Origin of the sequence: Streptomyces sp. NPDC005931, assembly GCF_042871235.1 — a bacterium.
Taxonomy (GTDB): Bacteria; Actinomycetota; Actinomycetes; order Streptomycetales; family Streptomycetaceae; genus Streptomyces.
The window spans coordinates 226532-283219 of the sequence record NZ_JBIAIG010000006.1 but is presented as its reverse complement, the minus strand read 5'-3'; the positions used below and the strand labels follow the sequence as shown (position 1 = coordinate 283219).

At 71.9% G+C, this 56688-nt stretch carries 53 protein-coding genes and 2 pseudogenes (2 of these 55 only partly in view); 22 read left to right on the top strand and 33 right to left on the bottom strand.

Annotated elements, in window-relative coordinates; all coding sequences use genetic code 11:
* Positions 1 to 156: the 3' end of a GNAT family N-acetyltransferase gene (locus ACFYOV_RS17290; protein WP_389088475.1), read on the top strand. The gene continues 486 nt to the left of window position 1, outside the view; only the last 156 of its 642 coding nucleotides appear in the window; its start codon lies beyond the left edge, outside the window; its stop codon occupies positions 154 to 156.
* A 220-nt stretch (positions 157 to 376) separates the two neighbouring features.
* On the opposite strand, the gene ACFYOV_RS17285 is transcribed toward ACFYOV_RS17290, so the two are convergent.
* Positions 377 to 1696 carry a protein kinase gene (locus ACFYOV_RS17285; RefSeq protein WP_389088472.1) on the bottom strand — a complete coding sequence of 440 codons (1320 nt, stop codon included), beginning with the start codon at positions 1694 to 1696 and terminating at the stop codon, positions 377 to 379.
* Positions 1697 to 2018: 322 nt separating this feature from the next.
* On the opposite strand from ACFYOV_RS17285, the gene ACFYOV_RS17280 reads away from it, so the two are divergent.
* The 3 genes from ACFYOV_RS17280 (at position 2019) to ACFYOV_RS17270 (ending at position 4474) form a co-directional block, all read left to right on the top strand.
* Positions 2019 to 2759, top strand: a complete 741-nt coding sequence (locus tag ACFYOV_RS17280) for a hypothetical protein (protein ID WP_389088470.1) — start codon at positions 2019 to 2021, stop codon at positions 2757 to 2759.
* 130 nt (positions 2760 to 2889) lie between these two features.
* Entirely contained in the window at positions 2890 to 3717 is an 828-nt protein-coding gene (locus tag ACFYOV_RS17275; protein WP_389088467.1) for a glutaminyl-peptide cyclotransferase, read from the top strand.
* Positions 3718 to 3913: 196 nt separating this feature from the next.
* Positions 3914 to 4474 (top strand): low molecular weight phosphatase family protein, encoded by a 561-nt coding sequence (locus ACFYOV_RS17270; protein WP_389088465.1) that lies wholly within the window; start codon positions 3914 to 3916, stop codon positions 4472 to 4474.
* Positions 4475 to 4557: 83 nt separating this feature from the next.
* Here ACFYOV_RS17270 and ACFYOV_RS17265 read toward each other — a convergent pair whose 3' ends face one another.
* The 3 genes from ACFYOV_RS17265 to ACFYOV_RS17255 all read right to left on the bottom strand — a co-directional run bounded on the left by ACFYOV_RS17265 (position 4558) and on the right by ACFYOV_RS17255 (position 8103).
* Positions 4558 to 6318, bottom strand: a complete 1761-nt coding sequence (locus ACFYOV_RS17265) for a DUF4012 domain-containing protein (protein ID WP_389088462.1) — start codon at positions 6316 to 6318, stop codon at positions 4558 to 4560.
* 103 nt (positions 6319 to 6421) lie between these two features.
* Positions 6422 to 7258: a hypothetical protein gene (locus ACFYOV_RS17260; RefSeq protein WP_389088460.1), complete on the bottom strand. Its 837-nt coding sequence runs from the start codon at positions 7256 to 7258 to the stop codon at positions 6422 to 6424.
* A 185-nt stretch (positions 7259 to 7443) separates the two neighbouring features.
* On the bottom strand, positions 7444 to 8103 hold the full coding sequence (locus ACFYOV_RS17255) for a sugar transferase (protein WP_389088457.1): 660 nt from the start codon (positions 8101 to 8103) through the stop codon (positions 7444 to 7446).
* A gap of 192 nt (positions 8104 to 8295) precedes the next feature.
* Here ACFYOV_RS17255 and ACFYOV_RS17250 point away from each other — a divergent pair, with 192 nt between their 5' ends.
* From ACFYOV_RS17250 to ACFYOV_RS17225, 6 genes are all read left to right on the top strand, one after another.
* Positions 8296 to 9294 (top strand): UDP-glucuronic acid decarboxylase family protein, encoded by a 999-nt coding sequence (locus ACFYOV_RS17250; RefSeq protein WP_389088456.1) that lies wholly within the window; start codon positions 8296 to 8298, stop codon positions 9292 to 9294.
* Positions 9291 to 10364, top strand: a complete 1074-nt coding sequence (locus ACFYOV_RS17245; protein ID WP_389088453.1) for a WecB/TagA/CpsF family glycosyltransferase — start codon at positions 9291 to 9293, stop codon at positions 10362 to 10364. Before ACFYOV_RS17250 ends, ACFYOV_RS17245 begins: the two co-directional genes overlap by 4 nt.
* Positions 10361 to 11611, top strand: coding sequence for a glycosyltransferase family 4 protein (locus ACFYOV_RS17240; protein ID WP_389088451.1), 1251 nt, complete (start codon positions 10361 to 10363; stop codon positions 11609 to 11611). The genes ACFYOV_RS17245 and ACFYOV_RS17240 overlap by 4 nt, the downstream gene beginning before the upstream one ends.
* A 164-nt stretch (positions 11612 to 11775) precedes the next feature.
* Positions 11776 to 12666 (top strand): glycosyltransferase family 2 protein, encoded by an 891-nt coding sequence (locus ACFYOV_RS17235; protein WP_389088448.1) that lies wholly within the window; start codon positions 11776 to 11778, stop codon positions 12664 to 12666.
* Positions 12667 to 12719: 53 nt separating this feature from the next.
* Positions 12720 to 13469, top strand: a complete 750-nt coding sequence (locus ACFYOV_RS17230; RefSeq protein ID WP_389088447.1) for a class I SAM-dependent DNA methyltransferase — start codon at positions 12720 to 12722, stop codon at positions 13467 to 13469.
* A 176-nt stretch (positions 13470 to 13645) separates the two neighbouring features.
* Positions 13646 to 14398: a phosphotransferase gene (locus ACFYOV_RS17225; RefSeq protein ID WP_389088444.1), complete on the top strand. Its 753-nt coding sequence runs from the start codon at positions 13646 to 13648 to the stop codon at positions 14396 to 14398.
* Between the two features lie 18 nt (positions 14399 to 14416).
* Here ACFYOV_RS17225 and ACFYOV_RS17220 read toward each other — a convergent pair whose 3' ends face one another.
* The 5 genes from ACFYOV_RS17220 to gmd all read right to left on the bottom strand — a co-directional run bounded on the left by ACFYOV_RS17220 (position 14417) and on the right by gmd (position 20116).
* Positions 14417 to 15763, bottom strand: coding sequence for a lipopolysaccharide biosynthesis protein (locus tag ACFYOV_RS17220; protein ID WP_389088442.1), 1347 nt, complete (start codon positions 15761 to 15763; stop codon positions 14417 to 14419).
* A gap of 176 nt (positions 15764 to 15939) precedes the next feature.
* Positions 15940 to 17346 (bottom strand): O-antigen ligase family protein, encoded by a 1407-nt coding sequence (locus ACFYOV_RS17215; protein WP_389088439.1) that lies wholly within the window; start codon positions 17344 to 17346, stop codon positions 15940 to 15942.
* Between the two features lie 52 nt (positions 17347 to 17398).
* Entirely contained in the window at positions 17399 to 18154 is a 756-nt protein-coding gene (locus ACFYOV_RS17210) for a hypothetical protein (RefSeq protein WP_389088437.1), read from the bottom strand.
* 165 nt (positions 18155 to 18319) lie between these two features.
* Entirely contained in the window at positions 18320 to 18973 is a 654-nt protein-coding gene (locus ACFYOV_RS17205; RefSeq protein WP_389088434.1) for a class I SAM-dependent methyltransferase, read from the bottom strand.
* Positions 18974 to 19072: 99 nt separating this feature from the next.
* Entirely contained in the window at positions 19073 to 20116 is a 1044-nt protein-coding gene (gmd, locus tag ACFYOV_RS17200; protein ID WP_389088432.1) for a GDP-mannose 4,6-dehydratase, read from the bottom strand.
* A gap of 188 nt (positions 20117 to 20304) precedes the next feature.
* Between gmd and ACFYOV_RS17195 the strand changes: the two genes are divergently transcribed.
* Complete coding sequence (locus ACFYOV_RS17195) at positions 20305 to 21852, top strand: polysaccharide biosynthesis tyrosine autokinase (protein ID WP_389088429.1); 1548 nt, start codon at positions 20305 to 20307, stop codon at positions 21850 to 21852.
* On the top strand, positions 21849 to 22841 hold the full coding sequence (locus ACFYOV_RS17190; protein WP_389088426.1) for a GDP-L-fucose synthase family protein: 993 nt from the start codon (positions 21849 to 21851) through the stop codon (positions 22839 to 22841). The genes ACFYOV_RS17195 and ACFYOV_RS17190 overlap by 4 nt, the downstream gene beginning before the upstream one ends.
* 189 nt (positions 22842 to 23030) lie before the next feature.
* Here ACFYOV_RS17190 and ACFYOV_RS17185 read toward each other — a convergent pair whose 3' ends face one another.
* The 4 genes from ACFYOV_RS17185 to wecB are packed head-to-tail and all read right to left on the bottom strand — an operon-like array spanning position 23031 to position 28843.
* A complete protein-coding gene (locus ACFYOV_RS17185) occupies positions 23031 to 25292 on the bottom strand; it encodes a glycosyltransferase (protein ID WP_389088424.1) in 2262 nt (753 codons plus the stop codon).
* Complete coding sequence (locus tag ACFYOV_RS17180) at positions 25289 to 27100, bottom strand: hypothetical protein (protein WP_389088421.1); 1812 nt, start codon at positions 27098 to 27100, stop codon at positions 25289 to 25291. Before ACFYOV_RS17180 ends, ACFYOV_RS17185 begins: the two co-directional genes overlap by 4 nt.
* Positions 27100 to 27762 (bottom strand): class I SAM-dependent methyltransferase, encoded by a 663-nt coding sequence (locus ACFYOV_RS17175; protein ID WP_389088419.1) that lies wholly within the window; start codon positions 27760 to 27762, stop codon positions 27100 to 27102. The genes ACFYOV_RS17180 and ACFYOV_RS17175 overlap by 1 nt, the downstream gene beginning before the upstream one ends.
* Positions 27755 to 28843, bottom strand: a complete 1089-nt coding sequence (gene wecB / locus ACFYOV_RS17170) for a non-hydrolyzing UDP-N-acetylglucosamine 2-epimerase (protein ID WP_389088416.1) — start codon at positions 28841 to 28843, stop codon at positions 27755 to 27757. Before wecB ends, ACFYOV_RS17175 begins: the two co-directional genes overlap by 8 nt.
* A gap of 38 nt (positions 28844 to 28881) precedes the next feature.
* On the opposite strand from wecB, the gene ACFYOV_RS17165 reads away from it, so the two are divergent.
* From ACFYOV_RS17165 to ACFYOV_RS17145, 5 genes are all read left to right on the top strand, one after another.
* Positions 28882 to 30333, top strand: coding sequence for a glycosyltransferase (locus ACFYOV_RS17165; protein WP_389088414.1), 1452 nt, complete (start codon positions 28882 to 28884; stop codon positions 30331 to 30333).
* 99 nt (positions 30334 to 30432) lie between these two features.
* The gene (locus tag ACFYOV_RS17160) at positions 30433 to 31758 is read left to right on the top strand and encodes a nucleotide sugar dehydrogenase (RefSeq protein WP_389088411.1); all 1326 of its coding nucleotides are present in this window, start codon (positions 30433 to 30435) and stop codon (positions 31756 to 31758) included.
* 53 nt (positions 31759 to 31811) lie between these two features.
* Entirely contained in the window at positions 31812 to 32978 is a 1167-nt protein-coding gene (locus ACFYOV_RS17155; RefSeq protein ID WP_389088409.1) for a glycosyltransferase, read from the top strand.
* 228 nt (positions 32979 to 33206) lie between these two features.
* Positions 33207 to 33470, top strand: a complete 264-nt coding sequence (locus ACFYOV_RS17150; RefSeq protein WP_389088406.1) for an SHOCT domain-containing protein — start codon at positions 33207 to 33209, stop codon at positions 33468 to 33470.
* A gap of 242 nt (positions 33471 to 33712) precedes the next feature.
* The gene (locus tag ACFYOV_RS17145) at positions 33713 to 34135 is read left to right on the top strand and encodes a DUF6003 family protein (RefSeq protein WP_389088404.1); all 423 of its coding nucleotides are present in this window, start codon (positions 33713 to 33715) and stop codon (positions 34133 to 34135) included.
* Positions 34136 to 34234: 99 nt separating this feature from the next.
* Here the strand turns inward: ACFYOV_RS17145 and ACFYOV_RS17140 are convergent, their stop codons facing one another.
* Positions 34235 to 34552 (bottom strand): hypothetical protein, encoded by a 318-nt coding sequence (locus ACFYOV_RS17140; RefSeq protein WP_389088401.1) that lies wholly within the window; start codon positions 34550 to 34552, stop codon positions 34235 to 34237.
* 205 nt (positions 34553 to 34757) lie between these two features.
* Here ACFYOV_RS17140 and ACFYOV_RS17135 point away from each other — a divergent pair, with 205 nt between their 5' ends.
* A complete protein-coding gene (locus ACFYOV_RS17135; RefSeq protein WP_389088399.1) occupies positions 34758 to 35171 on the top strand; it encodes a DUF4190 domain-containing protein in 414 nt (137 codons plus the stop codon).
* A gap of 122 nt (positions 35172 to 35293) precedes the next feature.
* On the opposite strand, the gene ppk2 is transcribed toward ACFYOV_RS17135, so the two are convergent.
* Complete coding sequence (gene ppk2 / locus ACFYOV_RS17130) at positions 35294 to 36097, bottom strand: polyphosphate kinase 2 (protein WP_389088396.1); 804 nt, start codon at positions 36095 to 36097, stop codon at positions 35294 to 35296.
* Between the two features lie 258 nt (positions 36098 to 36355).
* Here ppk2 and ACFYOV_RS17125 point away from each other — a divergent pair, with 258 nt between their 5' ends.
* Positions 36356 to 37018, top strand: a complete 663-nt coding sequence (locus tag ACFYOV_RS17125) for a TetR/AcrR family transcriptional regulator (RefSeq protein WP_389088394.1) — start codon at positions 36356 to 36358, stop codon at positions 37016 to 37018.
* On the opposite strand, the gene ACFYOV_RS17120 is transcribed toward ACFYOV_RS17125, so the two are convergent.
* The 11 genes and pseudogenes from ACFYOV_RS17120 to ACFYOV_RS17070 form a co-directional block, all read right to left on the bottom strand.
* On the bottom strand, positions 37002 to 38411 hold the full coding sequence (locus ACFYOV_RS17120) for a phenylacetate--CoA ligase family protein (RefSeq protein ID WP_389088391.1): 1410 nt from the start codon (positions 38409 to 38411) through the stop codon (positions 37002 to 37004). The two genes, ACFYOV_RS17125 and ACFYOV_RS17120, sit on opposite strands and share 17 nt — an antisense overlap.
* Entirely contained in the window at positions 38408 to 40132 is a 1725-nt protein-coding gene (locus tag ACFYOV_RS17115) for a carboxylesterase/lipase family protein (RefSeq protein WP_389088389.1), read from the bottom strand. Before ACFYOV_RS17115 ends, ACFYOV_RS17120 begins: the two co-directional genes overlap by 4 nt.
* Positions 40129 to 40293, bottom strand: a complete 165-nt coding sequence (locus ACFYOV_RS17110) for a hypothetical protein (RefSeq protein WP_389088755.1) — start codon at positions 40291 to 40293, stop codon at positions 40129 to 40131. Before ACFYOV_RS17110 ends, ACFYOV_RS17115 begins: the two co-directional genes overlap by 4 nt.
* Positions 40230 to 40814 carry a hypothetical protein gene (locus ACFYOV_RS17105; protein WP_389088773.1) on the bottom strand — a complete coding sequence of 195 codons (585 nt, stop codon included), beginning with the start codon at positions 40812 to 40814 and terminating at the stop codon, positions 40230 to 40232. The genes ACFYOV_RS17110 and ACFYOV_RS17105 overlap by 64 nt, the downstream gene beginning before the upstream one ends.
* A gap of 2 nt (positions 40815 to 40816) precedes the next feature.
* Positions 40817 to 41035, bottom strand: a pseudogene (locus ACFYOV_RS17100) (hypothetical protein); the annotation flags it as partial.
* Between the two features lie 503 nt (positions 41036 to 41538).
* Positions 41539 to 41712: a hypothetical protein gene (locus tag ACFYOV_RS17095; protein WP_389088771.1), complete on the bottom strand. Its 174-nt coding sequence runs from the start codon at positions 41710 to 41712 to the stop codon at positions 41539 to 41541.
* 143 nt (positions 41713 to 41855) lie between these two features.
* Positions 41856 to 42104, bottom strand: coding sequence for a hypothetical protein (locus tag ACFYOV_RS17090; protein ID WP_389088769.1), 249 nt, complete (start codon positions 42102 to 42104; stop codon positions 41856 to 41858).
* Positions 42105 to 42270: 166 nt separating this feature from the next.
* Positions 42271 to 42599: pseudogene (locus ACFYOV_RS17085) on the bottom strand (GNAT family N-acetyltransferase); the annotation flags it as partial.
* Between the two features lie 332 nt (positions 42600 to 42931).
* A complete protein-coding gene (locus ACFYOV_RS17080) occupies positions 42932 to 43747 on the bottom strand; it encodes a sulfite exporter TauE/SafE family protein (RefSeq protein WP_389088386.1) in 816 nt (271 codons plus the stop codon).
* Positions 43748 to 43924: 177 nt separating this feature from the next.
* Positions 43925 to 44581, bottom strand: a complete 657-nt coding sequence (locus ACFYOV_RS17075; RefSeq protein ID WP_389088384.1) for a TOPRIM nucleotidyl transferase/hydrolase domain-containing protein — start codon at positions 44579 to 44581, stop codon at positions 43925 to 43927.
* Positions 44582 to 44674: 93 nt separating this feature from the next.
* Entirely contained in the window at positions 44675 to 45424 is a 750-nt protein-coding gene (locus ACFYOV_RS17070; protein WP_389088381.1) for a hypothetical protein, read from the bottom strand.
* A 353-nt stretch (positions 45425 to 45777) separates the two neighbouring features.
* Between ACFYOV_RS17070 and ACFYOV_RS17065 the strand changes: the two genes are divergently transcribed.
* Positions 45778 to 46251 carry an ATP-binding protein gene (locus ACFYOV_RS17065; protein WP_389088379.1) on the top strand — a complete coding sequence of 158 codons (474 nt, stop codon included), beginning with the start codon at positions 45778 to 45780 and terminating at the stop codon, positions 46249 to 46251.
* A 1129-nt stretch (positions 46252 to 47380) separates the two neighbouring features.
* Entirely contained in the window at positions 47381 to 47833 is a 453-nt protein-coding gene (locus ACFYOV_RS17060; protein ID WP_389088377.1) for an iron chaperone, read from the top strand.
* Between the two features lie 33 nt (positions 47834 to 47866).
* Here the strand turns inward: ACFYOV_RS17060 and ACFYOV_RS17055 are convergent, their stop codons facing one another.
* On the bottom strand, positions 47867 to 50686 hold the full coding sequence (locus ACFYOV_RS17055; RefSeq protein WP_389088374.1) for an ATP-binding protein: 2820 nt from the start codon (positions 50684 to 50686) through the stop codon (positions 47867 to 47869).
* Positions 50687 to 50886: 200 nt separating this feature from the next.
* Between ACFYOV_RS17055 and ACFYOV_RS17050 the strand changes: the two genes are divergently transcribed.
* Positions 50887 to 51342, top strand: a complete 456-nt coding sequence (locus ACFYOV_RS17050) for a pyridoxamine 5'-phosphate oxidase family protein (protein WP_389088752.1) — start codon at positions 50887 to 50889, stop codon at positions 51340 to 51342.
* A 202-nt stretch (positions 51343 to 51544) separates the two neighbouring features.
* Here the strand turns inward: ACFYOV_RS17050 and ACFYOV_RS17045 are convergent, their stop codons facing one another.
* The 6 genes from ACFYOV_RS17045 to ACFYOV_RS17020 all read right to left on the bottom strand — a co-directional run.
* On the bottom strand, positions 51545 to 51982 hold the full coding sequence (locus ACFYOV_RS17045) for a VOC family protein (RefSeq protein WP_389088372.1): 438 nt from the start codon (positions 51980 to 51982) through the stop codon (positions 51545 to 51547).
* Between the two features lie 29 nt (positions 51983 to 52011).
* Positions 52012 to 52641, bottom strand: a complete 630-nt coding sequence (locus ACFYOV_RS17040) for a hypothetical protein (RefSeq protein ID WP_389088369.1) — start codon at positions 52639 to 52641, stop codon at positions 52012 to 52014.
* A 17-nt stretch (positions 52642 to 52658) separates the two neighbouring features.
* Entirely contained in the window at positions 52659 to 53657 is a 999-nt protein-coding gene (locus ACFYOV_RS17035) for an anion permease (protein WP_389088367.1), read from the bottom strand.
* A gap of 234 nt (positions 53658 to 53891) precedes the next feature.
* On the bottom strand, positions 53892 to 55112 hold the full coding sequence (gene glgC / locus ACFYOV_RS17030; RefSeq protein WP_389088364.1) for a glucose-1-phosphate adenylyltransferase: 1221 nt from the start codon (positions 55110 to 55112) through the stop codon (positions 53892 to 53894).
* 253 nt (positions 55113 to 55365) lie between these two features.
* Positions 55366 to 56511 carry an RNA polymerase sigma factor gene (locus tag ACFYOV_RS17025; protein ID WP_389088750.1) on the bottom strand — a complete coding sequence of 382 codons (1146 nt, stop codon included), beginning with the start codon at positions 56509 to 56511 and terminating at the stop codon, positions 55366 to 55368.
* 8 nt (positions 56512 to 56519) lie between these two features.
* Positions 56520 to 56688 carry the final stretch of a YciI family protein gene (locus ACFYOV_RS17020; protein WP_389088362.1) on the bottom strand. It continues 239 nt past the right edge of the window, so the window shows 169 of its 408 coding nt (coding positions 240–408); the start codon falls outside the window, past its right edge — the gene reads right to left on this strand; its stop codon occupies positions 56520 to 56522.

Sequence of the window (56688 nt, the reverse complement as noted above, 5' to 3'; positions counted from 1 at the left end):
GGGTCCGTGATCGATCTGCACATACCCCTGTATCCCGGTGCGGCGGAGGCTTCAGCCCGATCGGACGGCGTCCGCTCGGCTCCGCCGCAGACGGAAGGGTCCACTACGAAGGCTCACCTGGGGGGTGCCTCTTCCCGGCGGCGGCGCGCCGAGTAGGTTTCGCCCAGCTCGGGCATGAGCTCGGGTGCGATGTCGATGGCCGGAAATGCGCGACAGCGCGGTCGGCCCGTCAACACTCGCACCGGGACCCCGAACGCGAGCGGCGCCGTCTCGGCCGTCGAGGGCCGGGGGCGCCGCCGCAGCGCAACCGCTCCCCCGCTCCCCGGCCTGACCGCTCGACAGGGTCGGCGCGTGGGCCCATGGGCTGTCCACAGGGTCAGCGGTGCCGCTTGGCAACGGCACCGCCCTTCTCCTTCGCCGCCTGCTCCATCGACGTCCTGTCACTGTGCTGTGCACCGCCCGGTCGAGAGGTGTCGTCCTGCTCGTTGCCTCGACGCGGTGCGGTCCGGTCGGCGGCCGCCGGCGAACTGCTCGGTGGCTTCCGCAGCGCCTCGTACGAGGCGGGCGACGTGCGGGCGGGGGAAGTCTGCGACGCGTGGGGAGTGGCGGGAACGGCCTGCCGCCGGTCCTCCGACCGGTTGCCCGCGCGCGGCGAGGCGGCGGAAGGCGGCGTCTGTGCGGGCGCGGACTCGAGCGAGCCGGGTGCGGCCCTGTCGTCGCCGGCCCCCTCGGCGTCCAGCGACACGGCGAACGTGGCACCGAGGACGGCGGTGAGGACCGCCGTACCGGTCGCAAGCACTCGACGGGGGCGACCCGCTCCCGGTCCGCGCTGCCGCCGGGTGCCCGGCCCTGCGGGCGCCGGAGCGGAACGCCGCCACCGTTTCCCCGGCCCTCCTGGCGAGGTGGTGCGATCCGGGATGGCGCAACCTACGGCACGGACACGACCGGCAGCGGTCCCGGAGAGGGAACCGAAGCCCGAACTGCCGAGGAAAGCCAGTACTTCGGCGCACTCCTCGGCATCGGGCCGCGCCGTCTCCTCCAGGGCCGTCATGGCGTGCAGGAGCCGGGCCAATTCCGCAGGCACGAACTCGGGAACGGTCGGCCGACGATGCATCCGGGCCACCGCCGCCTCCAAGGGCGTGCCCTGGTACTCCATGTGCCCCTTGAGCCCCTCCAGCAGGACCAGACCGAGGGCGTAGACATCGGCGGGCGGTCCCACGACCCTGCCCTGCACCTGTTCAGGCGCCAGGTACGCGGCGGTGCCGAGGAGCTCGCCGGAAGCCGTGTGCCGCGTGGCGCTCACCATCCGGGAGATGCCGAAATCCGCGAGGTACGGGGCACCCGACGCGTCCAGCAGAACGTTGGAGGGCTTCACGTCGCGGTGCACGATGCCGGCGGCGTGCACATGGGCCAGAGCACGCGCGAGGCCCAGGCCGAGCTCCACCACGTACGCCGGCTCCAGGGCCCCCGCCGCAATGCGCCGGGACAGCGTGGTTCCCTTCACCAACTGCATGACCAAGTAGGCGCAGTCGTCGTACCGCCCCGCGTCGTACAGAGTGACCAGCCCCGGGTGCTGAAGACCTGCCAGGGCGACGGCCTCGTCGGCGAATCGCTCCCGCAACACCGGGTCGCCACCGGGCCGGAAGACCTTCACGGCCACCGGACGACGGAGACGCAGATCCACCCCCTCGTACACGTCGGCGACCCCTCCGGCACCGATTCTGGCGCCCAACCGGTACCGGTCGCCGATGACTTGAGCGGACCAACGGGGCTCCGTCGGGGATACTGATCGGCGAGCCGTCATGTGTGGTCACTCCCGTTGCTGCTGTGACGAGCTGGGCACGCGGACATCGACGCCGCTTCGTGGCGTGTACCCGGCGCCGCCCGGCCCATCCAGGAAGCACCGGCAGCGGTCGCCATCGTGTGATCATTCGCGGACGAGGGCAGGCTGCGGTTACGGATTCGGCCGGCCACAGGGGGTACGCGTGTCGGGGGCAGACGAGAGACGAAACGGGCCGGTGGCCCGGCGCGTGGCGCTGTGGCTCTTCCGTTGCACGGTGGCGGTGCTGGTGGTGGTGTTCGCCGTGCGCGCCTTCGAGGAGACCGCCATCGCCGGCGCGCGGGACCACGGGCGCCTGGATCAGGTGAACGCCACCGTGGTCTCGGTCCGGTCCCAGACCCATGAGGGGTGCTCAGGGACGGGCCAGGACAAGAACTGCCAGAACACGGAGACCTGGCGGACCTACGACCTCACCTTGCTCGTGGGCACCGACACGAAGAGCGTCTCCACGGGGGACATCGGCTCCTGGGCCTCCTTCTCCGAGGGCGGGCGGGTGCGGGTGGGCCTGTGGCACGGAAAGGTGATAGAGATCGAGGGGCACGGGGTATGGCATCCATGGGGCGTCGGTACACCTCTGGTGGCCGCCTTCTTCGTCCTCTACCTGCCCGCCATGGGCTACCTCGTGTCCCTGGCCGTGACGACGGCGGCGTGGCGCCGCGGCCGGAACGGACGTGCCGGACCCGGCCGGGACCAGCGGGTGGCGGCCAACATCTTCGGTGTCCTCGCCGGCCTGGCCACCGGCGTCGTACTCCTCCTGGTGGCCGCGCTGCGTCAGTCCGCACTGCCCTGGTGGCCCGTCGTACCGGTCACCGCGGGGGCGGCCGTCGCCTGTGCGCTGCTGGGTCTCTCCGACAGGAGGCGGGAGCGGACCGGTGATACGCCACCGCCCGAGCAGCGGACGTATCCGGTCGCACCCTAGCCCGCCGGACCGGGCCCCGGCGGGCTGCCGGCCCGGGGCGGCCCGCCCTCGTCCCCCAGTGCGTACGAAGTCCGTGGCACCGGTCGGCGCGGCGCGCTGCCCCTCCGGACCCATGTGGCAGTGTGAGCCGATGCGTGCAGTCCAGGTGCTCCCGACCGTCGCGGCTCTGGCTCTCACGGCGGCAACCCTGCTCACCTCGTGCGAAGCCGACACCCGCACTCCGGTTCGTACGCAGACGCCGGCCCTGTCCCCGGCCGGAAGCGTCGAGCAGTTGGAGGTCAGGGTCCTGGAGGTCCTCGCCCATGATCCGACGGCCTACACCCAGGGCCTGGAGATGCGGCACGGCACGCTCTACGAGGGGACCGGCATGGCCGGGCAGTCCTCCGTCCGTCTGGGCCGACCGGGTCGGCCTCCCACGGTCCGTGTCGATCTGCCCGCCCCGTTGTTCGGGGAGGGGCTCACCGTGCTCGGGCGGACACTGTGGCAGTTGACCTGGCGAGACCACATCGCCATCGAGCGCGACGCCAGGACCCTGGCGGAGTTGCGCCGGGTCCGCTACGCGCAGGAGGGCTGGGGTGTGTGCCACCAGTCCGGGCGGGGACGGCTGATCACCAGTGACGGTTCGGCACGGCTGACGTTCCGGGATCCGCGGACGCTCGACCCGACCGGTGACGTCCTGGTCACCCTGCACGGCCGACCTGTAACGCAGCTCAACGAGCTGGAGTGCGTGGGTGGCAGCGTCTACGCCAATGTCTGGCCCTCCCACCGCATCGTGCGCATCGACGCGGACACCGGTGAGGTGACCGCGGAGATCGACGCGTCGGGGCTGCCGCCGTCGGAGGCCCGGCGGCCGGGCGACGTGCTGAACGGCATCGCCGCCGTCCCCGGCACCGATGAGTTCCTGTTGACCGGCAAGTGGTGGCCGAGAATGTTCCGCGTGGTCTTCGTACCCCGATGAGTCCTTCCCGGCGGCGTCGGGGACAGGGGCGCGGCGAGGCCGCACCGGACCGGTCAGGCGCCGGTCGGGGTCATGGGCGCCCGTCCGCCGCTCGGCGAGGCGTGCCGCACACGACCGTGCGCGGCGGGATACTGAGGCCGTGCTGCTGCCTACTCCTGCCTCATCGTCGTCGGGCGCCGGGGACAGGCCCTTTCGCGTGCTGTTCGTCTGCACGGGGAACATTCACCGCTCGCCACTGGCCGAACGGCTGCTGACGGCCCGACTCGGCTCCCTCGCGGTGCCGACGGCAGGATTCGAGGTGAGCAGCGCCGGCACCGCGGCCAGGGTGGGAGCGCCCATGGATCCGGTGGCCGCGACCCTTCTCACCGAGCTGGGCGGTGACCCCTGTGGTGCGCCCGCCCGCAAACTGACCGCGGCGTTGGTGGAGAGGGCCGATCTGGTGCTGGGAGCCGCGGTGGAGCACCGCGAGGCAGCCGTGCGGCTGTCTCCCCTGTGGTCCCTGCAACGTGCCTTCACGCTGCGCGAGTTCGCCCGGCTGCTGAGACCGGAGGACGCCACCGGTGCGGCGGATCCCACCGAACGAGCCGCAGCGCTGGTCAGCGGAGCCGCGGCGCGGCGGGGAGCCGAGCGCGCCCGGAAGGACGACGATGTGATCGATCCCTACGGTGCGCCCGTGCGGGTGGCGCGAGAGGCCGCGGCGCGGGTCGCCGAGTCGGTGGACCGGATCGCCGCGGCGCTTCTGGCCCCGCTCCCCTGACCCCTCGTCTCCTGCAGGGTCCGAAGGGCGGTCCCCCAGGGGACACCCGGGAGACAGCGCGACCAGGCCCGGGAGGCCGGTGGTCAGTCGCCGCACAACCGGGGTGGCCGCACCACTTCCTCGAGGGGACGCACCAGCGGCTGACGCAGCACGGCCGGGGGCCGGTCCGAGGCGCTCTCCCGCAGGTGGAGCACCAGCGTCCGTGTGGCGCCTGCGCGCAGCTCCAGGTCGAGGGTGAACACCGGACGGCCACGCTCGGCAGCCTGCTGGACGAGGACCGGCCGCCCGTCCAGCACGGCCTCGTTCAGCCTCGCCCCCTTGGTCGCGTAGTACGAGACGAGCAGGCGGTTGTCGCCCGGGCGCGTCGGATACGGCGGGTCGTCCACCCGCTGGGTCACGTACGGAGGGAGTCCTGAGGCCGGGGCCCGGTTGGTCAGGCGCACGGTCGCGGTGACCTCACGACCGGCCGTAACGCACCGGCCGGGCGCCCACTCCAGGCGCCGGTCCAGGTAATAGTCCAATTTCGTGCCGGCCGCGTTGTTGACGATCAGTCCCGCCAACGGGTCGGACGTGTCGGGCAGCGCACCGCCGAACCGCCGGCGTTGCAGTTCCCGCTGTTCGGAACCGTGAGCGCTCCACACCTTGACCCGGCCCTCCCCCAGTTGCCCGCTCAGTGCGGCGAACAACGCCTGCCGACGTCGCGGATCGCCGGCGGCGCCCAGGAGCCGCTGAGCGACGGCACGGGCCACGTCGAGGAAGAAGCGCTTGCGCTCACGCGTGTCCCGGTAGGCCGCGTAGCTGCTGCGCTCGGTGAGGTCGACGACGTTGCCCGCGGTGACTTCGGTGCCGTCGGGCAGGCGGGCGGGGCCGGATGCGACGAGCAGTCCCGACAGCGCTCCGGGATCGAGTGCGAGCGCGCCGTCCACCCTCTCACCCTTGTGCTGCCGCCATGCGGCAGCCCAGATGCGAGCCGCGTAGGGGAAGTGCGGACTGAGATTGGAGTTGACCCACGTACTGGTGGGTGCGTTGTGCCCGTGCAGCGCGGCGTACTCGTCGCCCAGGTCCACTGCGGCGACGGCCTGGGCCATCTCCGTGTCGTTGCCGAAGGATTCGAAGGCCAGCCGCCCGCGGTCCGCGGTGAGGACCGCGAACGCGCCGGGCAGTCCGCCTGTCCCCCGTGCCTCGGCCGTGTTCTCGAACACCACGACATACCGCCTGGGTCCCCGTTCTCCCAGCATGGACGGCATCACACGCGCCGCCGCGGCGACATCGCCGGTGGCGGGGACGAGCCGGTCGAGCCGAGCGAGAAGCCGGTCCCTGGCCCGGTCGACCGACGGCAGCCAGGTACGGCGAGGCAACGCGTTGACGTCTTCGCGTGCGTCGGAGGCACTGAGCGCGGCCCGGCCGAGCTCAGGAGCTGCTCCGCGCAGTGCCGAGAGGTTCACGGGACCATCGGCCCGGGTGCCGGCGGTGAGTGCGGTGGCGGTGTGCGCCAGAGGACGGATGACGTGCCGGGCCAGGGTGTCTGCTGCCTCGGCGGCGCCGCGTACCGTGCGTGCGGGACCGCCCAGCACGGGTACGTGTGCTGCCGCGTACCAGGCGGGACCACTCGTGAGACGGTGTGCTCGTGCGGCGTGTTCGGCGGCCGCACGTACGGCGGCCTGGGTCCGGTGCCGTGCCGGGGGTCCGGCCCCCTGCGCCGGCGCCGCGGGGGAGCCCTCGGCGACCTGCTGCTGCAGCGACTCCAGGGCCTGCTGGGAGGCCAGCAGTTCGCTGCGGGCGAGCAGTCCCGTGACGGCGACCCAGCCGACGCCGGCCAGCGGGACGCCCGCGAGGACGGACACCAGCAGCCTGGCCCGATGGCGGCGGAGCCATCGGACCAGGCTGTCGGCTCCACGAGGAGCGGGGTGTTTCCTTCGGACCGGCCTGCGCATGCTGTGGCCCTGCTCAGCCCTGCTCAGCGCGAGTACGACGGCGTCGTACGACCGTGACGGCCTTGACCGCGACGGCCGCGAAGGCGGCAGCCCCGCCCGCCACCGCCCAGTTCGTCTCCGAGCCGGAGTCCGTGGACCCCGTTGCCGTGGCGTTGCGACCGGCGGCGTCGTAGCCGGCCAGCGCCACCTGCCCGGTCTGCGCGTCGCCGGGCGCCACCGGCCGCCCCTGCGTGTCGACTGCCCTCAACGACAGCGTCTTTCCGTTGCCGGTGACCGTGGCGGTCCCCGGACCGCTCGGGATCCCCTGCTTCAGAACGAGGGAGGCCTGCCGGTCCAGCTCGCCGTTCCCCTCGCTCCTGGCCCGGTCCGGCCCGTCTCCCTTTCCGCCGTCCCCCTTTCCGTTGCCCGCGGTCACGGTGACCGGTGCGGAGACGCTTCCGGACTCCTCCCCGGTCAGCGTGAACAGGTAGGGACCCGGTGGGGTGTTCTTGGGTACGACGAAGCAACCGATCACGGTGCCGTTCTCGTTGGCGCGGTAGACCGGCCCGCACTGGATACCGTGCGGCCAGCCCTTGCCGTCCCCTCCGCCGGACGACGCCCGGCTGACGACGACGGAGGACTGCGGGACGAGCGCGGCAGTGACCTCCTCACCGGGCTCGAAGCCGCCCGCGGAGAAGAAGATCACCCCGCCCGCGGGCACCGTGGTGCTGCTGAGCTCGGGGGGATAGGGCTGGTAGGCACTTGTGGGAGCGTCGGCATACGCCGACTGCGCGCTCGCCAGGGGAACGGCGGCGATGAACGTGACAGCGGTGGCGGCCAGGGCGGCCCGCCACGGTGAAGACCTGAGCATGTGGGTTCCTCTCACCAGCTATCTCGTGTCCGGATGGCGGCGCCGCCAGGGAATTGCTGATATCCAGCTATATACGGACCTGAGGGCGTCCGCTAACGCGGAGGGCGGCACGCGCCCTCCAATGGCCCACGCCCGGGCCCCGTGCGGCCACGTGCCCGGACGGCGGTGGCTCGCGCTCGGCGATCTCAGTAGGCTCCGCTGCCACGCAGCACGGCGGGCAGCGTCCGGACGAGAATGGCCAGGTCCTTGCGGATCGACCAGGTGTCGACGTACTCGAGGTCCAGACGCACGGCGTCCTCCCAGCCTAGGTCGGACCGGCCGCCGATCTGCCACGGTCCCGTGATTCCCGGACGGACCAGCAGGCGGCGCCGCGCCTCCCCGGTGAACACCGAGTCCTCCACGGGCAGCGGCCTGGGACCCACCAGCGACATGTGCCCCATCAGCACGTTGACCAACTGCGGCAGCTCGTCGAGGGAGTAGCGGCGCAGATGGCGTCCCACGGGAGTGACACGGGGGTCGTCGCGGATCTTGAAGAGCTGCCCGTCGGCCTCGTTGCGGACGGCCAGTGCCGCCCGCAGCGCATCGGACCCGACCTGCATGGTGCGCAGCTTGAGGACGTGGAACTCCTTGCCTCGCCACCCGGTCCGGCGCTGACGGAACAGAACCGGGCCGGGGGTGTCGGCCCGCACCGCGACAGCAGCCGCGAGGAGGACCGGCGCGATCAGCACGAGCAGGACGGCGGCCACCACGACATCGATGATCCGCTTGACCGCCCACACCACCCGTCCCCGCCGACGGCTCCGACCCGGTCGGCGGGGAGGCGTCTCCACGGCGGACACCGGCATGTGCGTACACCTTCTCCCTACGGCAGAACGGGTGAAACAGGCTCCAACGGCGGGCAAATCCATATCCGGAAAAGTCCTGACTCACCCATAACTGATACATGAATAGAATCACGACGTTTGCCCGAGTTGCGGCATTGACACTGCAAGGAGCCCCGTTCACCAGCCTGTCCGGGGCATGCCGAGAGGACCTGGATGCGTGCGGTAGTGACGGGTGGGGCCGGGTTCATCGGCTCCCACGTGTGCGAGCGGCTTCTTCACGACGGCCACGAGGTGGTCTGCGTGGACAACTTCCTGACATCGAGCGTGGACAACATCGAGCACCTCATGGACGATCACCGCTTCCGGCTGGTCCCGGAGGACGTCACCGAAGGCCTGGACGTACCGGGGCCGGTCGACGCGGTCCTCCATCTGGCCTCGCCCGCCTCGCCCGTGGACTATCTGAGACTCCCCCTGGAGACACTCCGGGTGGGATCGGCGGGCACCTGGCACGCCCTGGATCTGGCCGCCGCGAAGGGTGCCCGCTTCCTCCTGGCCTCCACCTCCGAGTCGTACGGCGACCCTCTCGTCCACCCTCAGCCGGAGGGCTACTGGGGCCACGTCAACCCCGTGGGTCCCCGTTCGGTGTACGACGAGGCCAAGCGCTTCGGCGAGTCCCTCGCGACGGCCTTCCGCAGGAACCGAGGTGTGGACGCCAAGATCGTGCGCATCTTCAACACCTTCGGCCCCCGCATGCGCCCGGACGACGGACGGGCCATTCCCACCTTCATCCGCCAGGCACTGCGGGGCGACCCCATCACGGTCACCGGGGACGGGAGTCAGACCCGGTCGCTGTGCTACGTCGACGATCTGGTCGACGGGCTGCTGCGGATGCTGGCCAGCAGCCATGGCGGACCGGTCAACCTGGGCAACCCGCACGAGGTCTCCATGCTGGAACTGGCCCAGTGGATCGGGAAGCTGACCCGGACGACGTCGAGGATCACCCTGATCCCCCGCCCCCAGGACGACCCGGAACGGCGGCGGCCGGACATCACCCTGGCCCGACAGGTGTTGCAGTGGGAGCCCAGGACGCCGGTGGAGACGGGACTGTGCGACACCATCGCGGATTTCCGCCGTCGCGTCGATGCCGAGGAGGGCCGCCGCATCGGCAGCCCGGTCACCGCGCCCCCGCTGCACAGTGAAGTCATGTCATGACGGGCGCGCCGGAAGCGGAGCGGACCTGGGCGGCACCGGATGCCCCCGTGGTCGAGTGTCTGGGCGTACCCATTACCGCGCACACCCGCGAGAGCGCCGCGCGGCACGTCCTGCACCTCGCCCAGATGATCCGCGAGAGCCGGCTCGGCGGCACACAGGGCGGCTCCGGCGTCGTACGCGGCAGTGACGTCCACCTGTCCAACGCCTACACGCTCGCCCTCGCGGACCGGGACACCGAACTCCGCAGCGTTCTCAGTTCGGCGTCCCTCAACCTCCCCGACGGGCAGTCGGTCGTCTGGGCCAGCCAGTTCCTGCACCGCGACACCCCGCTCCCCAGCACCCGGGTGTACGGTCCCGATCTCGTCCTCGATGTCTTCGCCCTGAGCCAGCACACCGACGTGCGTCACTTTCTCCTGGGGTCCACTCCGCAGGTACTGGACTCACTGCACCGGGAACTGCGGCGGCGATTCCCCGCGGCGCAGATCGTCGGCACCTGCTCCCCGCCGTTCCGACCGCTGACTCCGGGGGAACAGCGGAGCCAGGCGGAACAGGTCCGGGCCGCGGGCGCCGACATCGTCTGGGTGGGACTCGGCACCCCGAAGCAGGACCGCTGGGCTGCCGAACTGTGCGGGGTGCTCCCCGTGGTCGCCGTGGCCGTCGGAGCGGCCTTCGACTTCATCGCCGGCACCAAGCCCCAGGCGCCGCCGTGGATGCAGCGCAACGGCATGGAGTGGCTCTTCCGCCTGGGGTGCGAGCCACGCCGACTGTGGCGGAGGTACCTCTTCGGAAACGCGCGTTTCCTGCGCGGGGTGGTGCGCCAGGCCACTCGCCCTGTGGGGCCCGGCGGCAGGGGCGCCAAGGGCGCGACGGCGACCGAACGCCTGATTTTCACCCGACGCGACCGCGAGGGAGCCGGGGAGCCCCGACGGAACTCCTGGGGTGATCAAAACCGCCCGGCTCCCCCTGCACGCGTGCGGGACCGCAGCGGGCCGGTGACCTCTTCACCGGGAACGACGTCGACTACGCCGACACCATCGATCGATGACGGGGTGCCGAGGATGACCACGTGAACGGGACGGTCCACCTCCTGGACGACGATCCGCCCGGGCGCCGACCGACCTACCGGGTGGCGCTGGTGCACAGCTTCTACTCCTCGCGCCAGCCCAGTGGGGAGAACACGGTGGTGCTGGACCAGGCGGAGGCGCTGCGCGCCGCCGGACACGACGTCACCGTGGTCGCCGCGCACACCGACTCGCTGGAGACGGTTCCGGGATATCCCCTGCGGGCTGCCTTGCGCGTCGCGACCGGTCACGGCCGGTCTCCCCTGGCGGAGCTGTCACGGCTGAGGCCCGATGTCGTGCATGTACACAACCTCTTCCCCAACTTCGGCACCGGTTGGCTCGGACACTGGCGCGGGGCCCTCGTGGCCACCGTGCACAACTACCGCCCGGTCTGCGCAGCCGGAACTCTCTTCCGCGAGGGAAGGCTGTGCACCGCGTGCCCGGACGGAGACCGGTGGGCGGGGCTGCGGCACGGCTGCTATCGCGGCACTCGCAGGGCGACCCTGCCCCTCGCCTGGGCGGGCCGGAGAGGTCCGGCGGTCCACCCGGTGCTACGTCGCGCGCACCGCCTGGTGGTGCTCTCCGAGTACAGCAGGGCCTTCTACCTTCGCTTCGGGCTGCCCGCAGAAAAGTTCGCTCTGGTACCCAACTTCGTCGACAGCGCACGAGCCGTGCCCTCGCCCAAGCCCGCCCTCGAGAGCCGGGGGAAGGGCAGTCACTGGGTGTTTGCGGGTCGGCTGAGCGAGGAGAAGGGCATCGTCCCGCTGCTGAGACACTGGCCGGAGAGCGAACCGCTCGATGTGATCGGCTCCGGGCCGTTGGAGTCCGATTGCAATAAGGGCCTGAAGAGGAGTGTGCGTCTCCTCGGCGGGCTTCCGCGTGACCAACTCCTGAACCGCCTGCCCCACTACACGGGGCTGATCTTCCCGAGCGTCTGCCCGGAGATGGCACCCGTCATCTATCAGGAGGCCATGGCCGCCGGTGTCCCTGTACTCGCCCTGGCCGGGTCGGCTGCTGCGGACAGCGTCGTACGCGATGGCTCGGGAGCGGTGTACCGGGACGCCGACGAATTGCCTCGAGCCCTGGCAGCGGCTCGTGAGCTCTTTCCGTCTCTGCGCGAGCACTGCCGGAACGTCCATGCCGAGCGGTACGCCGCATCGTCCTGGACCACCGCCATGGCTTCCGTCTACGCGGGTGCGGTCCGGCAGGCCGAGGCAGGCCGCGAACGGACGGTCGAGGCGTCGGCAGCAGACTGACGCGGCGGCTTGCCCCTGCCGGCCCGGCAGCCCTCGCAGGCGGTCACCATCCGCGTACGTCCCGCGTGTCGATCCGGACGACCAGAGAGCCAAAAATAGGATGGCCGCGTCTTCTTCTGCGGTTTTCCAACTGCGTTCCCACAAAACATGTCCAGGGAGAACCTTTGGTCACCGGACGGCCCGCGATCGACATTCTCACGCCGAGTATGAACTACCGTCAGTATGTCGAGGACGCGGTGGTCTCGGTGGCACGTCAGTGTTATCCCGGCCTCACGCACATCGTGCAGGACGGGGCTTCCACGGACGGCTCGGTGGAACTCCTGCGCGACCTCTCGCTACGGCACCCGCAGTTGGATTGCAGAAGCCTGCCCGATCAGGGTCAGTCCGACGCGTTGAACCGCGCCGCGGCCCGTGCCACGTCCGAGTGGCTCGGCTGGCTGAACGCGGACGAGTTCTACCTTCCCGGCGCCGTCGAGGCGGCAGCCGGCGTGATGTCCTCCGAGCCCGAAACCGATGTGATCTTCGGGGACTGTGTGTTCGTGGACGCGCACGGCAGGTACCTGCGCCTTCTGCCCGCACATCCATTCCTGCGCTTCACCTTGAGGCAGTACGGGTGCTTCATTCCGTCCTGTGCCACGTTCGTGCGCCGTCGTTGTGTGACGCAGACCGCCTGGGATCCGCGCATGCGCAGGGTCATGGACTGGAACCTGTGGCTGTCGCTGGCGGCCGGTGGAGCACGTTTCCGCTATTTGCCCCGCCCGTTGGCGGCATACCGGGTGCACGACGCCCAGGTGACCCGGCAGCCCGTCGAAAGGCACCGGGCCGAGTTGGATCTCCTGTCGTCGGAACACGGACTCCCCAGGTCGCCACTGGCCCGACGCTCTGCGCGCCTCGTGGGCATGTCGGTGCACGCCGTGCAGAAGGCGGTGAGCCGTGGCTATTTCAGACAGGTGCGCGCCAATCGGCTGGTCCGAGGAAAAGACCTCCGCTGGTGGCTCAGCGAGAGTGCACGCCGTCATGTCGATCAACTGATCGGCGCACAGCCTCAGTTCTGACGCCTGAAGGTGAGACAGAACTCCCACCGGGACCGAGAGGAACGGGTTGCCACATGAAGCGTTCAGGGTGGAGCGGCTACGACGCCAGGTTCGCCGACGAGGAGAGGGTGGAGCTCTATGCCCGCCAATACGACGACGGCAGCTACGACGATCACGTGTGGCGTCTGGAGAAGCCCGTCCTGATGGACGTGTTGCGCAGAGAACGGGTACGTCGTGGACGACTCGGGGTGCTCGATTTCGCCTGTGGGACCGGCCGCATTCTGCGGGAGGTGGAGAAGGTCGCGGACGAGCTGACGGGCGTGGACATCTCGGCCGAGATGACCAGGCGCGCAGCCGAGGCCAGTCCGCGCGCGCTCGTCATGACCGGAAACGTGCTCACCGAGAATCTGCTGGCCGGTCCGTACGACGCCGTCACTGTCTTTCGGTTTCTCCTCAACGCGCCCCGGGACATCCGGGTTCCTGTCCTGCGCAGGATCCGGCAGCACATGAAGCCGGGTGGCCTGCTTGTGGTGAACAACCACGGCCACTTCCCCAGCCTCCGGTCCATCGCCGTGCGTGTTCCCCGAAGCCGGCCGGAACGCCCGAGCGAACTGCGGCACCGGGACATCGTCGAGCTGCTGAGTGCATCCGGATTCCGGTTGGAATCACGCCATGGCTTCTCGGCATTTCCCCCCGTCCTGCACCGGAACCTGCCGGTCACTGCCCTGAGAAGGGCCGATGCGATCGCCTGCCGTCCACCACTGCAGAGAATCACTGGAGGGCTGATGGTCGAGCAGCTGTACGTGGCGAGGGCTGCCACGTGACGGGAGGCGGTGCCAGGCGGTTCACCTGGCAGCGAGGGTTGTTGCGCTCCGGTCCGCTGGGGCGACGCATCGAATTGCGGAGCACGGGCGGACGGCATGGCGCGGCAGCCGCCCGTGTCATCCACCGGCCGCTGCGACCCGCCGGTCGTGCGGCCGCCTTCCTCGACCGTCTCCTGATGCGTGCGAAGCTCGGGCCGAGGGTCGGCGATCCACTGGATCCTCTTGCGGACAAGCTCCTGCGTCTTCTGCCCGAGGACGTCGACGGCATGGCCTTCATGCACTCCTCCACGCCGGGGAGGTATATCGCGGCGCTCACGTGTTCCGGCCGCCCCAGCCATGTGCTCAAGGTCGGCACCCGCGACGATCAACGTCTCCGCAACGAAGGGGAGGTTCTCACCAGGCTCCCCTCGTTGGGGCTTCCCTTCCATGTGCCCGAACTCCTCTTCGCGGATTTCGTCGGTGACCATTTCGTGGTGATGAGCCGGGCCTGGACCAACTGCCGCCGGGCGGAACTGCTGTCACGCGACGAGCTGCTGGACATCACGACGGCACTCGCTGGACCGGGCAACGGCACGTCCCGCCTGGGACACGGCGACCTGGCGCCCTGGAACATTCTCAGGACCCACCAAGGACTGGGCATCCTCGATTGGGAGAGTGCGTCTCCGGCCCGGACTCCCCTGTGGGACGCCGTCCACTACCTCGTTCAGGCAGGTGCTCATCTCGGTTGGATCGACGCCAGGAGTGTGGTCCGGGAGCTGACCGGACCCCAGGGCACCCTGGCGCAGCTGGCGACGCGCATCGGTTGCCCTCGGTGCGAGATCGACCGGACGCTGCGGTCCTACTTCACCGCCGTCCCCGCAACGAACATCCGGCGGGTCCGTGATTTCCGCGGCGATGTCGCCTCGAAGCTGGGACTGGCGGTCATCTGACTCCCAGAGCGACGGCGTCTACGCCGTCATGGCTCCATGACGGGTGAAGACCCTGCGGTGGCACGGGACGGTCACACACAGAAAGTGCGCACCGGCGGAAGCGAGTACCGGCCCGGTCGGACCGAGGAGATGGGCCATCGGAATGGACGCCGCCAGGTTGACCACGGCCATCACGACGGCTCGCAGAGCCTGGAAGCGGAGTCCCTCGGGATCAGAGAGCCACATGGCCACGGGGTAGTTCACCGCGTGGGTGAGAACCAGTGCGGAGAAGGCGGCCATCAGTCCCGGGCCGACGTCCGCACGGCCGTGGAGCATCCAACTCGCCACGGCCGGGCCGACGGTCACCAGGAGAGCACTGATCACCACGCCGCCGGTCGTGAAGCAAGCCGTCAGTCGCAGCAGGTGGCGCCGGGGTGCTTCCGGGGAGATACGACGGTGCCTGCTGAACGTACGCCACAGGGGCATCGCCGCCGCTGCCACCAGCGCCGAGGCAGGCGCGTACAGCTGGGCCCCCGCCGAATAGACGGCGACGGCCACGGAGTTCGTGACACTGCTCAGCACGAGACGGTCCGCCCCGTAGGCGACGGCGGAGGTCACCTTGATCACTGCCATGGGACCGGCCAGTTGGATGATCCGGGTTCGCGGGAACCGACGCAGCGGAAAGAGCACCACACGGAGCAGGCGCATCCCCAGCATGCGGCCGGCCAGCAGCAGGCTGCCCACCCCGGCCGCACACTGGCCGATCAGCACCGAGGCGGCGAACACCACCGGAGGCGCGTCGGTTGCGGCACCGAGCAGGACGACCGTCAGGGCGATGAGCGTGCCGGCACCTTGCAGAAGCACGGCGAAGTGATAGCGGCCCAGTCCCCCGAGCACTGAACCACCCAGGCTGAGGGGGAGGCTGCAGCCGAACAGCACCGAGACGACGGCGACACACGGCGCGGCGCCGGGCCCGGAAGCGCTGGCGAGCAGTGCGTCGGCCGCACCCGAGACAGCCGTGAGCAGTCCGCACACGGCGATGACGGCGCCTGCACTCAGAAGCGTCCTGCCGCCCGCGGTGAGGGTACGGAGCATGTGCTCACGGTCCCGGCCGGAAAAGGCGTCGATCACGGCGGCCCCGACCCCGAGCTCGGACACGGCGAGCAGGGCGGGCAGGGTGCTGACCAGGGCGACGAGCGCGTAACCCGTGATCCCCAGAGTGTCGACGATGCTGCGCGCCGACACCAACGTGGCGGCGCCTCCGAGGACGAGCACGACGGCCTTGGCGGAGAACGACTTCGCGACCGCCCGCAGGTACGAGCTGAAACCGGAGGAGGAGAGCTCGGGAGCCTCGCTGTCCGTCCTGTTCCCGGTCGATGAGCTCATTGGTTCCACTCCCTGTGGGCCGGCCGACGCTGGTGGCGGATCCACCGGTCTCGGGGGGGCTCCGCCAGGAGCAGGGATGCGACCGCCGGGGTACGGACGCGGAGTCCGGGCAACCTGCGTGAGCAGCCCTGTGCGGTGCTGCGGCTCCGCCCCGCGTCGGACCGCCGGTGATGCGGCTACCGACGACACGGAATCCTGCTCCGGCGATCAATTCGGTGAAAAGCAGCGGAACTCCGCTGCCGGTGCCGGCTGGCCAGGAGGACTCCCCCGGCCCAGTAGAAGGGCACGGCACCGAACGGCGACTCCAGCACGACGCCCAGCATCGCGATCACAAGCAAGGACAGCGCCATGAGCACACACGTCGCGGTGAGTTCGTCGGGGTGATGTCGCTCCGTGAGGACCCGGTGGGCGGCAGCCACGATCGAGACCAGCAGCCCGACGATCATGGCCAGTCCCAGGAGGCCAAGCCGCGCGAATGCGGTCACAAGATAGTTGTGCGGGGAACGCACTCCCTTGTACGTCTGCGATCCCAGGGCCTCGTCGGCGGCGGCGTCCTTCAGGAAGTCGGGGCCGAAGCCGACACCGACCAGCAGCCGCGCGGGGTCGTCGAGGGTGAACGCGATGACCCGTGACCACGCCACCTTCCTGGCGTTCGAGGTCCCCGCCGCGCCGGCAGCGACCTCCCGGGAGACTCCCGCCTGGTCGACGCTTGCCATGAGGCGCTGAGCGGCGGGGCTGCTCGGGAGCAGCACGATCAGCAGGACAACCGCGGAGACGGCGAGAACCAACGTGCGAGCCGAGGCCCGCGGGCTCCTGCCCGCACCACCGACCAGACCCACCACGACGCAGACGCAGCACGCCAGCAGGCCCGCCCTGGAATGCATGGTGAGAGCCAGAGCCAGCGAGACTCCCGCCACAAGCGCATTCAGCCACGTCCCCTCGTCGCGGCGGAAGCGAAGAATCGACGCTCCCGCCAGGACGCCCAGCAGAGCGGTGTCGAGATCCGGTCTCACCTGAGGGACGGGACCGCTCCACAACTGACTGAGTGTGACCGAGAAGCCGGGCATGAGGACCACGAAGGCCACCCAGCACAGGTGGACGACGAGGGCCCCGTGGAGCAACCGGGCCGTTCGCTGCCTGCCGGGCTCGTCGGCCAGGAGATACCCCCGGGCCGCGAGGTAAGCGGCGGCAACGTAGACGAACGGCGCCGCATCGCGGGCGATCAGCAGCGCGTCCCCCTCGGATGCGGTGACGCGCACCAGCGTGGCCAGTACCACCAGCACCACCAGCACCACCAGGGAACCGGGTCCCCGAGTGGGGCCCGCACGGTGTCCGGTCAACAGGCGGCACACCGCCATGTGCAGGACGGCGGCAGCCAGCAGCACGTCGGTGACGTAGACGGGCCCGACCGCGATGTGGGAGGCCCAGCGTCCCCCGGCGACGAGGAGAACGACGGCTGCAGTGCCTGCGATCGCCTGGGGTGTGCGCTTGGAGGCCGACGGGACGGGTCGGCTCGCCGGAACGGCGTGAGCTGCTGAGGCACCCGCTTCCGCGGTGCCGGCAAGGGCCGTCCTGGCAGTCACGCTCGTTCTCCACCGGGCGCTGTCGAGCCACGCCCATCTGGACACAGTGCGTTCACCGGCTGCCCGCTGAGCCGACGGGCACGGCATCAAGCACGCTCCGCACCGTGCCCAGCGCCGCCGTCCTTTCGGCCAGGGCCGGTGCCGCCAGCAGGACACAGCCGCGCCGGGCGCCGGTTTCCTCGCGCGACGGGCAGTTGGGCCAGAAGATTGCGTAGTCCCGGACCGCATCGCCCAGGTATGCGATCGACAGCTCTGTCCCCGCGTAGGTGTCGAACCCGTAACCGGGGTCGTCGGGAACCTTGAAGTCGTCGATCAGGATAAGCGAGTCCGTCCACCCACCGGTGACGATGGCCACCTCTTCACGGAGCGGCAGGTCCTGCTCCCAGTGGGCGTCGAGATAGAAGAAGACGCGGGACTTCGGGAAGGAGGAGGTCGTACGAAGCCGCTGGAGGGCCTTCCTCGAGTCCGACCTGATCACACTGACGTCTGGCACGTCCCGGAACCGCCGAGCCGCCAGACGGGCGAAGGCGGGGTCCTTCTCCGCGGTGTACACGGGGCTTCCGGACACATGCCACAGGAACTGGGTGGTGGCGCCGCGGTACGTACCGGATTCGAAGACGGCGTCCGGCTGGAGCTCCTGAAGCAGGGAGCGGCACATGGTCTGGCGGAACCGCTGTCCGTTCAGGGCCGGCCTCGACGGGTAGAGCCACGGGTGAGACCTGCGGATGTGCCCGATCGGCTTGCGGACGAGTCCCCGAAGGGAGTCGGTGGCCGATCGGGCGGTCTGCTCGCTCCGGTTGCTTACCATGGGGATGGCTACTCTCTCGCTCGTTCTGCGTCATGGGCTGCGGACACCGGTCGGCGCCGCGGGGTGCGAAGGGAGCCCACCCGTTCGGTCGTACCGATGGCGAGCAGTTCCTCCGTGCCGATCGATCGGGGGTGACATCCCCCGGGCGGACGACGACCGGCGCCGTCACTTCCTCGCGACCAGCGACTTGGGAAGCCCTGCGAAGCGTTCGACCCAGATCCGGGAGGCAGGGAAGTAGGACCGCATCTCGGTCAGCGACAGCAGCTCGACTTCCTGGACGTGACGGGTCGCCTGCGCCCGTCCCGCGCGCGGCACGTGTCCGAAGGGCCAGTGCCGGGAGACGGCGATGCGTGCCGTGATGGGGAGCCACTGGAGTCCGGGGAACAGCCAGTGCGGTTCGACGGGGAAGTACCGGTAGGGCGTCTGCACCCAGTGGTGGGTCCCGTGACGGTGCACGGTGTCGGCGAACTGCCGGCGTCGGTAGTGGCCACCGACGTGCTCGAGAACGGAGTTCGAGTAGACGAGATCGAATCGCTCGGACGCCATGTGATCGGGCAGGGACAGCGTGCACGCGTCCGCCACGATCGGCGTGATACCGGGTTCTGTCTGCAGGGCGGTATGGCGGTCGGGGTTGACGGTCACGACCTGAGCCGGCCGGACGGGTGCGCAGCGCCACGACGCCGGGGTCCCGCCGAGATCCAGGACCCGCATGTCGGCCAGGTCGGGGAACCAGCGCAGCAGTTCCTGCCAGCGCCTGGAGCGAGCCGAGTGGGCGAGGGATCCGGGCCTCGACGGGTCTGCGATCTTTTCCTTGAGCATGCTGTTCCTCGCTGGCCGCACGTCGATGAGGCGCGCCGTCGGTCTTCGCAGGGGAGGGTGTCCGTCCGCGCCGTGTTTCCGGGAAGACGGCGCGGGGTGTCAGGGCCTCGCCATCTCCATCGCCGAGGCGAGCGCGGGCGGGCCGTTCAGAACGACCGGCGCAGGAGGGTGCGCAGCGAGCTCGGCGTCGACCATGAGGCGGGCCAGTTCGGGCGCGCGTACCGTGGCACGCCAGCCCAGGACCCGCTCGGCCTTCGTGGCGTCGCCGACCAGGTCGTCGACCTCGGTGGGCCGCAGGTATCGCTCGTCGAACCGGACGTGGTCCCGCCAGTCGAGGCCGACGTGGGCGAAGCAGTGCTCCACGAAGTCGCGCACGCTGTGGCTGGCACCGGTGGCGACCACATAGTCGTCCGGCTCGTCCTGTTGCAGCATCAGCCACATCGCCTCGACGTACTCGGCCGCGTACCCCCAGTCCCGCCGCGCGTCGAGATTGCCCAGGTAGACGACGTCCTGCAGGCCCGCCTTGATCCGCGCTGCGGCCATGGCCACCTTGCGGGTGACGAAGGTCGGTCCCCGCCTCGGGGACTCGTGGTTGAACAGGATGCCGTTGACCGCGTACATCCCATACGCCTCACGGTAGTTACGGGTCGCCCAGTAGGCGTACACCTTGGCGACACCATAGGGGGAGCGTGGGTGAAAGGACGTGCCCTCGTGCTGGGGCGGCGGGGAGGCGCCGAACATCTCCGAACTGGACGCCTGGTAGAAGCGGCACGGAAGGCCCGTCGCCCTGATGGCCTCCAGAAGCCGCGTCGTTCCCAGCGCGGTGCAGTCACCCGTGAACTCCGGTTCGTCGAAGGACACCCGTACGTGCGACTGGGCGGCCAGGTGGTAGACCTCATCGGGCTGCAGTCGTTCCAGCAGGCCCGCGATCCTCGTTCCGTCCGTCAGATCGCCGTAGTGCAGGAAGAGGCGGGCCTCGGGGTCGTGCGGGTCCCGGTAGAGGTGGTCGATGCGCTGCGTGTTGAAGGTCGAGGCGCGGCGGACGATTCCGTGGACGACGTAGTCCTTCTGCAGCAGCAACTCCGCGAGGTAGGAACCGTCCTGGCCGGTGATGCCGGTGATCAGCGCTGTCTTGACAGTCACACGCACTCCTTGCCGCGGGGTCTGGGGCCGAGCATCGACGCCTCGCAGGGCAGAACCCCGCCATGGCTCTCCACCCTATGACCCTTTGCAACACATGAAAGGGATTGTCCGCTTGTGTCGCTTTTCTCCCTGTATGCCCTAGGGTGAAGGGCGCACTCACCGGATCCGATCGGGGACGGACACCTACCTTGGACCTGCGCGACTACCTACGAGTCCTGTCCCGCCGCTGGCGGGCCGTCATCGTGCTGGCGCTCCTGGGCACAGCGGCCGGTGCGCTCACCGCCCATACCGCGACCCCCCGGTACCGGGCCGACACGGAACTCTTCGTCTCCGTGCGGGAAGGGACCGACACGCTCCAGCTCGCCCAGGGGAACGCCTTCACCCAGGCTCGAGTCCAGTCCTACGCGGAGGTGGCCTCCAGCCCTCTGGTGACCCGGCACGTCGTGAAGACACTGCGGCTGGGGATGACACCGTCTCAGCTGAGCCGGCGGATCAGCGCGACCACGCAGCCCGACACGGTGCTGATCCGGCTCACGGTCACCGACACCCGGCCGAAGCGCGCCGCACTGATCAGCAATGCCGTGGCCGAACGCTTCGCCGAAGTGGTCCGCGACCTGGAACGTCCGGCCGACGGCAGGTCGTCCCCCGTGCGCCTGAGCGTCACGCAGCCGGCGTCCGCGCCCACCCATCCCTTCTCCCCACGCCCCGTCGTGAACGTCGCGATCGGGTTGCTGGCCGGTCTGCTCCTCGGGGCCGCTCTCGCGGTGGCGAGGGAGTCGATGGACCGCTCGGTGCGCAGCCTCCAGGCACTGACGGACCTCGTGGCAGGCTTCGACGGACCACCGGTGCTCGGGAGCATCACGCAGGACCCCCGCGCCGCCCGCCATCCCGTGGCCGTGCGTGACGACAGGCACGGCCTGCGCGCGGAGGGTTTCCGGCGCCTGCGCACCAGTCTGCGCTTCGTGGACGTGGACCGGCCGCCGAAGGTGATCGCCGTGACCAGCCCGCTGCCCCGCGAGGGAAAGACGTGCGTGGCGGTCAACCTGGCCGCGGCGCTGGCCGAGACCGGTGCCTCGGTGTGCCTCGTCGACACCGACCTGCGCCGCCCCTCCACCGCGTCCGTCCTGGGCCTGGTCCGGGACGCCGGGCTCACCACCGTGCTGATCGGTCAGGCCGAGGTGCAGCAGGTGCTGCAATCCGCGGGTTCCTTCTCGGTGCTGACCAGTGGCGCGGTGCCGCCCAATCCCACCGAGCTGCTGGGCAGCGCTCACCTGAGGGCCGTACTGGCGTCGCTGGCCGAGAAGTTCGACCATGTCGTGGTGGACACCGCCCCGGTGCTGCCGGTGGCGGACGCATCGGTGATCGCCGATGCCGTGGACGGCTACCTGCTGGTGGTACGGGCCTCACGCACCAGCCGCGACCAGATCGACGCGGCGCTGCGCACCCTGCAGCACGTCGACGCGTCCGTGCTCGGAACGCTGCTCAACATGACGTCGTCCAAGGAGGACGGCGGCACGTACGGCTACGCGTACGAGTACCGGCCCCAGCGACCGATGACGAGCCGCTTTCCCCGGCTTCGCGGCGGCCGGCGGGCACCGTCCGCCGTCGGTTCCGGGGCGCTGCCCACTCCCGTCGGCGCACCCGACGGTCCTTCGGCGAACGCGCTGCAGGGATGCGACGGCGAACGCCGTTCCACGACGGTGGACATGAGGGTGGAGAGGAGCTCCCAGCGATGAGCGCCATGGCAGAAGCGGTCTACGGGGCGGTTCACCGCCCCCTCGACCGCTCCGCGCGGGTCCACGTGGCCGGAGGCCGCGGACTCGTGGGATCGGCGGTGCGGCGGCACCTCGTGCACGAGGGCTTCACCGACGTGCTGGGCCCCGGCTCGGACGAGCTGGATCTGCGGGACCGCTCGGCCGTCTCCCGCTGGTTCGCCTCCAACCGGCCGGACGTGGTGGTACTGGCCGCGGCCCGGGTGGGCGGCATCCGGGCCAACGCGACCCTCCCCACGGAGTTCCTCTCGGACAACCTGCGCATTCAGGTCAACGTGCTGGACGCGGCACGCGAACAGTCGGTGCAGCGCCTGCTGTTCCTGGGGTCCAGCTGCATCTACCCCAAGTACGCGGACCAACCCGTGCGCGAGGAAGCACTGCTGACGGGTCCGCTGGAGCCGACCAACGACGCCTACGCCATCGCCAAGATCGCCGGGATCACGCAGGTGCGGGCCGTACGCAGGCAGTACGGCCTGCCCTGGATCTGCGCCATGCCGACGAACCTGTACGGCCCCGGCGACAACTTCCATCCCGAGCACTCCCACGTCCTGCCGTCCCTGATCCGGCGCTTCCACGAGGCACGGATGTCAGGAGCCCGGCGCGTGGTGAACTGGGGGACGGGAACGCCCCGCCGGGAGTTCCTGCACGTGGACGATCTGGCCCGGGCGTGTCTGCACCTGCTGGAGCACTACGACGCGGACGGGCCGGTGAACGTCGGCACCGGTTCGGACCTCACCATCCGGGAGACCGCGGAGCTGGTGGCCGAGGTCGTTGGTTACCAGGGTGACGTCGAGTGGGACGCGGACCAACCGGACGGAACCCCGCGCAAGATGCTCGACGTCTCGCGGCTCACGGCTCTGGGCTGGGCCCCGCGCATCGGGCTGCGGGAGGGCCTCGCCCAGACGTACGCCTGGTACGTGGAGCACCTCGGTTCCCGCGCTCTGCGGCACTGACGCGGCTGCCGGGGCCCCCTCGGCAGAGGCCCCGGCAGCCGCGGGCGCGTGGCGCGACGGTCGCGCGCGAAGGGGCCCGTGGTCCCATGGCGCTCCCATGCCTGAGGGGCGGCCCTCTCCCCCGTCGGGTGGCCGACCGGCCACCCGACGGGGGACACGCGCATCACAGGCGCGCGTGAGCGCGGGTGGTCATCCGGAGAACAGGAGCTCCGCCCAGTCCCGGGCCACCCGCTCCAGCGAGAAGGACTCGTGCACCTGAGCACGGGCCGCCTCCCCGGCCGTGCGCCATTGCTCCGGCCCCAGCGCGGCGATGGCGTCCGCGATCGCCTCAGGGCTCTCGTGGATCCACCGCCGGTCGTAGATCTCGTCCGCACCCGCCCAGGGCAGCAGGGCCGGTACGGCACGGGAGGCCATGCCTTCCGCGGTGGCGAGGTGGAAGCTCTCGAGGTCGCTGGTGGACAGGACATGTCCGATGCGTCGCAGCCAGCTCGCCACGTCGGGCCCGAAGGGGTCGAAGACGACGGCTCCCTCGAGCAGCGGCGCGGTCTGCATGCGGCGCAGCACGGCGTCGTAGTGCGCACGTTCCTCCGGCTTGTTCCAGATCCACCAGTACTCCCACGGTGGCTTGGACTTGACCGAAAGGTGCCAGCGCCGGTCCTCGGCACGCAGCTTCTCCAGGACGTCGAGCCCGAGGTCGAGGCGTTTGAGGCTGGGAACGATGCCGATCATGCCCAGACGGAACCGCGCGCCCGGCGCCTTGGGGCGGTCCAGCTGGGCGGTGTCGACCCAGTTCGGGATGACCGTGATGTTGGACTCCGGCCAGCCGGTGTGCTCCCGGGTGCGACGTGCGTAGCACGGACTGACGCACACCACCCGGTCGACCGCACCGATGTCGACCTGGCGGGGCCACGGACCCGTCAGCTCGAAGCGGTGCAGACGTACGACGAGACGACTGCCGCGCCGTTTGTGACGGCTGTACCAGACGGCGGCCGGACCGCACCACTCGACGAAGACCACGTCGGCCCAGTCGGCGAGTTCCCGGCTCGCTGCCGGGTCGTGACTGGCGAGCGCGGGCCAGGCGTCGACGCGTACCTCGAGTCCGGGCAGTGCGCGCAGGTGGTCGAGCAACCGGGTGAGGAACTTCAGGTCATGGCCGGCGACGCCGAGCCGCAGAGGCCGCCGCTCCTGGGGGCGTCCGGCGGTGGAAACACGTGTCTCCCGGTCGTGGCGGTCGTCTCCGCCGGGCGGAGCAGACTGGGATGGCGGCGCCAGGAGAGGCGAGGTGGGGAAGGCGCGGTCGAGATGGGCACGCCACCGGTCGGCCGCGGCCTGCAGGGTGTACCGCCCGGCGGCCGCCACTGAGCGTTCGGCCGCCAGTTGCCGGGCTCGGGGCTCCCGCACGGCGAGCGCGACGGCGCCCGCGGCGTCGTGGAGCGTGGCGTCCCCGGGTACGAACAGCGGGTAGTCGCTGCCGAGCAGCGCCTCGTGCGCGGGCGTGCGGTTGAGCACGACGGGCAGTCCAAGTACACCGAACTCCAGCAATTTCGTGGAGAGTTCGAGGCTGGCGTCGAGCAAGGGGTCTCGCCAGCCGAGGCCGAGATCGCAGTCGGCGGCGATCCGCATCGCCTCCTCCCGCGGCTTGCCGCCGTGATGGTGGACGCCGGGTGCGGTGCGCAGGGCCTGGGCCATCTCGGTCCGGAACTCCGGGTGACCGCGATCGTCGTGGATCTTGTCGCCCACCGTGTGCAGTTCGGCACGGACGCCCCGCTCGCCGAGCACGGACGGCAGGCGGGTCATGGGCAGGGTGTTCCAACGGGGCGCGAACTTGCCGGTGTAGACCAACCTCAGCGGATCGTGCGGTCTGTCGCGCTGGGGCAGGGGGAATGCGGGCACGGGCACCGCGGGCGGGCAGAGCAGGCTCTTGCCGCAGACCTCCGGCAGCCATGCCTCCAGGAAGCAGCGCAGTTCCTCCGTCTGGCAGAGGATGCGATGGCAGCCGTCGGCGAGGCGGGAGAGTTCCGCGCGGGCGGCCTCCGTCATCTCGCCCGCGGATTGCGGGACATCGGTCAGATAGGCCCAGATCCGCCCGTCGAAGGCACGGTCGCCGACCAGTCGGGTGACCACCCTCCGGCCGCGCAGGACCAGCAGGTCGCTGGGCTCCTCACGGTCCAGCCGGGTGAGCAGTTGCGAGGCCTGCACGGGCGAGACGGAGGGCCGGGGTCCCTGTCGGGGCAGCAGCCGCTCCTCGTAGGGGCGCACCACGGTGACGCCGGGCAGCCCGGTCAGCGGTTCGATCAGTCGCTCGGTCCCGACGGGCGACTTGAGCAGGAGCCGGGTGCGGCAGCCCGCCAGCGACAGTGCCTGCACTGTCGACTGGACCCACACGGCGGAGCCGTCGATGATGTTGAGGTCGACGTCGCCGTAGACGAGCGCCGAGAGCGTGCGGGTCATGTGTTCTCCTTCCCGCGTACGGCGAACAGCCGGTACCCCTGGTGCGACCAGGTGTCCGCAGGGGTGCCTGCCAGGAACAGCGAACGGCGGACGAGTGCCGGTCGCAGTCTCGGCACGTAGGTGTAGTCGTCGTCGGTGGGTGTGTGACCCACCGCGTCCGCTCCGGAGTACTCCTGGGCACACATCAGGTCGAGCAGGAGGGTGTCCGGACGGTCCTCGGACAGGTCGGTCCAGTCGGCGACCCACGGGGCGGTGGGCCCGCCGGCGTGGACGGCGACGCCCGCCGCGGTGAGTTCTTCGAGCGCGGCCACCGCTTCGTCGGGCACGACCACCTCGGCCGGCCGGTGCACCTGGCCGAGCACCTGGTCGGTGAGGCGGGCGACGTCCGAGTCGTCCCGGGGGGCGGCCCGGACGGTGACGCGCCGCGCCGTCAGAGGATCGGGGCCCCCGGTCAGCCGGGCGAGCCGCGCCAGCCGTACCCGGGTGCTGTCCTGCCGGAACACCTCCCACAACCGTGTTCTGCCCTCGGCGACGGGGTCCAGCCGGGACAGCCGTACGCCGGTGTCGCCGTCGAGGACGGCGTCCCAGGCGAGGCGGGCCAGCCCCGGCGCGCCGGTGGTCGCCGTGTCCCGCCACAGCACCGCCTTACGGCCCGCCGCCTTCGTCCGGTCGATGAGTTCGGCCAGGCAGCGGTCGAGGTCGGGGGCCAGCCCGGTGCCCGCGAGCGACCACGGGCCGGCCGCGTCGCAGCACGCGCTGAGTTGCACGACCAGTGCGTCCGGGTCGGTGCGCTCCAGCAGCAGTCGCCCGTCGTGCGGCAACAGGCGGTTGACCACGGCCTCCGCCGCGAAGTCCTCGGCGGTACCGTCACGGAGCACACCCGCGACGACCAGTCGGTCGCGGGGTGACGAGGAGAACGCTCGATGGGCGAGGTGGAGCCGGCCGTCGGACACTACGGCGTCGGATGTCCTGGCCGGTGGCACGGCACGGCCCGGCGTCCCGCGTCCGCGGCCACGCCACAGCCCGTACAGCTCCCCCGGCAGTCGCACCACGCCGCGCCTGGGTGACCGGGCCGCCGCGACCAGCGCCCGCCCGACCCTGAGTGAGGTCGAACCCTCCAGCATGGCCACCCGCGCCTCCAGCAGCGAGACCCGGTCCCGGGCTCTGCGCAGGTCGGAATCCAGTTGCGCCTTCTCCCGCGTGACGCCGGCCAGACGCTGGGCCGTACCGTCGTCACGGGCGGCGTCCAGGGCATGGGTGGTTTCCTCGACGGTGCGCTCCAGGTCGAGGTTCCGGGCCCGCAGGGAACGGGAGACGAGGTCGGCCAGTACGTACTCGTCGGCCATCCGCAGCGCCGTGGCGAAGCCGTCCGACGGCACGGGACGTCCGAACCAGTCCGCGAGTGGCAGAAGCTCCTCGGTGGAGGCGAACACCGCCCCCGCGTGCAGGTGTGTGTAACCGAGCGCGCAGGCACGCAGCACCTGGCAGCGATGGGTGACCAGGTGGTCGAGCAGCCGGTGGTAGGGCAGTTCGGGGCCGGGATGGCCGAAGAGCACCAGGCCCTTGCCGCCGGGGCGCATACGTTCCAGCACGGACAGGCAGGCGGCCTCGTCACCGTGCAGCCGCTGGTCCGGACCGTAGGAGAGCAGCACCAACTGGCCGTGGCCGATGGGTTCCTGGTGGTCGCTCAGCTCGACGCCCGGTGGCAGATGGAGATAGCGGTCCAGGCGCAGGCCGCGGCCCGCCGTGGCGTCCACGACCGTGGTGACGCCCTCCAGATGGGGGTGGAGCAGTTCGGTGAGGCGCATCAGCGGATCCTCGTGAAGACGTGGAAGCCCACGGGGTTCTCGCGGAACCCGTAGGGCTTGAACAAGGTGTGGTGGAGGCCGAGGGGTTCGAGTTCCCGCCGGTAGGCGGCCGTCGGCCGGTGCACGATGTAGTCGCCGAGCGGGGTGCGCTCGGGTCCGTCCTCGTCGGCGACGATCAGCCGGCCGGTCGCCCGCACGAGGGAGGCCAGGTTGCGCAGGCCGGCCGACCACTGTGCGTCGTCCATGACGTGGAAGAGGACGTCCACGCAGAGCACGACGTCGTAGAGCCAGGGATTGCGCCAGTCGGCGAGTGAGGCTTCCGCGTAACGCGGACCTCCGCCCTCGGCGCGGGCGTGCGCGATGGCCTCCGGACTGGCGTCGAAGGCGTCGACACGGTGGCCGCAGCGTGCGAGCGCCCGGGCGAAGTGTCCCTTGCCGCAGCCCGCGTCGAGTACGAACAACGGGGCCGACGGATTCGACAGGTCGCCGATCAGGGTGAGCAGGGAGCCTAGCCGCAGTGCGTAGAAGATCTCGTTGCCGGGGCGGTCGAGGCCGATGTCCCCGCCGGAGGCGAGCTCGTCGCGTTCCCGGTGGCGTGTGTTCCAGTAGGTGAAGGTGCGGTCGTCGGCCGTGGTGGGTGCGCCGGTGGTGGGATCAGCCATGGCACTCCAGCCAGCGGGTGATCACCCCGGCGATCCGGGCGCCGGATCTTCCGTCCCACAGCGGGGGGCCCTCGACGGGTGGTGTCACCTCGCCGACCAGCACCTTGTGCAGCGTGGGGGCCAACTCGTCGTGCCGCACGAGCCGGTTGGTGCCATGGGTGACGGTGACCGGGCGCTCGGTGGTGCTGCGCAGGGTGAGGCAGGGGACGCCGAGCACGGTGGTCTCCTCCTGGACTCCGCCCGAGTCGGTGATCACGACGGCGGCTCCGCGGACCAGGCCCATGAACTCGACGTAGCCGAGCGGTTCGAGGAGGTGGATTCCCGGGGTGTCCTCGAGGCCCGCCGCGCGCAGCGCCGACGCGCTGCGCGGATGCAGCGGCACGGCGAGGTCGATCTGGGCGGCGGCCTGTCTCAGGGCGCGGACGGCGGTTCCGGCTGCCTGGGGATCGTCGACGTTGGCGGGTCGGTGCAGCGTGGCCACACCGTAGCGGCCGGGCAGTCCGTGCGCGGTGCGCGCGGCAGCCGGGTCGAAGCGATCGAGGTGGCCGAGCAGGGTGTCGATCATCGGGTTGCCCACGAAGTGGACGCGGGCGGGGTCGACGCCCTCCCGGGAGAGGTGTCCCACGGCTTCCGGGCTGGTCGCGAAGTGGATCTCGGCCACTTGGTCGACCAGACGCCGGTTGACCTCTTCCGGCATCGTCATGTCGAAGCTGCGCAGCCCCGCTTCGACGTGGGCGACCGGGATGGACAGCTTGGCGGCGACGAGTGCGGCGGCCAGCGTGCTGTTGACGTCTCCGTACACCACGACGACGGCCGGTGCCCGGGCGGTCAGCTCGGGTTCCAGCGCCACCACGAGGTCGGCCGTCTGCCGGGCGTGGCTGCCGGAGCCGACGCCGAGGTCCACGTCGGGTTCCGGGAGGCCGAGCTCGCGGAAGAAGACGGCCGACATGCGTTCGTCGTAGTGCTGCCCCGTGTGCACCAGAACCTGCTCGCAGCCGGACGTGCGCAGGGCGGCGACGACGGGTGCGGCCTTGACGAAGTTCGGCCGGGTACCGACGACATGCAGTACAGGGCCGTTCATTTCCGCTGGCCTCCGCTCGGCCGACCTACGGTTGCGATATGTCCCGTCGTATTCCACATGCGCTCATCCTGGCGGTATCGGTTGCTTTGACCGAGGTGCGCCACGACCCCATTCGAGCGATCCTGCTCGGCGCGAGGCTGTTGCCGACCCCTGCGCGGCACCGGTTGAGGCGGCTCGAGGGGCGGCTCGCGCCCCACGCCCGCACGGCCGGGCCGACCGCGACGCCGTCCGCGGCACGGCTGCCCGCGCCCTCCGGGCGAACCGTCCGGCCCGTGCCGGGCCGGGTGCTTCATCTCGTCACCAACGGGCTTCCGTTCCAGCACGCCGGCTACACGGTGCGCACACAGGCACTGACCCGGGCCCAACGCGCGGCCGGACTGGATCCGCACGTCGTGACGCGCGTCGGCTTCCCGGTGACGCAGGGGGTGCTGGACGCCCGTCCCCTGCAGATCGTCGGGGGCGTGCCGCAGCACCGGCTGCTGCCACTGCGGCTGCCGTACGGGCAGGGCGCGCTGCTGGCCCGCAACGCCGAGTTGGCCGGCCGCCTGGTGGAGCGGCTGCAGCCCAGCGTCCTGCACGCGGCGACCGACCACGGCAACGGGCGGGTCGCACTGGCCCTTCGTGAGGCCTATGGGCTGCCCGTGGTCTACGAGGTTCGGGGCTTCCTGGAGGAGACGTGGCTGACCCAGGCCCCGGGACGGTCACGGACCGACGAGACCTACCGCGCGCGGCGGGCACTGGAGACGCACTGCATGCGCGAGGCCGATCTGGTGATGACGCTGGGCGCGGCCATGAAGGCCGAGATCGTGGCGCGCGGGGTGCCCGAGGAGCGGGTCCTGATCTCACCCAACGCGGTGGACGAGGCGTTCCTGGCTCCGCTGCCGGACGGAGGGCCACTGCGCGCCCGGCTCGGCATCGCCCCGCACGAGCTGGTCGTCGGGACCGTCAGCAGCCTCACGCCGCACGAGGGCATCGGCACCCTGCTCCACGCGGGTGCCGAACTGCGGCGCCGGGGAGTCCCCGTGCGGCTGCTCGTCGTGGGCGACGGCCCGGAGCGCCAGGCCCTGCAGCGACTGGCCGCGCGGCTCGGTCTCGACGAGGGCGCCGCTCTGTTCATCGGCCGGGTCCCGCACGCACAAGTGCGCCACTACCACGCCGTGCTGGACGTGTTCGCAGTGCCGCGCACCGACGAACGGGTCTGCCACATGGTGACCCCGCTCAAGCCGGTCGAGGCGATGGCGAGCGGCCTTCCCGTGGTCAGCAGCGATCTCACCGCCATGCGGGAACTGATCGAGCCAGGGGTGAGCGGTCAACTGATTCACTCCGCATCACCGCGTGTCTGGGCAGATTGTCTAGAAAGTCTTTATTACTGTCAAAAGCGACGAAACGAATGGGGGGCTGTCGCCCGCGAACTGGTCGCGCGCGAACGCACCTGGGAACGGGTCGCCGCCATGACACGTGAGGCGTATCGCCGTCTCGGGTGCGTCTGACACCCACCTCGGAGCCGCACCAGCCGGCACCGTCCTGCGCCTTCGACCCGCCAGTCCTGCCGTACGGCAGGGCGTGCCTTGAGACGGAGTGATACGCCCATGCAGCTCTCACCGGCCGAACCGCGATGGGGCCCGAGCGCACCGCCGGCGGGGGAAGCGCCGCCCGACGGCGCCGAACTGGCGGTGGTCGGGCTCGGTTACGTCGGTCTGCCGCTCGCCAGGGAGGCGGCCTCCGTCGGCCTGAGGGTCGTCGGCCTCGACCGTGACCCGCAGGTCGTCGCCGCACTCAACGCCGGCCGATCCCACGTCGACGACGTGTCGGACGACGACGTCCGCCGGATGCGGGACGCCGGATTCACGGCGTACACGGACGACGGCTGTCTCGCCCGGGCGGAGACGGTGGTGATCTGCGTGCCGACTCCGCTCAGTGCGGACGGCGGCCCCGACCTGGGGTCGGTCACCGCGGCCGTCCGCGCCGTCACGACGAGGCTGCGGCCCGGGCAGCTCGTCGTCCTGGAGTCGACCACCTACCCGGGCACCACCGAGGAGGTCGTGCGACCGCTGCTGGAGGAATCCGGGCTGCGGGCGGGCGAGGACTTCGCCCTGGCCTTCTCACCGGAGCGGATCGACCCCGGCAACACCACGCACGGCCTGCGCGAGACGCCGAAGGTGGTCGGGGGATGCACCCCGTCCTGCGCCGCCCGCGCGGTCTCCTTCTACGGGAAGCTCGTCGACACGGTCGTCCAGGCTAAGGGCACCCGTGAGGCGGAGATGGCCAAACTGCTGGAGAACACCTACCGGCACGTGAACATCGCCCTCATCAACGAGCTGGCCATCATCAGCCGCGAGTTGCAGGTCGACGTGTGGGACGCCATCCGCTGCGCGGACACCAAGCCGTTCGGTTTCCAGGCGTTCCGGCCGAGTGCCGGTGTGGGTGGGCACTGCATTCCCATCGACCCGAACTACCTTTCCTACAAGGTGCGTTCCTCGCTCGGTTACGACTTCCGGTTCGTCGGGCTCGCCCAGGACATCAACCGGCGGATGCCCGAGTACGTCGTACGCCGTGCCCAGGACCTCCTCAACACCGTCGGCCGGCCGCTGCAGGGCTCCCGGGTCCTCCTGCTCGGCGTCACCTACAAGCCGGACGTCGCGGACCAGCGGGAGACCCCGGCGCTGCCGGTGGCACGGCTCTTGCGGGGGCGGCGGGCCGAGGTCTCGTTCCACGACCCGCACGTGACGCAGTGGACCGTCGACGGGGTGACCGTCCCCCGCGTCGCCGACCTCCTGACGGCCGTCCGCGAACACGACCTGACGATCCTGCTCCAGGACCACTCGGCCTACGACCTGCCCGTGATCGCCGACGAGGCCCGTCTGCTGTTCGACACCCGGGGGCGGATCTTCCAGCCGGGAGTCGAGGTTCTGTAGGCGCCCGCGACGTCCGAAGCCCCTGAGTCGTCAGGGAGTTATGAGGTTCTTCGATGCGTGTACTCGTCGCCACCGTCGTGCATCACCCCGAGGATGCCCGGATCCTGCACCGGCAGATCACCGCCCTTGTGGAGCGCGGCCACCAGATCGTGTACGCCGCGCCGTTCGCGGCGCGCGGAGTGACACCGCGGCGGGGCGTGGAGGGTGTCGAGCTGCCCCGGGCCGCCGGGCGCGACCGTCGCGCCGCGCTGCGGGCGGCCGGCAGGCTGCTGGCCGAGGCCGGGCCGAACGTGGACGTGGTGCTGCTGCACGACCCCGAACTGCTGCTGACCCTGCCCGGCGTGACGCGTCGATGGCGGCGTGCCGGGCGAGCCCCGGTGACCGTGTGGGACGTCCACGAGGACACGGCGGCGGCGCTCGTCATGAAGCGCTGGGTGCCGGGAGGGCTGCGACCGCCGCTGCGGCTGGGCCTGCGTGCCGCGGAACGGCTGGCGGAACGACATGTGCGGCTGCTGCTGGCCGAGGACGAGTACCAGGCCCGGTTCCGCCGCGTTCACCCCGTCGTACCCAACTTCGCGACCGTGCCGCCCGGTCCGCCCGAGCCCCCCGGCGACGACCGCGTCGTCTATCTGGGTCACCTGTCGCGGGAGCGCGGTGTACTGGACGTCGTCGAGATGGCGCGTCTCCTGGGCCCCGCCGTACGCGTCGAGGTGATCGGCGAGGCGAACGCGGACGTACGGGGCGCACTCGCGCAGGCTCATCAGGAAGGGGTGCTGCGCTGGTACGGCTTTCTGCCCAACGATCTCGCGCTCGCCCGGCTCTCGGGTGCCCTGGCCGGTCTCTCCCTCCTCCACGACCAGCCCAACTACCGGCACTCACGCCCGACCAAGGTCGTCGAGTACATGGCCCACGGCGTGCCGGTCGTCACCACGCCCACTCCGCTCGCGTCGGAGCTGGTCGAACGGCACGGCTGCGGACTGGTCGTCCCGTACGGGGACCCGGCGGCCGCGGCGCAGGCCGTACGCCGTCTGCAAGCCGACCCGGGCCTGCGGGAGCGCGCGGCCGGGCGCGGCCGCGAGGCCGCCCTGTCCGGTATGAACTGGCGGGTCAGGGCCGCCGAGTTCGTGGCGCTGCTGGAGGGGTGGGTGAAGGAGGCGGACGCCGGCGGCCAGGCTCCGGCCGACTCCGCGCCCGTGACCGGTCCGGTACTGGCCGGCTGACCCGGCCGTCCTCGGCCCGGTCCGTGGGCATCCCGGGCCCTGCCTGCCGGACCCCGGCGTACCCGGTCGCCGTCCGCCCGCCCGGCCCGGTAGGGCCGATGGGCCCCGGCGACCTGGGCCCTTCGGCTCCAGACCGCCGACTCGGTCAGCGGGACGATGCAGGTGAGGCATGGAGCCGCCGGACGCCTTCCGGGCATCCGGGTGCAAGCCCGAAGCAGGTGAGCGACGATGATGTTCTGGTACGACCACGACGTCAGCGGCTGGGGCTGGTTCGCGATGTCCGCCGGCATGATCCTCTTCTGGGCGCTGATCATCACCTTTGCCGTGCTGCTCTTCCGGGCCCTCAGCCGGCCCGGCGAGCCCCCGCACACCCCTGTCACCCCCTCGGCCGAGGACATTCTCCGGGAGCGGCTGGCCCGCGGTGACATCGACGAGGACGACTACCGGCGCCGTCTGAACGTCCTGCGTGCCGGACCCCTCACCAAACCCTGAACGTCACCGGTCGCTCCCGGTCGGGCCCCGGTCCTCCGACAAAGGAGGCCCGGGGCTCCGGCGTCCCGGCCGTGTCGGCTGGGAAGGCGTGCGGCGCCCACGCCAGGCGTCCTGGCGTCCTGGCGTCCTGGCGGAACACCACCGTGCACGCGTTCCGTGGTCAGAGCCGCGTGTTCCGGGCTGACACAGCCGATGGCGGGTACAGGGGACGCCGTAACAGCGTCTTACGTGAGGAGCCGAGGATGACCGATGACGCCTACCTCGTCCTGCTGACCGGTCCGCACGCAGCGCTCGGTGTGCCCGCCGCCGCGGTCGGGGAACTTGCCTGCATGGAGACTCCCGCGGTACGGGCGTGGCTCGACGCGCAGGAAGTCACCGCGACGTCGCCCGACCTCCGCCTGCTGCCACCGGAGGAGACGGGAGCCATTCCCGAGGACGCCGAGCGCTTGCCCGTCCCCCTCGGCGAGGAGGAGCTCGACCGCCTGCGCCGGCAGCTCGCCTCGGAGAGCGTCGCGCGGCTGGAGGAGGACCTGCTGGCCTACCGTTCCTGCGCGGACGGTCGCGAGGCACTGCTCGCCCGGGCGCTGGCAGCGGGCGTACCGGCGCACCGTGTCGCGGAACTGACCGGTGTGGATCTCACCGCCGTGAAGGCGGTCGCCCACTGAGGGAGGCGCACGAAGCGCTCATCGCCACCGCCCCCGAGCACATCCCTCGTGACGCGGTCGGCGGCCTCCGGGGCCGGCCACCGCGTCACCGCTGCGGCGTCAGCCCTTCGCGTCGATGCCCGTGACCGCTGCCGGACCCAGGGGGGCGCTGCCGTCGTCCAGCCCGACGCCGTGCAGGGCGGACCGGGCGAGCCGATGCGCTTCACGCTCGGCCTCCGGCCGGCTGCCGGCATCGATCGTCAGGCGGACGGTGAACGTCCCGTCGTCGTTGACGGTGAGGACGTCGAGATCCTCCTCGTTGCCCATGCGGGTGCGGTGCGGATCCGCCGGGCGCAGCGCCCGCACGAGCTCGGCCCGTGTCTCCTGACCGGCTCCGCGGGTGAACGTTCCCGGCACGGAGATGACGTACCTGGTCATTGATACCTCCCTCGGTTCCTCTCCGGTTACCCCTGGCTGCGGGAGGATCACGGCCCCTCTCCGTACGGTCCGGTCGCCGATGCCCCGGGAAGCACCGGGGTCCGGTGCACGCGCGTCGCCGGGACGGGGGCATTCGTCGCCCGCACGGGGGCAGACGGCACGTACGGCGACTCGCCGCAACGGGAACAGGGATGAGGGTGACGAGGTGTCCTTCTCACAGCAGCCCCCGACGGGCAACGACTCCACCCGGACCTACGCGGAGCCGGGTGCGAGGCGGGGCAACGGACTGGCGGTCGCCGCGCTGGTTCTCGGAATCCTGGCGGTCCTTCTCTTCTGGACCGTCGTCGGCGGCCTCGTGCTCGGACTCCTGGCGCTGGTCTTCGGCATCGTCGGCGCCCGCAGGGCACGGGGCGGCCGGGCCCCGCACGGCACGATGGCCGTCGTCGGCGCGGTGCTCGGCGCGCTCGGACTGATCGTGTCCGCCGTGATCGTCGCGATCGGCGCGTCGGTCCTCGACTCCGACGAGTTCAAGGACTTCGACGACTGTGTCCGGCACGCCGACACGCAGAGTGAACGGGACGCGTGCGCCGAGGACTTCAACCGGGACATCAACAACTGACCGCGGATCGCGGCGGTCGCTCGTGCGCGGGGGTGTCCACACGCGCCGCGTCAGGTGTCGGCGCGCCGATGGTCACCCGGAGTGACCGCCTCACCACCGGCTCGTCGGGCAGCTGTGCCCCGTCACAGGTCCGTCGTGCGGTCGGGGACGTAGTTCTGCAGGTCGCGGGGCGTGCGCTCGTAGCCGGTCGACTCGGGGCGCTCCGGCAGCTCCAGGACAGGGGGCAGCACATCGCGGTAGGGCACGGACTCCAGCAGGTGGGAGATCATGTTGAGCCGGGCACGCCGCTTGTCGTCGCTCTCGACGACGAACCAGGGGGCCTCCGGGGTGTCGGTGTGCACCATCATGTCGTCCTTGGCCCGCGAGTACGCCTCCCATCGGGTGATCGACTCCAGGTCCATCGGTGAGAGCTTCCAGCGCCGCAGCGGGTCCTCCAGGCGACGCCGGAAGCGTTCCTGCTGCTCGGTGTCGCTGACCGAGAACCAGTACTTGCGCAGCAGGATGCCGTCCTCGAGCAGCATCCGCTCGAAGATCGGGCACTGGCGCAGGAAGAGCTGGTGCTCCTCCTTGGTGCAGAAGCCCATCACGTGCTCGACGCCGGCCCTGTTGTACCAGGACCGGTCGAACAGCACGATCTCCCCGGCGGCGGGCAGCTGCGTCACGTACCGCTGGAAATACCACTGGGTTCGCTCGCGTTCGGTCGGCTTGGGCAGCGCCGCGATGCGGGCGACCCGCGGGTTCAGGTGCTCGGTGACCCGCTTGATCGTGCCGCCCTTGCCGGCCGCGTCGCGGCCCTCGAAGATCACGACCATGCGGGCGCCCTCCACGCGCACCCACTCCTGGAGCTTCGCCAGCTCCGTCTGCAGGCGCAGCAGCTCACGCTCGTACTCCTTGCGCGGCAGCGACGCCGCCTGCTTGCCGGACATGCCGCCTCCTGCTCGCACTGCCGTACGCCGATGATCAGTCACGCACCGAAGCCGCGGTCCGTGATCGGCTTCGTTCGAATTCTGTCAGGTCGAGTGGATTCGATCGAGCGCTTCGCCCGCAACGGCGGAGGCGTCGTACAAGCGAGCGGCTCCGGTGCGGCGGGGCATGGCCGGAAGTGAACCCCGGGCCGGCGGCGTGGTCGCGTCCGTGCCCCGGCTGGGGACCGCCAGGCCTGCGGTTCCTCTAGAGTTGGCGCCATGACTCAGGCGCCGGCCCAGGATCGCGGCACGCGGTCGCGCGACGCGATCCTGGACAGCGCAGGCGAGCTGATGTCGCGCCGCGGCTACGCCGCCACGTCCATCTCGATGATCTCCACCGCGTGCGGCCTGCCGGTCAGCTCGATCTACTGGCACTTCGGCAGCAAGGACGGGATCTACGTCGCGGTGCTGGAGCGGGCCAGGACCGCGCTGCTGGCCGCGCTGCCCCCGGCCGAGGTGCCGGGGGGCTGCGTCGAGGAGCGTCTGGACACCTTCCTCGGGGAGGTCGAGGAGGCGTTCCGACGGCACCCGCGCGGTGTGAAGCTGCTGCTGGGGCTGGGCATGGTGCAGCAGGACGCCAGTGCGGCCGCCGTGGCGGAGGTACGTCGCTACCGTGACGCCCTGGTGGCCTGGGCCCGGGACTCCGTGAGCTCCGTCTTCGCCCTGGAGGGCCGCTGCCCCGAGGTGGCGGACGAGTTGGCGCGCTTCACGCTGAGGACGGCGAGCGGTACCGCCGTGGCCCGCTGGTTCGAGCCGGACGCCGCCCTGGAGACCGGACCGCTGCGGGTGGCGCTGCTGGCCCTGGCGGCCCACCACGGCGTTCCGGTACGGGACGCCCCCGGCGGGGGCGTCCGCTCGCCCGGCCTCACGCCAGGGGAATGACGACGCGGTACTTGCCGCCCGGAGACTGCTCGGGTGGCTCGGAGGCGGGTTCGACCTCCACCTGACCCGCTCCGTGGGCGGCGAGCAGGGCACCCAGCTCCTTCCGCACCGACGCCCACAGCCGTTCGCGGTCGGCGCCGGCGGCGTACCTGATCCGCACGCGCAGGATGGTGGGGGACGTCTGCACGATCTGGAACAGGTCGAGGTCCGGGATGCTCTCCAGGAGGGTCTCGAACGCCATCGGCACCATACGGACGGAGCCGCCGTCCCGGTGCGGGAAGGACAGCAGGTCGGCCGCGCGGCCGCGGACCCTGAGCGCGGGCAGCGGGTCGCCGCACGGGCACGCGTCCGGACGCAGCACGACGCTGTCACCCAGGTCGTAGCGCAGGATCGGCTGCGCCCACCGGCACAGGCTGGTCAGCAGCACGGTGGAGGACCGCTCACCCGGCGGTGTGGGCCGGTGGTCGGCGTCCACGGGCTCCAGGACCAGCCAGTCGCCGTGGACGTGGAGCCAGCCCGACGTACAGCCGTAGCCCAGAGCGAGGCTTTCGTTGCAGCCGTAGGAGTTGATCACCTGTGCGCCGAAGGCGGACCGGATCCGCTGGTGGTCGCGGTCGCCGAGCCCTTCCGCCAGGAGTGACACCACCGCCGGGGCGATGCGCAGCCGGCCGGCCAGTTGCTCACCGGCCAGCAGCGCGATCACGGTGGCGTAGCCGCCCAGGAACACCGGCCGGTACCGGTTGAGTTCATCGACCAGGTCGGGCAACGGGCTGTGCACCGACAGCACGTGGCTGTGGCGCGCGGGCAGACGGCCGGCCGCGCGGGAGCGTGCGAGGACCGCGTGGGCGGCCAGATGACCGCTGGTGGCGACGATGTGCGCCGAGCGCATGCGGTGGGCGAGCAACCGGGCGGTCACCGTGGGCGTGAGGGTGCGCCGGGCGGCCCGCAGCGACAGGGCCCGGACCACCGCCGCCGCCCGGTCGTCCAGCAGGAACAGGCCGCGGTGCCCGGTGGTACCGGACGTCGTCGTGACCAGATACCGGCCCAGGAAGCGCTCGCCCACCCGTCCCGGATCGGCGACGAAGGCCCGGACGCCGTCGAGAGTCACGGCCGGATCGGTGACCCACTCGTCGAAGTGGGCCATCAGCGTCGGCTTGTCCGTCACGGGCAGCAGGGCGGTGTCCTCCACCCGTTGCGGCAGGTGCCGGTACAGCTCGCGGTAGTACGGGGAGTGGGCGCGGGCGAAGTCGACCATCGCCGCCAGGCGTTCGCGCTGCCGGTTCGCCAGGGCCCGCGGGCCGAGACGCAGTGTCCGGCGACCGTCCCGGGCCAGAGTCCACGGCGTTGTCGCCGCACCGCTGCCCGGCGGGTGACGGTGGGGTTCCGAGGTCATCGCACCTCCCTCTGAGGGGCATTGGCAGAGTCCCAGAAGGCGCAGTGGTGGGCGGCGGCGAATCCGGTGGTCGGGCCGATCCGGTCCGGTGCCAGCACCTGGACGCGGTCCCCGGCGGGCGTGTAGCGCGGCCAGGTCGGGGTGCCGGGCGCGTTGGGGTCACCGGTGGCCACGAACCGGGCCCAGTGGGCGAGCATGGTGGCGGACAGCCGGCGCTGGGCCGGCGTCAGGGGCGGCACCGCCTCGTTGGGAAACAGGTAGGCGAGTTCGGACGCGTGGAAGGCGCCCTGCGGAGTGTGCGGTGCCGGGATGAACGGTGGTGCCTGGGGGTCGGCGAACTCGTAGGCGTAGACGGGCACCCGCTCGCCGTAGAGCCGGCTGTCGGACCGTGCCGGGCAGGAGAACCGCTGGTCGGTGCCCACGGCGGAGTAGGCCAGGTTGGGCGAGGGGTGGGCCGGGGCCGGATAGGTCTCGAGGACCGCGTCCGCGCGCCGGCCGTGTTCGAGCCTGATCAGGGCGGCGTACGAGGCGGGGGTCAGGGGCCCGCCGCCGAGCAGATCCACGTACAGGGCGGTGAAGTAGCGGTATTCGTCGCGGGTGCTGCCGCTCAGTGTCGGCACGGCGTTCACCCGCCCCGTGGCCCACGCCGCCCGCGGAGCGCGGGGCAGCACCCGCGGTCCGGTGTTCGGCACCCAGCGTGGTGCCGTCCCGGCTCCCGGAGCGCGGATGAGGTCGGAGGCGGGCAGGGAACGCAGACAGGCCGCCGCCGTCTTCGGGTCGACGCAGCCGACCGACACCGCGAAGCCGACGCCCTTCTGCTCGGCCGCGCGGAGCGTGAGCGGAGTCAGGGCGCCATCCGCCGTACAGCTGCCGCTCTGCTGGATCGCGCGGTGGAACAGGTTCTGCGCGGTTGGGGAGGCGATGTGCAGGCAGGTGTCCGCGGATCCGGCGGACTGGCCGCCGAGCGTCACCCGGTTCCGGTCGCCCCCGAAGGCGCCGATGTTGCGTCGCACCCAGTGCAGCGCGGCCTGCTGGTCCATCAGGGCGTAGTCCCCCGAGGCGTGCTCCGTGCCCTCGGCCGAGAGTGCCGGGTGCGCGAGGAACCCCAATGCGCCGAGGCGGTAGTTGACGGTCACCACGACCACGCCCCGTGCGGCCAGGGCAGTGCCGTCGTAGTCGCTGCCCGCGCCGTAGACGTTGGCACCGCCGTGCAGCCACACCAGCACGGGCAGCGGGCCTCCGGTGGTGCGGGCGGGCGTCCACACGTTGAGGTACAGGCAGTCCTCCGTGGTGCTGCCGGTGCGGTTGGACTCCCCGGGCAGGACGGGGCCACCGTCCGGAAGCAGGGTCAGCGGCAGCTGGGGGCAGGGACGGGCCGGTGCGGTGGCGTCCCGCACGCCGGACCACCGCGCGGCGGGTTGCGGTGGACGCCAACGCAGCTCACCGGTCGGCGGGGCGGCGAAGGGGATGCCCTGGAAGACGCTCCCCCCGGTGGTGAGGGCTTCGCCGCGCACCCGGCCGTGGTCGGTGCGCACGACCGGGGCGCCGTGGCCGGTGCCGGCACGGGCGGGGGCGGGCGGGGAGGCGCTGAACCACAGCAGCAGGACCGCGGCGACAGCTGTGACGCGGCCCAGGACGTGGCGCAGGCTGCCGCTCGGGACGTGGCGCCGGGTGAGGGTCGGGACGTGGCGCGGGGTGAGGGTCGGGCGAGCGGTTCTCATGGGTCGCTCCTGGTCCGGGTCGGAGACGGGCAGGGGGCGGGAATGTCATGGCGTGTGCTGGTGGGCGCCGATGTCGAGGCGGCGCCCCGGATGCGGGTCACGCCGCGTGGATCGGTGGCGCGGCACCCGTCCGCGCCGTCGAGCGCGGGACTGCCCGGCAGCAGCGTCGCCGTGTCCGTCGGGCCACCGTGGTCCGCGAGCGGTTCCCGCCACGGGGCACGGCTGGGAAGATCGCCCGCGGCGACGTGACGGTGGAGAATGCCCTGGCGCAGTCGGCGGCCCCACCGGCGACGGGGTTGCCCGACACGACGGAGTCGCGCAGGGTCATGCGCCCCGGCGGCAGGTCGACGAGGTCGGGGATGGGCGAGGGCAGGCTGTTCAGGTAGGCCGGCGCGATGTTGGTTCCGCCACCACCGTCACTCGAACGGCTGCCCGTGATGGGCGAGTCGAGGCTCTCGATGGTTCCCAGGCCGCGAATGTCGATGCCGCCGCCGTACCCGTCGGCGCCTCGGACCGTCGTGGGCGCGTCGACGTTCGGGTCACCGGTGGGGGGATCGGGAGGGGACCCCACGATCTTGCGGGGGTCGGGCGGGATGGCCAGCCGGTACCGACCGGAGAGGGCACATTGACCGTACTGCCCGGACGGGCGTTGGCGGCCGTCACGGCCGCGCGCAGGCTGCACGCGCCCGACACGCTGCGGCACAGGCCGTCCGACGGATCGGCGTCCACCGCGTCGGACGTGGTGTCCACGGTGAACTCCGTCGGCTCGGCGGCCGTGGAAGCGGGGCGGCAGGGGCGGGGGCGGCGAGGTGCCCCACGGCGGCGAGGAGGGCGGCGACGCACGTCGCCGGGGTGGTGATGACCCTCATGCGGTGAACTCCTCTCGGCGAGGAAGCCGGGCATACGAGGACGGGGGTCCGTGAGAACGTCGCGCCGGGCGCGCCGGTGGGCGCGGCTCGTGAGGTGAACACGCCGGAGACGCCGAGGAGTTGGGCAGCCACGGAGTCACGGAATCGCGACGTCACGCTGGAGCGGCGGAGCGGAAACGAGGGTGCTTGCGGACTCGTTCTGGAGCGAGCGTTCCATTCAGGGCGGCGTGTGTCCACAGGGCGACCGGGAATGTGGCCGAATCGCAGTGTCCAGGGCAGGGGAAAGGGCCTGCTCGCCCGGCTGAAAAAAAGGACCGCGCCGAGGGCGCGCGCGACGCGCCTCGGGGTCCTCACGGCCTGGGGCGGAACGGGTGGGCCGGGCTGCTCGAGCCGGCTCCCGGGGCACCGCGTACGCGACTGCGGCCGGGAGATCACCGCGCCCGGCCCGCGGCTCCCGGCACGCCGACGGCACCACCCGTCCGTCGGCGTCCCCGCGCATGCGGTCAGTGCGCGAGGCCGGGGGTACGACCGGTTCAGTCAGTCCTGGTCCTGCGCGTCCGTCGGCGAGGCATCGGCCCCTTCCCCAGACGCCGGCGCCGTCTCCGGTTCGGTCGCCTCGTCACCCGACTCGGTCCTGCCCCGGGTCTGTTTCCCCTGCTCCTCCTCGACGTGCTTGCGCATCTCCTCCGGCTTGTCTCCGACCTGGTCCATGGCGTCCACCTCCCTCGACGGGGCCCCGCCGGGCGCACCGCGGGCCCTCACCGTCAGGGTCACACGGAACAGCCCCCGCGGCTCATTGACGGGGACCACCTGCCGACGGGAGGGTCCTGGCAGTTGCCGCCGGAGAAGGGGGGTCAGGCGCCGAGCCGTGTCACCGTGGCGTCGAGCCGAGCGGCGATCTCCTCCAGCTCGTGCCGGGACGGCTGGTCGGTGCCGAGCCGGTCGACGAGGTCGTCTCGGGAGATGATCTCCAGAGCACCTCGATACCGGTCGCTGTCCAGGGCGGACCCGGGGACGACGACACCGGAACCGGCGACCAGGATCAGCGTCGGGGCATCGGCGTCGGATGTGAGCAGGGCTTCCATGTGCTCCGGGGTGATCACGTCTGTGCTTCCTTCCCGTCGGTGGTGCGGGCGTGTGCGGCGCAGTGGGACGAGTCCCCGGCTCCGGACCTCCTGCACCTCCGCCCCGCGAGCGGCGCTTCCCGCAGTGACCGTCGTCGGCGGTGCGGTCGCAGCCCCGGCCGACCGCGGAGAACGCCCAGACGTGCCGGCGACGGTCCCGGACCCCGCGGAGTCGCTCGAAACCGGCAGCCGTGCAGGTGGCGACGGCGCCGGGGCGGGAGCTCGGGGTGCCGACGAGCGCGCTGGACCAACCCAGCTCCGGTAAGTGGCCGCCGCGGCAACGGTGATCGCCTTGCCGTAGCCGCGACCGCGATGTCCCCGGTGCGTGCACCTCATCGGTTCGAGCAGCCCGGGCTTCCGCGGACCGGCCGACCACACCGTCACCGCTGCCACCGCGTCGCCCCCGTCGTCGTACGTGACCAGGCGCCGGGCGTCGGCGTAGGCACTCCCTCCCTCCGCCATCGCCGGCCAGTGCGCGTCCCCGCGGCGCGGCGACAACGACACACGCCCCGGTTCGACGACCCGCCAACAGCGGCGCGAGACCCGCGAGGGCGCCGAGACCGAAGGATCACCACGGCGGCGAAACCCCGGGGCACAGGGGCGCAGCAGCCCCGCCATGGTGTGTCCCACCACCGCGGAACCGGCATCAGATGGCGGGGTGTACTGACTCCTCCGCCTGGGCAGCGCCGTTGTCGTTCATGGTCATCGGGCCATCGTCATGGCCGCCGCCCGGCGATCATCCGCCACTCGTCGGGGTCCGGCCCCGGCCTCGCAACCGGTCGGCGCGCCGTCGCCGCCGTGCCTGGTCAGTCGTGCCGGGCGAGTTTGACTGCGGAGACGAGCAGGATCACGGCCAGCAAGGGGAGGAGCACAAGATCCGGGAACACGCCGAGGAGCAGCCCGCCCAGCATCGCCCCGGCGACCGAGCCCGCGGCCATCACCCAGGTGAAACGCAGGTTGAGGCCCAGGACGGCGAAGCTTCCGTCGCGGCTGTAGCGGGCGAAGGCGACCAGCATCGTGGGGAGCGACACCAGCAGGGACAGGCTTCCCGCGGTTTTGATGTCCTCCCCGAACAGCAGCACGATCGTCGGGATCAGCAGCTCGCCCCCGGCCACACCCATGATCGCCGCGACCACACCGATGCCGAAGCCGGCCGTGACGCCGGAGGGCACCCGAACCCACATCGGCAGCTCCAGTGTCCCCAGGGTGCCGATGTGCGTGACCACCAGTGCGGCCGCCATGAGCAGCATCAACGCCGCCAGGACCTTGTAGAGGGTGGCGCTGCGCATGCGCACCGCCCAGGTCGCCCCGGCCCAGGCACCCAGCAGACTGCCGGCCAGCAGGTCGAGCACGACGGGCCAGCGGGCACCCACCTCGGCGGCCGGAACCGCGACCAACCGGGCGGGCAGCGCGACCAGGACCACGACCAGGCTCATCGCCTTGTTCAGGATCACGGCCGAGAGTGCGGCGAACCCGAAGAGGCCGATCAGCAGCGGCAAACGGAACTCCGCCCCGCCCAACCCGATCATCCCGCCCAGAACACCGACGGCCGCACCCGCGCCGAACACCACGGGTGCCGAGTGGGTCGGGCGGAGGGGAACTGGGCCCCGGTCAGTGGTCATGACGCGCATCCTCGCCGACGGCCGTCCCCGCTGCCGCGGCAGGTCCCCCTTCGAGTAGAGGCACCGGATGTTCCCCGGTCCGTCGACCAGGACGTTCCGGAAGAGTTGCAGTGGCCCGCGGCGGCAACGCCGGGTGGGTTCACGGCCGGCACCCGGGAACCTGCCGGGCGGGACGGTTCAGACGTGCGTGAGAAGGCGTTCCAGCGGCCGGGGGACACGATCGAGGTCGACGTGGGCGACCAGCGCCCGCGCGTACAGCGCCTTGCGTCCGCTGTGTGTGCCCATGAAACGCCGCAGTTGGTGTTCCACCGGGCGTTCCCGCTGCGCCGGCTGGCCCTGGAAGGTGCGGAAGGGTCGTGTCTCGCCCTGGGCCTCGATGACCTGCTGCACACCCTCGGCGCCGACGGCACGGATCAGCTCGTCCTCCAGGTCGGCGACGCACATGTGGAACCCGAGCGTCTCCAGTTCGGCCTGCGTGCGGCCGGCGCCGAGCCCCACCCGTTCGAGATGGCGCCGGAAGTGCCGCTCCTCGCCGATGTCGTAGAGACCGGCCAGCGGGAGGCCGAGCCCCGGGGGACCGCACACGTCCAGGAAGCGCCCGATGCTCATCGCCCCTCCGAGGGGCACGGTCAGGACGCCCTCGGCTTCGAGGTTGCGGCCGTAGCGCGTGGCCAGTGCTTCGATCGCGACCTGATCGCTGCTGCCCTCGACGAGCACGATCGTCCGAACACCGCCGCCAGCCAGGTCCCGTGCCTCCGCGGCGGCTGCGCTCGCCTCCGCTCCCCCGGCCGCCCAGGTGATCAGCGCCTGGCGCAATCCGCTCGACCCGTCCACGGCACCTCGCTTTCGGCGTCATCCTGACACGGCCGCGGTCTCCGGCGCATGCGCGTTTCGGGGCCGGTGACGGCTGCCTCCCGGCGTCCCTGCTCACGGGGCGTCGGCGCTCGGCCGCATGAGGTCGAGGTCCTCGCCCCACGCGTCCAGCACCTCACCGTGTCCGGTCGCTCGGGCCGCCGCCTCGACCAGGGTGAAGAGGTGCCGTTGCAGGTCCACGTCGCCTGTTGCCGAGATGCGCTCCACGGCACGGAGCACCACCTCGGTGCTCCAGCCCGGCAGTGGGTGCCGGGTGAGCTCCCACTCCAGATACTTGTTGTAGGGGCGGGGGCGACGGTCGAGGGCGAAGAGCAGGTCGAGCAGGAACCGGATGCTGTCCGCGGCATCGAGGCGAGCGGAGAACACCTGGCCGTCCCGGTGATTCTTGACGGAGCGGTACAGGGAGTTGGCATAGGCGTCGAGCCGGCCGCGTGCGAACCGGAATGCCTCATCGGCACCCAGCCGGGCCTTGTCGGCCAGGATGCGCGCGATGCCTCCGTCGAGGCGGTCGAGCACGATCCGGGCCCGGGCGAGGGCGTAGCGTTCGTTTCCGGGCATCCCGGCCGCGCGGAACTCGGCGAGGGAGACGACGACGAGGTCGAGCCCGGCGGTGCGGTGGCCAGCGAAACGGGTGAGCCCGGTCGTGGCGTCATCGGCGAGGACCACGTACAGGTCATGGTCGGAGTACCGGGTGATCATGCCGTCGTGGGCCCGGGAACCCTTGAGGACGAGGCCGACGACGGCTGGGTCGGCGGCGGCGAGTGCGACGAACGTGTCGTAGGTGAGAGGCTGCTGAGCAGTCATGACGTGGATCTCCGCTGAAGTGGGTGACGGACGTGCCTGCCTGGGCGGCCCTGCCACGAGGGGCGCCCGGCACCGTCTGCGGCTGCGCATGGCCACCGCCCGGAAGATCAACGCACGACGGGAGCCTATCCTCCGGCGGATGTGAGGGGCAGTTGCTTTCGGCGGAGGCGTCGGGTCGCTGGGACGACGGGTGGTGGGAGGCACCCGGCCGCCGCCGGATCGGGCGGCGCGGCGCGGCAGTTGGGCCCGTTCGCCCCGCTCGCACACGCGTGCCGCCGGGCGGCGTTGCGCAGCGTTTCGCGGGTATACGCGTCGCGACAGGCTTGTCTACGCGGACAGCAAGGCGGACGCCCATGGCCCAGGCAACTGGAGATGACGAGCAGCAGTCGCTGGCCACCGGGTCCCTCTCGGTGTCCGCCGCGTTCGAAGGCGGCGAAGCGATCGCCGAGGCGCGTGATGTGGCCCGGTCCTTCCTGGCCGAGGTCCGGACCGCGCTCGGGCTGCCGGTGTCCGACCGGGTGATGGGCATGGTGCAGTTGGTGGTCAGCGAATTGGTGACCAACGCCCGCAAGTACGCGCCCGGACCCTGTCTTCTGACGCTCGTCGTCGAAGAGGGCGCCGTCCAGGTGAGTGTGTGGGACAGCAGCACGACACTGCCGGCGGTCATGGCCACCGATCCAGGCCGGGTCGGGCAGCACGGTCTGGAGATCGTGATGGGCGTGTGCCGGAGCTTCGCCGTTCACCGGGAGCCCATGGGCAAACGGATCACGGCGGGAATCGCGCTGACCGACGCTCCCGGCGCCGGCACGGTCGGCCGCCAGGTGTAACGGGCGGTTGACCGCGCCTTTCGGCCGCATGCGACGCGGCACGTCGTCCACGGCGCGCTGCCCGGCGCAACCGGGTGTCAGCTCCGGCGCCCCGCATGGCGACGATCACCACGAGACCTCCCGTACGTATCGGCGCCGTCCCCCGGCCGGCGGCCGCCAGGACGATCAGCGTCGGGACATCCGCGAAGCGGGGAACGGTGCTGAGCGGTGCGGCGGCGCGCAGAGCCGGCAAGGCCGGGCCGCGAGGGCGCATCGCCCAACGTGGACGCAACCGCCCCGCACCCGGTCGGCAGGGCGGAGCCGCGCGGGACGGAATCCTCTCACCGGCCGTGGCATCGGCGCCGCGCCTCAGTGGTGCGGCACTGCAGTCACGGGCACGCGGAAATGGTGCCGCACCGCGTGTGCGACCCGTCCGAGCCGGAGTGCGCGGTGCCCGTGCATCCTCGCGTGCCAGGTGTCCGGCCTCACCGGCGTGGGGTCGAAGGGCCCTGGCCGGAGCGGGATCCGTGTGGTGTGCTGGAGGTGGCGGGAAGGACCCGACACAGACGCGGAGAAGTGGTTTCGGCCACGCACCGCGCAATGAGGATCCGCAAGAAGCGGGTGAGTCCTTCCCGCCCCTCGACGAGTGCAGGGAGTACGGGAGTTCACCGCCGACGGCACCGGGCGCGCCGCCTGCCGGGCGGTCGGGCCGCGGCTCAGGACCGGGGCGGGGCCTCCGGCTGCCCGCCGTCGGCCTCGTGCGCCTTTGGTCCAGGTCTCCCCGCATCGGCAGCGGGAGTACTCGATCAGCTGAGCTTCCCCGGACACGCTCAGCCCCTGGCTGAGTCGGACATGTACATGATCGGCCATGCGGAGCTGCTTTCCCTGACGTTCGGCTGCTTGCGCTTGGGGTGAGGGGCCGCCGCGCTCATCGGCGATGCCCCAGCCCACACGACGTCCTCGGGGAGCGGCCGCGCGCTGTCCCCGTCGGTGCGTCGGCGGGCCTCGGCATCCGTGGGCCCCTACCGTGGTGGATTCCGTGGTCACCACGGAGGCGGCTCCCGCCCCGGACGGGAGAGAGTGGGGGAACGGCGATCGGGCCCGCCACGACACACGGGGCCGGTCGGGACCACGAACCACAGGGGTGACCATGAGCAGCACCGCCGGCAGCACGTACGAGGGGTTCACGGCCGAGGAGCGGGCCGCGATGAAGGACCACGCCGAGGAGCGGAAGAAGGCCGCGCGCCGCGGCTCGGCCGCGGACAAGGCGGCGCAGGCGGAGCGGGACGTGCTCGCGAAGATCGCGGAGATGGGGGACTCGGACCGGACCATGGCCGAGCGCGTCCACGCGGTCGTCACCGCCGCCGCCCCGGTCCTCGCGCCGAAGCTCTGGTACGGGATGCCCGCCTACGCGCTGGACGGCAAGGTCGTCTGTTTCTTCCAGAGCGCGGAGAAGTTCAAGGCGCGGTACGCGACGCTCGGGTTCAGCGACCGGGCGAACCTCGACGAGGGCCCGATGTGGGCGGCAGGTTTCGCCCTGACCGAGGTGACACCCGAGGTGGAGGCGCGGATCGCCGCGCTCGTGCGGCGGGCGGTGAGCTGAGGCGCCTGCCCGCGCCGGCGCCGTGGGCCCTGCTCACCCCACGGTCACGGGCGTGAGGCCGAGCCCGGCGAGTGCCGCCGTGCCGGCGGCGGCGTGCTCGCCCCCGGCGAGCAGCAGCGTGCGCGCGGCCTGGTAGGGGCAGCCGGCCGCCTCGAAGGCGGCCGCGGCGGCGAGGTGCCGTTCCGGATCGCCGTCCAGCAGGGCCTGTGCGCGGTCCAGTTGGGCGGTGGCGACGGGGTTGCCGGCGACCACCGCGCGGGCGGCGTCGACGCGGCGCCGGGCCTCCGGGTGCCCGGCGAGCACCGACGCCTCCGCCCTGAGGGCCACGTACCAGTGCAGCCAGACCCAGCAGACCCATTTCCACACCCCTTCCGGCTCCGGCGCCAGGCGTTCCAGCGCCGCGTCGGCGTCGGCGTGATGGAGCAGCACCAGCGAGTCGAAGACCGCGCCGAAGCCGTGGCGGTGGTCCAGGACGGGGCCCGCCCGGTCCGCGATCGTGAGCCATGTCGCGCGTGCCTCGTGGTCGCCGCGCAGGCCGTGCACCATCGCGACGGACGCGGCGGCCGGGCCGAGCACGAACGACCGCGGCCGGCCCCCGTGCTTCCACGCGTCGAGGAACCTGGAGCTGCCCGTGAGCACCTCCTCGGCACGGCCGGCGAACGCCTCCGTGACGAGCAGCCAGGAGGTGGCGTGGTGTCCGGCCTCGGAGAGCAGAGGATGTCCGGCGAGCCGCTCACCGAACCGGCGGGCCTGTGCCAACTCCCCCACGCCCTGGGCGTTTCCGGCGGCCATGCCGAGGGCGTCCACCAGTTCCTGCGTACGGGCGGGGGTGTGCCGTACCGGAGCCAGCACGTCGATCCGGCGCCGGGCCGCGGCCGCAGCGCCGAAGGAGTCACCTGCCCAGCTGCAGGCACCGGCGAGCGCGTCCAGGGCGGCCGATTCGCCCACCGGGTCACCCGCCCTCCGGGCGAGGGCGACGGCACGTTCGGCACACCGGACCGTCTCCTGCGCGGTGTTGTCCGCGCCCCCCTGAACCGCGCCGTAGGCGTCCGCGACCACGGCCGCCTCGGCCAGTGCGACGGCCGCCTCGGCGGCCGGGTCGCCGGCACTGCACAGCTCTCGCGCTTCGGCGAGCGCGGCGGTCACCTCCTCGGCGGCGGGGATCCGGGTGAAGGTGCTGGAGAAGCGGTAGGCGACGGTGGCGGCGGCCGCCAGGTCCCGGCCGGCACCGGCGGTGTCGCCGAACCGCCGGGCCGCCCGTGCGGCGGCGCGGAGCAGGCGGAACATGTCCTCGCCCCGTCGGCGGCACCCGGCCACCGAGGCGGCCTCCCGCAGTGCCTCGGCAGCGGCGCCGTCATCGGCGAGGGCGGCGGCCTGCTCGAAGCGCTGCTGTGCCTCGCCGAGCAGGTTGCGGGTGAAGGTCAGTCCGGCCAGGGACAGGGCGAGGCGGTGGGCGCGGGCCCGCTGCTCGGGCCGCTCGGCGGCCCAGGCGAGGGCGGCCCGGAAGTCCTCCGCCACCGCGTCGAAGCGGGTACGCGATTCCGAGCCGCCGGTCCCCGTCAGGGCGGTCGCAGCATCGAGGCACCAGGTGAGGTGGCGGGTGCGGACCTCGGCGGACTCCCGGGCGGCGGCCAGGTGCTCGGCGCCGTACTGGCGGATGGTCTCCAGGGCTTTGTAGCGGGTGCCGTCCGCGGAGGGGGTCACGGTGAGCAGGCTCTGTTCGGCGAGCCTGCCCAGTGCGTCGGCGACCGCGACCGGATCGAGCGGGGCGAACCCGGCCACCTCGGCGGCCGCCCGCGCGGTGAACGGCTCGACGAACACCGACACCCGCCGCAGCAGCGCACGGTCCTGCGGCTCCAGCAGGTCGTGGCTCCAGTCCAGCACCGCCCGCACCGACCGGTGCCGGCCGTCGACCCGCGGACCGCCGGTCAGGATCCGCAACTGGTCGCGCAGGCCGACCGACAGACCGTCGAGGCCCAGCGTCGACCAGCGGGCCGCCGCCAGCTCGATGGCCAGCGCCATGCCGTCGAGCCGCTCGCACAGGGCCGCGACGTCGGCACGCACCGCGGGGCCCGGCGCCCGGCCGACGGCCGCCGCCCGCTCCATGAACAGGGCGACCGCCTCCGAGTCGCCGCCGCCCGCCCGCGACAGCGGCGGCACCGGGAAGGCCCACTCGAACGGCACCATCAGCCGGGCCCGGCTCGTCGCGAGCACCCGCAACCGCGGGCAGGCCACCAGCAGCCGCTCCACGAACGGCCCCAGCCCGTCCCGCACGTGTTCGCAGTTGTCCAGCACCAGCAGGGTCTCGCGATCGGCCAGCGCGGCCACCACCGCGTCGTCGATGCCACCACCGGGCTGCTCCCCCACGCCCACGGCCGCCGCGACCGCCGCCCCGACCCGGCCCGGATCGGTCACCGGGACCAGGTCGACGAACCGGACGCCGTCGGTGAAGTCGGCGGCCACCTCCTCCGCCACCGCCAGGGCCAGCCGCGTCTTGCCGACCCCGCCCGGACCGACCGCGGTCACCTGCCGGTGGGTCCGCACCGCCTCGGCCAACTCCGCGCGCACCCGCACCCGTCCGACGAACGCGGTCAGCGGCACCGGGAGGACGGGCGCCGGGCGCGGCCCCCGGACGCGGGCGAGCTCGGCCGAGTGCCGGGACAGTGCACGGCGGTCCGGCAACTCCGCTTTGCGCAGCAGCGACGAGACGTGCGACTCGACCGTGCGCACCGAGATGAACAGCCGCGCGGCGATCTCCGCGTTGCTCAAATGTTCCCCGAGCAGCGCGAGAACCTCGGCTTCCCGAGCCGAGATCGCGGAACCGGACGACGACTTGCTGGCTGGACCGGACACCGGCTCATTATCCGTGGTGGTTCTCCGTGGTCGGCACGGAGACGGACCGTACGCCGGTGGAGGGAGGCTGTGACCACAGCCTCCGGTGACCGCTCGAGGCGACGGCCCGCCCCACGACGACAGGAGTGACCATGACCGGTTCCGCCCCCCGGGACAGCAGGACCGCGCCGCACCCGGTGTGCGACCCGGCGACGGCCGAGGTGGTGGACGCCGCCTCCCGCTCCCGTGTCCGGCGTCGCCGCGACACCGAGCACCGGCTCGCCCACGACGTCGACGTCTGGGTGGCCAGCGCCTCACGGGACGGCGCGCCGTATCTGGTGCCGCTGTCCTTCGACTGGGACGGAGAGGCCGTGCTGGTGGCCACCGCGGCCGACAGCCCGACCGGCAGGAACCTGGCCGCCACCCGGACCACCCGGCTGGCGCTGGGCCACACCCGTGACGTCGTCATGATCGAGGGCACGGTCGAGGTCCTCGGGATCGACACGCTGCCGCGGCACCGGGGTGACCGGTTCGCCGTCCGCACCGGCTTCGACCCCCGCGGGTCGGCCACGCGGTACCGCTGGTTCCGTATCACCCCGCACCGGGTCCAGGCCTGGCGCGAGGAGGACGAACTGCGCGACCGCGAGTTGATGCGGGACGGTTGCTGGCTGGTGTGAGCCCTGGGGCGCACGGCCCGCCCGTGCTGGTCTCATCGGGCCCGCCCGGGTATCGAACCGCCGTCAGGACGGGAGAGAAGAACAGACGGGTGGCCGCCGTCCCGCGCATCGCTGTTCGTGCCGACCGACTGTGCGTTCGCGCCCACGTCCGCGGCGTCCGGATCCGCGTCACGGTCCGGGTGATCCGGCTGCGCGCCACCGGTCAGACGACGCAGAACTCGTTCCCTTCCGGATCCGCCATCACCACGTGGTCGGGCCTGCCGTCCAGGTCGACCTGGTCGATGACGGACGCACCCGCGGCGGTCAGGCGCTCCACCGCCTGCTCCACGCGGGGCCGGCGCACCTCCCACGGCGTCTCGCGGCCGCCGCCGACCCGCACGTCCACGTGGAGCCGGTTCTTCACGACCTTGGGCTCCGGGACCTGGAGAAAGGAGAGATCGGGGCCCGCTCCGTCCGGATCGCAGAGGTACGCGCCCTGGTCCCACTCGTCCTCCGGGACCCCGTGGTGAGCGAGCCATTCCTCCCAGCTCCCGAAGCCGATGGGCGCGGGCGGCTCCACATAGCCCAGTGCCAGCGCCCAGAACCTGGCCAGCTTCGCCGGCTGTGCGCAGTCGATCGTCAAGCTCCACCCCGTCGCCATGCGGCCCTCCTCGGTCGGATGGGTCGACGCTACTGCCCGCCACTGACATCGACGGGTGGCCCCGGAGTCGGGCGGGGCGTGGCGGGCCGGTGGGCGCGGGCCCCCGTCACGGCGTCGTGGAGGAGACGGGACAGGATCCGGTCGGCGTCGGGGGCGGTGAGCAGGACGCGCAGGGCGTGTTCGAGGTGATGGTGGCCGGGGCCGTGCCACCAGAGCGTGTCGGCGATGCGGGCCGGAGTCGTCGCGGTGCGGGCGTGGGCGAGGCGGCGGGCCCGCGCCCGGCAGGCCGCGCTGCGGCTTTCCAGACGCCGGCAGCCGGGGCGCAGGCGGCGTGCGGCGTCCACGACGGTGGCGACCAGCAGCGGCCCGTAGGCGCGGTCGGCGGGGTATGCGTCGGCCAGGTCGGCGGCCAGTGGCCACAGGGCGTGGCGGGTGGTGTCGTCGACGGCGTCGTTGACCGCCCGGGCGAGTGCGGCGAGCACCGGATGGGTGCCGGGCGGGCTGTCGGTGAAGCGTCCGGTGGCCAGCAGGGAGGCGGTCTCCATCAGGCAGGCACCGTCGTCGGGGTGCAGATGGCCGAAGCGGCCGGGGGCGGGCAGGCCGTCGGGGAGTGCGTCGCGTGGTGGCCTGCCCGGCCGGGGAGCGGGTGGGGTGGGCATCGTGGGCCTCCCTGAGGTCACAGGCCGGTGAGGGCGTGCAGGATCAGGTAGAGAACAGCGGCGGGCAGTCCGGCTCCGGGGAAGGTGAGGATCCAGGCGGTGCCGATGGAGCGGGCCACCTGCCAGCGCACGGCCGAGATGCGCCGGGTCGCGCCGGCGCCCAGGATGGCCGCGGTGATCGTCTGTGTGGTGGAGATCGGGGCCTTGAAGACGAAGGCCGTGGTGTAGAGGACGGCCGTGGCGGCGGTCTCGGCGGCAAAGCCGCGCGGCGGGTCGAGGTGGACGATGCGCCGGCCGAGGGTGGTGATGATGCGGCGTCCTCCGCTGTAGGTCCCGGCGGCCATCGCGGCGGCCACGGCCGCGATCACCCACACGGGTACGGAGAAGTCGTCCTGCCAGCCCGCGGTGACCAGGGCGAGGACGATGACGCCCATGGTCTTCTGCGCGTCCTGGAGCCCGTGGCCGAGGCCCATGGCGGCGGCCGAGAGGGTCTGCGCCATGCGGAAGCGTCGGGTGGTGGGGCGGGGGGCGGAGCGGCGGAAGGCCCACAGGATGATCGTGTGCAGGAGGTAGCCGAGGGTCACGCCGACCAGCGGGGACAGCAGCATGGGCAGCAGGACCTTGTCGACGATGCCCGTCCAGTGCACGGTGGCGGAGGCGGCCAGGGCGGCACCGACCAGTCCGCCGATCAGCGCGTGGGAGGACGAGGTCGGCAGCCCACGCCACCAGGTGAAGACGTTCCAGCCGATCGCGCCGATGAGCGCGCACAGCACCAGCAACAGGCCGGACAGTTCCTCCGGCGCGCCGATGATGCCGCTGCCGACGGTCTTGGCGACCTCGGTGCCCAGGAAGGCGCCGAAGAAGTTCATGACGGCCGCCATGGCCAGCGCGACGCGGGGTGTGAGGGCGCGGGTGGAGATGGAGGTGGCGATCGCGTTCGCCGCGTCGTGGAAGCCGTTCGTGAAGTCGAACGTCAGCCCCACGATGATGATCAGCACCACCAGGGTGAGCTCCATGGCCGGATCACCTTTCGCCACGCACACGGTCACGGCACCGGACGGCCGTGGGCGCCTCCGCCCGGTCCCATCCTGCCGTGAAACACCCGCGGCGGCCGGTTGCGGCGCCCGCGACACACGGCGCGGCGGGGCACGGCGCCCGCGACACACGGCACGGGGGGCACGGCGCCCGCGGCACACGGCACGGGTACCGACCGCCCCGTCACGGCGGCCCGGTGCCGCGCATGCGGTGCGTCAGGCGACGCGCTGTCCCTTGCCCAGGGCGAGGACGCCGTTCGAGGAGACGGAGTAGACCTTCTTGTCGCGCTCCAGGTTCACGCCCACGGTCGCCCCGGGCGGCACGTCGACGTTCTTGTCCAGGATGGCGTTCCTGACGACCGCTCCGCGCCCCACCCGGACGTTGTCGTGGAGCACGCTGCCCTGGACCACGGCCCCCTCCTCCACGATCACCCCCGGCGAGAGCACCGAGCGGGAGACCTGGCCGCGGATCAGGCATCCGGAGCTGATGATCGCCTCACTCGCGATGCCGCCCGCGTTGAACCGGGAGGGCGACAGTTGGCTCCCGGGGCTGGTGTAGATGGGCCAGCTGCGGTTGTAGAGATTGAACGCGGGCCGGTCGGCGATCAGGTCCATGTGGGCGTCGTAGTAGGCGTCGAGAGTGCCGACGTCGCGCCAGTAGCCGTGGTCGCGCGGGGTGGCGCCCGGCACGTGGTTGTCCCCGAAGTCGTACAGTTGCGCCTCGCCCTGGGCGGTGAGCATGGGCAGGATCGAGCCGCCCATGTCGTGTGCGGACTGCTCGTTCTCCGTGTCCTCCAGCAGCGCCTCCACCAGGGCCCGGGCGGTGAAGATGTAGTTGCCCATGGACGCGAAGACGTGCTCGGGGTCGTCGGCCAGGCCCGGCGGGTCGGCGGGCTTCTCCAGGAAGCGCTGGACGGAGACTCCGTCGGACCCGGGCGTGATGATGCCGAAGGCCGAGGATTCCGCGCGGGGCACCCGTATGCCGGCGACCGTGACCCCCGCCCCGCTGTCGATGTGCTGGGCAAGCATCTGGCGCGGGTCCATGCGGTAGACGTGGTCGGCGCCGAACACCACGACGTGGTCGGGACGCTCGTCGTGGATCAGGTTGAGCGACTGCATGATGGCGTCCGCGCTCCCCTGGTACCAGCGTGGGCCGAGGCGCTGCTGCGCCGGGACGGGCGTGACGTAGTTGCCCAGCAGGCTGGACATGCGCCAGGTGGTGGTGATGTGCCGGTCGAGCGAGTGGGACTTGTACTGGGTGAGGACGCAGATCCGGAGAATGTCGCCGTTGACCAGGTTGGACAGGACGAAGTCGACGAGGCGGTAGGATCCGCCGAAGACGACCGCCGGTTTGGCGCGGTCGGCCGTCAGGGGCATCAGCCGCTTGCCCTCTCCGCCGGCGAGCACGATTCCCAGCACCCGAGGTCCGCCTCGCATCGCTGCCCCTTTCCCGTCTCCGCTCCCGTCTCCGCGACCGCTGGTCCGTCTCCGCGACCGCGCGTGGCCCGTTCCGTGCCCCCGCTCCCGTCCCGGGCGACGGCCACCCGGCAGCCGCCGTGCGTGGACCCGGCCCCCGTCCGTGCGTCGGGCGTGGCCGCGGCCCGTCGGCCGGGTGCCCACGGGCTCGGGCCCCGATCTGCCTCTGGCTCGATTTTCCGCCGCCCGGCGGTATTCGGCATGTGCGGCGTCGTCACCGGCTCCGGAGGGAGTTGAGCCGGGCTGCCTGGCGCGTCAGGTGGTCGCGCTCGGCGAGGCCGGGCGCCTTGTGGGCCGCCTCGGCGTACAGCCGTGCGGCCGTCGCCAGGTCGCCGTCGCGCTCGTGGAGGTAGGCCGCCGCCGCGGTGTGGCGGGGCAGTGAGTCGTCGAGCTCCGCGAGCACCGCCAGACCGGCGCGCGGTCCGTCGGCCTCCCCGACGGCAACTGCGCGGTTGAGCCGGACGACGGGACTGTCGGTCAGCCGGGTGAGCTCGTCGTACCACTCGACGATCTGCACCCAGTCGGTCTCCTCGGCGGTCGGCGCGTCGGCGTGGAGGGCCGCAACGGCGGCCTGCGCCTGGTACTCCCCCAGCCGGTCGCGGGCGAGGGCCGCCTGCAGGATCCCGATGCCCTCGGCGATCGACCGGGTGTCCCACCGGCTGCGGTCCTGCAGGGCGAGCGGTACCAGACTGCCGTCGGGGGCGGTCCGGGCGGCGCGGCGGGCGTGGTGGAGCAGCATGAGGGCGAGCAGCCCGGCCACCTCGGGGTGGTCGATCACGGCCGCGAGCTGCCGGGTGAGCCGGATGGCCTCGGCGGCGAGGTCGACGTCACCGGAGTAGCCCTCGTTGAAGACCAGGTAGAGGGTCCGCAGCACGGTGGCCACGTCACCGGGCCGGTCGAACCGTACGCCGGAGACGGTGCGCTTGGCCCGGCTGATGCGCTGGGCCATGGTCGCCTCGGGCACCAGATAGGCCTGGGCGATCTGGCGGGTGGTGAGCCCTCCGACGGCGCGCAGCGTGAGCGCGACCGCGGACGACGGCGTCAGCGACGGGTGGGCGCACAGGAAGTACAGCCGGAGCGTGTCGTCCACCGCGGGCACGGGCCCGGGTGTCGGCTCCTCGTCGACGAGGTCCTCGCGTCGGCGGCGCGCGGCGTCCGCCCGCGCGGCGTCGAGGAACCGGCGCCAGGCCACGGTGACCAGCCAGCCCTTGGGGTCACGCGGCGGATCGGCCGGCCAGACGCGGACCGCCTCGACCAGCGCGTCCTGGACGGCGTCCTCGGCCGCCGCGAAGTCGGCTCCGCGGCGGACGAGGACACCGAGCACGCTCGGCGTGAGGCTCCGGAGCAGTGCCTCGTCCATCGACGTGGTCACTCCGTGATGGTGGGCGGTGCGGTCAGCAACGGACGCACCTCGAGCCACTCGTGGATCGGCTTGCCGCCCGCCCCCGGGGCGGCCGAGAGTTCCCCGGCCAGTTCGACGGCGCGCTCGTAGCTGTCGACGTCGATCATCATCCAGCCGGCGATGAGGTCCTTGGTC

Coding starts and splice junctions, on each gene's coding strand:
- ACFYOV_RS17275 (WP_389088467.1), top strand. CDS start 2,890: ATGCGTGCAGTCCAGGTGCTCCCGACCGTCGCGGCTCTGGCTCTCACG.
- ACFYOV_RS17260 (WP_389088460.1), bottom strand. CDS start 7,258: ATGCTCAGGTCTTCACCGTGGCGGGCCGCCCTGGCCGCCACCGCTGTC.
- ACFYOV_RS17255 (WP_389088457.1), bottom strand. CDS start 8,103: ATGCCGGTGTCCGCCGTGGAGACGCCTCCCCGCCGACCGGGTCGGAGC.
- ACFYOV_RS17250 (WP_389088456.1), top strand. CDS start 8,296: ATGCGTGCGGTAGTGACGGGTGGGGCCGGGTTCATCGGCTCCCACGTG.
- ACFYOV_RS17245 (WP_389088453.1), top strand. CDS start 9,291: ATGACGGGCGCGCCGGAAGCGGAGCGGACCTGGGCGGCACCGGATGCC.
- ACFYOV_RS17230 (WP_389088447.1), top strand. CDS start 12,720: ATGAAGCGTTCAGGGTGGAGCGGCTACGACGCCAGGTTCGCCGACGAG.
- ACFYOV_RS17225 (WP_389088444.1), top strand. CDS start 13,646: ATGCGTGCGAAGCTCGGGCCGAGGGTCGGCGATCCACTGGATCCTCTT.
- ACFYOV_RS17220 (WP_389088442.1), bottom strand. CDS start 15,763: ATGAGCTCATCGACCGGGAACAGGACGGACAGCGAGGCTCCCGAGCTC.
- ACFYOV_RS17210 (WP_389088437.1), bottom strand. CDS start 18,154: ATGGTAAGCAACCGGAGCGAGCAGACCGCCCGATCGGCCACCGACTCC.
- ACFYOV_RS17205 (WP_389088434.1), bottom strand. CDS start 18,973: ATGCTCAAGGAAAAGATCGCAGACCCGTCGAGGCCCGGATCCCTCGCC.
- ACFYOV_RS17190 (WP_389088426.1), top strand. CDS start 21,849: ATGAGCGCCATGGCAGAAGCGGTCTACGGGGCGGTTCACCGCCCCCTC.
- ACFYOV_RS17185 (WP_389088424.1), bottom strand. CDS start 25,292: ATGACCCGCACGCTCTCGGCGCTCGTCTACGGCGACGTCGACCTCAAC.
- ACFYOV_RS17180 (WP_389088421.1), bottom strand. CDS start 27,100: ATGCGCCTCACCGAACTGCTCCACCCCCATCTGGAGGGCGTCACCACG.
- ACFYOV_RS17175 (WP_389088419.1), bottom strand. CDS start 27,762: ATGGCTGATCCCACCACCGGCGCACCCACCACGGCCGACGACCGCACC.
- wecB (WP_389088416.1), bottom strand. CDS start 28,843: ATGAACGGCCCTGTACTGCATGTCGTCGGTACCCGGCCGAACTTCGTC.
- ACFYOV_RS17165 (WP_389088414.1), top strand. CDS start 28,882: ATGTCCCGTCGTATTCCACATGCGCTCATCCTGGCGGTATCGGTTGCT.
- ACFYOV_RS17160 (WP_389088411.1), top strand. CDS start 30,433: ATGCAGCTCTCACCGGCCGAACCGCGATGGGGCCCGAGCGCACCGCCG.
- ACFYOV_RS17155 (WP_389088409.1), top strand. CDS start 31,812: ATGCGTGTACTCGTCGCCACCGTCGTGCATCACCCCGAGGATGCCCGG.
- ACFYOV_RS17150 (WP_389088406.1), top strand. CDS start 33,207: ATGATGTTCTGGTACGACCACGACGTCAGCGGCTGGGGCTGGTTCGCG.
- ACFYOV_RS17145 (WP_389088404.1), top strand. CDS start 33,713: ATGACCGATGACGCCTACCTCGTCCTGCTGACCGGTCCGCACGCAGCG.
- ACFYOV_RS17140 (WP_389088401.1), bottom strand. CDS start 34,552: ATGACCAGGTACGTCATCTCCGTGCCGGGAACGTTCACCCGCGGAGCC.
- ppk2 (WP_389088396.1), bottom strand. CDS start 36,097: ATGTCCGGCAAGCAGGCGGCGTCGCTGCCGCGCAAGGAGTACGAGCGT.
- ACFYOV_RS17125 (WP_389088394.1), top strand. CDS start 36,356: ATGACTCAGGCGCCGGCCCAGGATCGCGGCACGCGGTCGCGCGACGCG.
- ACFYOV_RS17120 (WP_389088391.1), bottom strand. CDS start 38,411: ATGACCTCGGAACCCCACCGTCACCCGCCGGGCAGCGGTGCGGCGACA.
- ACFYOV_RS17115 (WP_389088389.1), bottom strand. CDS start 40,132: ATGAGAACCGCTCGCCCGACCCTCACCCCGCGCCACGTCCCGACCCTC.
- ACFYOV_RS17095 (WP_389088771.1), bottom strand. CDS start 41,712: ATGGACCAGGTCGGAGACAAGCCGGAGGAGATGCGCAAGCACGTCGAG.
- ACFYOV_RS17080 (WP_389088386.1), bottom strand. CDS start 43,747: ATGACCACTGACCGGGGCCCAGTTCCCCTCCGCCCGACCCACTCGGCA.
- ACFYOV_RS17070 (WP_389088381.1), bottom strand. CDS start 45,424: ATGACTGCTCAGCAGCCTCTCACCTACGACACGTTCGTCGCACTCGCC.
- ACFYOV_RS17065 (WP_389088379.1), top strand. CDS start 45,778: ATGGCCCAGGCAACTGGAGATGACGAGCAGCAGTCGCTGGCCACCGGG.
- ACFYOV_RS17060 (WP_389088377.1), top strand. CDS start 47,381: ATGAGCAGCACCGCCGGCAGCACGTACGAGGGGTTCACGGCCGAGGAG.
- ACFYOV_RS17045 (WP_389088372.1), bottom strand. CDS start 51,982: ATGGCGACGGGGTGGAGCTTGACGATCGACTGCGCACAGCCGGCGAAG.
- ACFYOV_RS17040 (WP_389088369.1), bottom strand. CDS start 52,641: ATGCCCACCCCACCCGCTCCCCGGCCGGGCAGGCCACCACGCGACGCA.
- ACFYOV_RS17035 (WP_389088367.1), bottom strand. CDS start 53,657: ATGGAGCTCACCCTGGTGGTGCTGATCATCATCGTGGGGCTGACGTTC.
- glgC (WP_389088364.1), bottom strand. CDS start 55,112: ATGCGAGGCGGACCTCGGGTGCTGGGAATCGTGCTCGCCGGCGGAGAG.
- ACFYOV_RS17025 (WP_389088750.1), bottom strand. CDS start 56,511: ATGGACGAGGCACTGCTCCGGAGCCTCACGCCGAGCGTGCTCGGTGTC.